This window comes from Sphingomonas sp. CFBP 8760, assembly GCF_014841615.1.
Lineage (GTDB): Bacteria > Pseudomonadota > Alphaproteobacteria > Sphingomonadales > Sphingomonadaceae > Sphingomonas.
Genome location: NZ_JACYUG010000003.1, coordinates 170,734 through 226,314, shown reverse-complemented (window position 1 = coordinate 226,314; position 55,581 = coordinate 170,734). Strand labels below are relative to the sequence as shown.

General features: G+C 68.2%; 58 protein-coding genes and 1 tRNA gene (2 of these 59 cut by a window edge). 9 read left to right on the top strand and 50 right to left on the bottom strand.

What is annotated here, in order from left to right:
- From IFT82_RS05910 to IFT82_RS05840, 15 genes are all read right to left on the bottom strand, one after another.
- Positions 1-1,358 carry the 5' portion of a DUF3857 domain-containing protein gene (locus IFT82_RS05910; protein WP_192125396.1) on the bottom strand. Its footprint begins 1,441 nt before the window's first position, so the window shows 1,358 of its 2,799 coding nt (coding positions 1-1,358); the start codon lies at positions 1,356-1,358; the stop codon falls past the left edge of the window.
- Between the two features lie 70 nt (positions 1,359-1,428).
- Positions 1,429-3,348, bottom strand: coding sequence for an excinuclease ABC subunit UvrC (gene uvrC, locus IFT82_RS05905; RefSeq protein ID WP_192125395.1), 1,920 nt, complete (start codon positions 3,346-3,348; stop codon positions 1,429-1,431).
- A gap of 233 nt (positions 3,349-3,581) precedes the next feature.
- Entirely contained in the window at positions 3,582-4,220 is a 639-nt protein-coding gene (locus tag IFT82_RS05900; protein ID WP_192125394.1) for a F0F1 ATP synthase subunit B family protein, read from the bottom strand.
- On the bottom strand, positions 4,213-4,707 hold the full coding sequence (locus IFT82_RS05895; RefSeq protein ID WP_192125393.1) for a F0F1 ATP synthase subunit B family protein: 495 nt from the start codon (positions 4,705-4,707) through the stop codon (positions 4,213-4,215). The genes IFT82_RS05900 and IFT82_RS05895 overlap by 8 nt, the downstream gene beginning before the upstream one ends.
- Positions 4,708-4,764: 57 nt before the next feature.
- Positions 4,765-4,992, bottom strand: a complete 228-nt coding sequence (locus tag IFT82_RS05890) for a F0F1 ATP synthase subunit C (protein WP_038662560.1) — start codon at positions 4,990-4,992, stop codon at positions 4,765-4,767.
- 84 nt (positions 4,993-5,076) lie between these two features.
- Positions 5,077-5,868, bottom strand: a complete 792-nt coding sequence (locus tag IFT82_RS05885; protein WP_342355061.1) for a F0F1 ATP synthase subunit A — start codon at positions 5,866-5,868, stop codon at positions 5,077-5,079.
- 32 nt (positions 5,869-5,900) lie between these two features.
- Positions 5,901-6,266 carry an AtpZ/AtpI family protein gene (locus IFT82_RS05880; RefSeq protein ID WP_192125392.1) on the bottom strand — a complete coding sequence of 122 codons (366 nt, stop codon included), beginning with the start codon at positions 6,264-6,266 and terminating at the stop codon, positions 5,901-5,903.
- A 259-nt stretch (positions 6,267-6,525) separates the two neighbouring features.
- Entirely contained in the window at positions 6,526-6,828 is a 303-nt protein-coding gene (locus tag IFT82_RS05875; RefSeq protein WP_342355059.1) for a GIY-YIG nuclease family protein, read from the bottom strand.
- A gap of 18 nt (positions 6,829-6,846) precedes the next feature.
- Positions 6,847-7,227 (bottom strand): YdbL family protein, encoded by a 381-nt coding sequence (locus tag IFT82_RS05870; RefSeq protein WP_192125391.1) that lies wholly within the window; start codon positions 7,225-7,227, stop codon positions 6,847-6,849.
- Positions 7,227-7,412, bottom strand: coding sequence for a YnbE family lipoprotein (locus IFT82_RS05865; RefSeq protein ID WP_192125509.1), 186 nt, complete (start codon positions 7,410-7,412; stop codon positions 7,227-7,229). Before IFT82_RS05865 ends, IFT82_RS05870 begins: the two co-directional genes overlap by 1 nt.
- 17 nt (positions 7,413-7,429) lie before the next feature.
- Positions 7,430-10,549, bottom strand: coding sequence for an intermembrane phospholipid transport protein YdbH family protein (locus IFT82_RS05860; RefSeq protein WP_192125390.1), 3,120 nt, complete (start codon positions 10,547-10,549; stop codon positions 7,430-7,432).
- A gap of 114 nt (positions 10,550-10,663) precedes the next feature.
- Positions 10,664-11,365: a M23 family metallopeptidase gene (locus IFT82_RS05855; protein ID WP_244646536.1), complete on the bottom strand. Its 702-nt coding sequence runs from the start codon at positions 11,363-11,365 to the stop codon at positions 10,664-10,666.
- A gap of 46 nt (positions 11,366-11,411) precedes the next feature.
- Positions 11,412-11,606 (bottom strand): hypothetical protein, encoded by a 195-nt coding sequence (locus IFT82_RS05850; protein WP_192125388.1) that lies wholly within the window; start codon positions 11,604-11,606, stop codon positions 11,412-11,414.
- 10 nt (positions 11,607-11,616) lie between these two features.
- Positions 11,617-12,096: a peroxiredoxin gene (locus IFT82_RS05845; RefSeq protein ID WP_192125387.1), complete on the bottom strand. Its 480-nt coding sequence runs from the start codon at positions 12,094-12,096 to the stop codon at positions 11,617-11,619.
- A complete protein-coding gene (locus tag IFT82_RS05840; RefSeq protein WP_244646535.1) occupies positions 12,093-14,777 on the bottom strand; it encodes a bifunctional [glutamine synthetase] adenylyltransferase/[glutamine synthetase]-adenylyl-L-tyrosine phosphorylase in 2,685 nt (894 codons plus the stop codon). The genes IFT82_RS05845 and IFT82_RS05840 overlap by 4 nt, the downstream gene beginning before the upstream one ends.
- Before the next feature lie 32 nt (positions 14,778-14,809).
- Between IFT82_RS05840 and IFT82_RS05835 the strand changes: the two genes are divergently transcribed.
- A complete protein-coding gene (locus tag IFT82_RS05835) occupies positions 14,810-15,019 on the top strand; it encodes a hypothetical protein (protein ID WP_192125386.1) in 210 nt (69 codons plus the stop codon).
- A 29-nt stretch (positions 15,020-15,048) separates the two neighbouring features.
- Here the strand turns inward: IFT82_RS05835 and IFT82_RS05830 are convergent, their stop codons facing one another.
- From IFT82_RS05830 to IFT82_RS05820, 3 genes are all read right to left on the bottom strand, one after another.
- Positions 15,049-15,699, bottom strand: coding sequence for a sigma-70 family RNA polymerase sigma factor (locus tag IFT82_RS05830; protein WP_192125385.1), 651 nt, complete (start codon positions 15,697-15,699; stop codon positions 15,049-15,051).
- Positions 15,700-15,805: 106 nt separating this feature from the next.
- The gene (locus IFT82_RS05825; protein ID WP_192125384.1) at positions 15,806-15,943 is read right to left on the bottom strand and encodes a hypothetical protein; all 138 of its coding nucleotides are present in this window, start codon (positions 15,941-15,943) and stop codon (positions 15,806-15,808) included.
- A gap of 54 nt (positions 15,944-15,997) precedes the next feature.
- Entirely contained in the window at positions 15,998-16,801 is an 804-nt protein-coding gene (locus tag IFT82_RS05820; RefSeq protein ID WP_192125383.1) for a response regulator, read from the bottom strand.
- Between IFT82_RS05820 and IFT82_RS20760 the strand changes: the two genes are divergently transcribed.
- From IFT82_RS20760 to IFT82_RS05805, 3 genes are all read left to right on the top strand, one after another.
- Complete coding sequence (locus tag IFT82_RS20760) at positions 16,800-17,222, top strand: NepR family anti-sigma factor (protein ID WP_244646534.1); 423 nt, start codon at positions 16,800-16,802, stop codon at positions 17,220-17,222. The genes IFT82_RS05820 and IFT82_RS20760 overlap by 2 nt on opposite strands.
- An 11-nt stretch (positions 17,223-17,233) precedes the next feature.
- Complete coding sequence (locus IFT82_RS05810; RefSeq protein ID WP_192125382.1) at positions 17,234-18,838, top strand: sensor histidine kinase; 1,605 nt, start codon at positions 17,234-17,236, stop codon at positions 18,836-18,838.
- 281 nt (positions 18,839-19,119) lie between these two features.
- Positions 19,120-19,254, top strand: coding sequence for an entericidin A/B family lipoprotein (locus IFT82_RS05805; protein WP_192125381.1), 135 nt, complete (start codon positions 19,120-19,122; stop codon positions 19,252-19,254).
- Positions 19,255-19,472: 218 nt separating this feature from the next.
- On the opposite strand, the gene tatC is transcribed toward IFT82_RS05805, so the two are convergent.
- The 6 genes from tatC to argS are packed head-to-tail and all read right to left on the bottom strand — an operon-like array spanning position 19,473 to position 24,524.
- Positions 19,473-20,240 carry a twin-arginine translocase subunit TatC gene (tatC, locus tag IFT82_RS05800; RefSeq protein ID WP_192125380.1) on the bottom strand — a complete coding sequence of 256 codons (768 nt, stop codon included), beginning with the start codon at positions 20,238-20,240 and terminating at the stop codon, positions 19,473-19,475.
- Entirely contained in the window at positions 20,237-20,722 is a 486-nt protein-coding gene (tatB, locus tag IFT82_RS05795; protein ID WP_192125379.1) for a Sec-independent protein translocase protein TatB, read from the bottom strand. The genes tatC and tatB overlap by 4 nt, the downstream gene beginning before the upstream one ends.
- A 29-nt stretch (positions 20,723-20,751) precedes the next feature.
- A complete protein-coding gene (locus IFT82_RS05790) occupies positions 20,752-20,997 on the bottom strand; it encodes a twin-arginine translocase TatA/TatE family subunit (RefSeq protein ID WP_192125378.1) in 246 nt (81 codons plus the stop codon).
- A 29-nt stretch (positions 20,998-21,026) separates the two neighbouring features.
- The gene (locus IFT82_RS05785; RefSeq protein ID WP_192125377.1) at positions 21,027-22,064 is read right to left on the bottom strand and encodes a glycoside hydrolase family 3 protein; all 1,038 of its coding nucleotides are present in this window, start codon (positions 22,062-22,064) and stop codon (positions 21,027-21,029) included.
- A gap of 7 nt (positions 22,065-22,071) precedes the next feature.
- Positions 22,072-22,800, bottom strand: a complete 729-nt coding sequence (locus tag IFT82_RS05780; RefSeq protein ID WP_192125376.1) for an SPOR domain-containing protein — start codon at positions 22,798-22,800, stop codon at positions 22,072-22,074.
- Positions 22,800-24,524: an arginine--tRNA ligase gene (gene argS / locus IFT82_RS05775; RefSeq protein WP_192125375.1), complete on the bottom strand. Its 1,725-nt coding sequence runs from the start codon at positions 24,522-24,524 to the stop codon at positions 22,800-22,802. Before argS ends, IFT82_RS05780 begins: the two co-directional genes overlap by 1 nt.
- Before the next feature lie 200 nt (positions 24,525-24,724).
- On the opposite strand from argS, the gene IFT82_RS05770 reads away from it, so the two are divergent.
- The gene (locus IFT82_RS05770) at positions 24,725-25,021 is read left to right on the top strand and encodes a hypothetical protein (protein ID WP_192125374.1); all 297 of its coding nucleotides are present in this window, start codon (positions 24,725-24,727) and stop codon (positions 25,019-25,021) included.
- Positions 25,022-25,037: 16 nt separating this feature from the next.
- Here IFT82_RS05770 and IFT82_RS05765 read toward each other — a convergent pair whose 3' ends face one another.
- The 22 genes from IFT82_RS05765 to IFT82_RS05660 form a co-directional block, all read right to left on the bottom strand.
- Positions 25,038-26,210, bottom strand: a complete 1,173-nt coding sequence (locus IFT82_RS05765) for a deoxyguanosinetriphosphate triphosphohydrolase (protein ID WP_192125373.1) — start codon at positions 26,208-26,210, stop codon at positions 25,038-25,040.
- A complete protein-coding gene (locus tag IFT82_RS05760; RefSeq protein ID WP_192125372.1) occupies positions 26,207-28,219 on the bottom strand; it encodes an SPOR domain-containing protein in 2,013 nt (670 codons plus the stop codon). The genes IFT82_RS05765 and IFT82_RS05760 overlap by 4 nt, the downstream gene beginning before the upstream one ends.
- A 144-nt stretch (positions 28,220-28,363) precedes the next feature.
- Positions 28,364-29,914: a cell division protein FtsZ gene (ftsZ, locus tag IFT82_RS05755; protein ID WP_192125371.1), complete on the bottom strand. Its 1,551-nt coding sequence runs from the start codon at positions 29,912-29,914 to the stop codon at positions 28,364-28,366.
- 98 nt (positions 29,915-30,012) lie between these two features.
- Entirely contained in the window at positions 30,013-31,275 is a 1,263-nt protein-coding gene (gene ftsA, locus IFT82_RS05750) for a cell division protein FtsA (RefSeq protein WP_192125370.1), read from the bottom strand.
- A 29-nt stretch (positions 31,276-31,304) separates the two neighbouring features.
- Complete coding sequence (locus IFT82_RS05745) at positions 31,305-32,297, bottom strand: cell division protein FtsQ/DivIB (RefSeq protein WP_192125369.1); 993 nt, start codon at positions 32,295-32,297, stop codon at positions 31,305-31,307.
- Positions 32,294-33,265: a D-alanine--D-alanine ligase gene (locus tag IFT82_RS05740; RefSeq protein ID WP_192125368.1), complete on the bottom strand. Its 972-nt coding sequence runs from the start codon at positions 33,263-33,265 to the stop codon at positions 32,294-32,296. Before IFT82_RS05740 ends, IFT82_RS05745 begins: the two co-directional genes overlap by 4 nt.
- Positions 33,262-34,137 carry a UDP-N-acetylmuramate dehydrogenase gene (gene murB / locus IFT82_RS05735; RefSeq protein ID WP_192125506.1) on the bottom strand — a complete coding sequence of 292 codons (876 nt, stop codon included), beginning with the start codon at positions 34,135-34,137 and terminating at the stop codon, positions 33,262-33,264. Before murB ends, IFT82_RS05740 begins: the two co-directional genes overlap by 4 nt.
- A gap of 17 nt (positions 34,138-34,154) precedes the next feature.
- The gene (locus tag IFT82_RS05730) at positions 34,155-34,355 is read right to left on the bottom strand and encodes a hypothetical protein (RefSeq protein ID WP_192125367.1); all 201 of its coding nucleotides are present in this window, start codon (positions 34,353-34,355) and stop codon (positions 34,155-34,157) included.
- Positions 34,352-35,785, bottom strand: a complete 1,434-nt coding sequence (gene murC / locus IFT82_RS05725) for a UDP-N-acetylmuramate--L-alanine ligase (RefSeq protein ID WP_192125366.1) — start codon at positions 35,783-35,785, stop codon at positions 34,352-34,354. The genes IFT82_RS05730 and murC overlap by 4 nt, the downstream gene beginning before the upstream one ends.
- A 30-nt stretch (positions 35,786-35,815) precedes the next feature.
- Positions 35,816-36,955, bottom strand: coding sequence for an undecaprenyldiphospho-muramoylpentapeptide beta-N-acetylglucosaminyltransferase (murG, locus tag IFT82_RS05720; protein WP_192125365.1), 1,140 nt, complete (start codon positions 36,953-36,955; stop codon positions 35,816-35,818).
- The gene (locus IFT82_RS05715; RefSeq protein WP_192125364.1) at positions 36,952-38,199 is read right to left on the bottom strand and encodes an FtsW/RodA/SpoVE family cell cycle protein; all 1,248 of its coding nucleotides are present in this window, start codon (positions 38,197-38,199) and stop codon (positions 36,952-36,954) included. The genes murG and IFT82_RS05715 overlap by 4 nt, the downstream gene beginning before the upstream one ends.
- A complete protein-coding gene (gene murD / locus IFT82_RS05710) occupies positions 38,196-39,494 on the bottom strand; it encodes a UDP-N-acetylmuramoyl-L-alanine--D-glutamate ligase (protein ID WP_192125363.1) in 1,299 nt (432 codons plus the stop codon). Before murD ends, IFT82_RS05715 begins: the two co-directional genes overlap by 4 nt.
- The gene (mraY, locus tag IFT82_RS05705) at positions 39,491-40,561 is read right to left on the bottom strand and encodes a phospho-N-acetylmuramoyl-pentapeptide-transferase (protein ID WP_192125362.1); all 1,071 of its coding nucleotides are present in this window, start codon (positions 40,559-40,561) and stop codon (positions 39,491-39,493) included. Before mraY ends, murD begins: the two co-directional genes overlap by 4 nt.
- Positions 40,561-41,922: a UDP-N-acetylmuramoyl-tripeptide--D-alanyl-D-alanine ligase gene (locus IFT82_RS05700; protein ID WP_192125361.1), complete on the bottom strand. Its 1,362-nt coding sequence runs from the start codon at positions 41,920-41,922 to the stop codon at positions 40,561-40,563. Before IFT82_RS05700 ends, mraY begins: the two co-directional genes overlap by 1 nt.
- Complete coding sequence (locus IFT82_RS05695) at positions 41,919-42,107, bottom strand: hypothetical protein (RefSeq protein ID WP_192125360.1); 189 nt, start codon at positions 42,105-42,107, stop codon at positions 41,919-41,921. The genes IFT82_RS05700 and IFT82_RS05695 overlap by 4 nt, the downstream gene beginning before the upstream one ends.
- Positions 42,104-43,519 carry a UDP-N-acetylmuramoyl-L-alanyl-D-glutamate--2,6-diaminopimelate ligase gene (locus IFT82_RS05690; protein ID WP_192125359.1) on the bottom strand — a complete coding sequence of 472 codons (1,416 nt, stop codon included), beginning with the start codon at positions 43,517-43,519 and terminating at the stop codon, positions 42,104-42,106. The genes IFT82_RS05695 and IFT82_RS05690 overlap by 4 nt, the downstream gene beginning before the upstream one ends.
- Before the next feature lie 10 nt (positions 43,520-43,529).
- Entirely contained in the window at positions 43,530-45,248 is a 1,719-nt protein-coding gene (locus IFT82_RS05685) for a peptidoglycan D,D-transpeptidase FtsI family protein (protein ID WP_192125358.1), read from the bottom strand.
- Positions 45,245-45,880, bottom strand: coding sequence for a hypothetical protein (locus tag IFT82_RS05680; RefSeq protein WP_192125357.1), 636 nt, complete (start codon positions 45,878-45,880; stop codon positions 45,245-45,247). The genes IFT82_RS05685 and IFT82_RS05680 overlap by 4 nt, the downstream gene beginning before the upstream one ends.
- Positions 45,877-46,821: a 16S rRNA (cytosine(1402)-N(4))-methyltransferase RsmH gene (gene rsmH, locus IFT82_RS05675; protein ID WP_192125356.1), complete on the bottom strand. Its 945-nt coding sequence runs from the start codon at positions 46,819-46,821 to the stop codon at positions 45,877-45,879. Before rsmH ends, IFT82_RS05680 begins: the two co-directional genes overlap by 4 nt.
- Positions 46,818-47,321, bottom strand: a complete 504-nt coding sequence (locus IFT82_RS05670; RefSeq protein ID WP_342355058.1) for a division/cell wall cluster transcriptional repressor MraZ — start codon at positions 47,319-47,321, stop codon at positions 46,818-46,820. The genes rsmH and IFT82_RS05670 overlap by 4 nt, the downstream gene beginning before the upstream one ends.
- A 256-nt stretch (positions 47,322-47,577) precedes the next feature.
- On the bottom strand, positions 47,578-48,558 hold the full coding sequence (locus IFT82_RS05665; RefSeq protein WP_192125355.1) for an NADP-dependent oxidoreductase: 981 nt from the start codon (positions 48,556-48,558) through the stop codon (positions 47,578-47,580).
- Positions 48,559-48,689: 131 nt separating this feature from the next.
- The gene (locus tag IFT82_RS05660; RefSeq protein WP_192125354.1) at positions 48,690-49,892 is read right to left on the bottom strand and encodes a DUF2171 domain-containing protein; all 1,203 of its coding nucleotides are present in this window, start codon (positions 49,890-49,892) and stop codon (positions 48,690-48,692) included.
- Positions 49,893-50,129: 237 nt separating this feature from the next.
- Here IFT82_RS05660 and IFT82_RS05655 point away from each other — a divergent pair.
- Positions 50,130-50,205, top strand: a tRNA-Ala gene (locus IFT82_RS05655).
- A gap of 362 nt (positions 50,206-50,567) precedes the next feature.
- Here the strand turns inward: IFT82_RS05655 and IFT82_RS05650 are convergent.
- The 3 genes from IFT82_RS05650 to IFT82_RS21285 all read right to left on the bottom strand — a co-directional run bounded on the left by IFT82_RS05650 (position 50,568) and on the right by IFT82_RS21285 (position 52,518).
- Positions 50,568-50,807, bottom strand: coding sequence for a DUF6894 family protein (locus tag IFT82_RS05650; protein WP_192125353.1), 240 nt, complete (start codon positions 50,805-50,807; stop codon positions 50,568-50,570).
- Between the two features lie 127 nt (positions 50,808-50,934).
- Positions 50,935-51,666, bottom strand: coding sequence for a Crp/Fnr family transcriptional regulator (locus tag IFT82_RS05645; protein ID WP_192125352.1), 732 nt, complete (start codon positions 51,664-51,666; stop codon positions 50,935-50,937).
- A 204-nt stretch (positions 51,667-51,870) separates the two neighbouring features.
- A complete protein-coding gene (locus IFT82_RS21285) occupies positions 51,871-52,518 on the bottom strand; it encodes a Crp/Fnr family transcriptional regulator (RefSeq protein WP_342355057.1) in 648 nt (215 codons plus the stop codon).
- Between the two features lie 441 nt (positions 52,519-52,959).
- On the opposite strand from IFT82_RS21285, the gene IFT82_RS05635 reads away from it, so the two are divergent.
- Complete coding sequence (locus IFT82_RS05635) at positions 52,960-53,124, top strand: hypothetical protein (RefSeq protein ID WP_192125350.1); 165 nt, start codon at positions 52,960-52,962, stop codon at positions 53,122-53,124.
- Positions 53,121-53,903 carry a Crp/Fnr family transcriptional regulator gene (locus IFT82_RS05630; RefSeq protein WP_192125349.1) on the top strand — a complete coding sequence of 261 codons (783 nt, stop codon included), beginning with the start codon at positions 53,121-53,123 and terminating at the stop codon, positions 53,901-53,903. The genes IFT82_RS05635 and IFT82_RS05630 overlap by 4 nt, the downstream gene beginning before the upstream one ends.
- A 118-nt stretch (positions 53,904-54,021) precedes the next feature.
- Here the strand turns inward: IFT82_RS05630 and IFT82_RS05625 are convergent, their stop codons facing one another.
- On the bottom strand, positions 54,022-54,591 hold the full coding sequence (locus tag IFT82_RS05625) for a hemerythrin domain-containing protein (protein ID WP_244646533.1): 570 nt from the start codon (positions 54,589-54,591) through the stop codon (positions 54,022-54,024).
- Between the two features lie 355 nt (positions 54,592-54,946).
- On the opposite strand from IFT82_RS05625, the gene IFT82_RS05620 reads away from it, so the two are divergent.
- Positions 54,947-55,581, top strand: the beginning of a protein-coding gene (locus IFT82_RS05620) for a PAS domain-containing sensor histidine kinase (protein WP_192125348.1). 880 nt of this gene lie beyond the right edge of the window; 635 of the gene's 1,515 nt are visible here — the first part of the coding sequence; the start codon lies at positions 54,947-54,949; its stop codon lies off the right edge, out of view.

Genomic DNA, 55,581 nt, shown 5'->3' with positions numbered 1-55,581 from the left:
CGCCACAGCGCCGGGAAATCGACGCCTGCGCTCTGATCCAGCATGATCGCGACATTACGCCGGGGCCGCTGGTCGGCGGCATAGGCGACCGGCATCAATGCCGCCCCCGCCGCCCGCAGCGGCAGCACCTGGCCATAACCGGGTACGTCGCCGATATCCGCGAGGCGGGCGCCGGCCCCGGTGCCGTCCAGCCACAGCGAGCGCCCGTTCACGCTGGCGCGGACCAGCACATGATCGAACGCCGCCGGTCCGGGCAGCCGTGCGGCGACGAAGCCACGGGTCTGCATGCTGGCGGTCACCGCCTCCGCCTCGATCCCCGCGCCGTGGAGCAGCGCCAGCAACAGCAGCGTCTTCGCCTTGCAGTCGCCGTACCGCAGTTCCCACGTCTTCGCGGGGGTCTGCGGGGTCAGGTTGCCACCGTCCATCGCCACCGCGAGGTAGCGGATCTTGTCCTGTACCAGTTCCAGCGCGCGTTCGGTGCGCGCCAGCGGATCGGCGACCGCCTTCAGCGTCGCCACCTCGGCCGCGAGCCGGCTGCCTGGGGCGATCAGGCCATCGGTTGCATAGAGCGGCGCCAGCGTGCGCGACACCTCGGGCCAGTCGGCGAAGCTGGACACCTCGACGATCGGCGGCTTCGCATAGCGATCGGGCAGGTTACCCGGTGCCTCCGGCTGCTTGGCGAGCGGCAGCGGGATCGTCATCTCGTCATCCCCGCCGACCTTGGCGAAGACCGGCTTGATCCCGTCGGGATACCCCTTCCAGGCCACTTTCCGCCCCGTCGGCCAGAGCAGGCGCAACCGGCCGAACTGCGTGCGGAACGGGCTGGCCGGGGTCATCCCCACGGTCTGGCCATGCCCTTTCAGCACGGGTTCGTTCGTCGTCATCGAGAAGGCGACCCGCAGCGTATCGCCGAGTTGCAGGCCCTTCACCGCCATCGTCGCGGTCAGCTGTCCGGTCAGCATCATCCGTTCCATGCCCTCCTCGCGGCGCAGCACGGTAAAGCGGTCACCGGATTTGAGGACGTCGATCGTTTCGGCGCCGCGCAGGATCTCGACACGGTGGATCGTCAGATCGCCCTTGTCGGGGGACCAGGGCAACATCAGCGTGCCCATCTCGTTCAGTGCCTGCGTGGTCGTGGCGCGGTTCGCGACATCGAAATAGACGGTGACCGAATCCCCCTCCAGCCGCTGCTGGTTGTCGAATACCAGCACCTGCGGCGAAGCGTCGTTCAGCCTGTTCGTGTCGATCGCCGGCGCGGGCACCACCCAGCCGGGCACCGGTCCATAAAGCGGCGCATCACCAGCCCATGCCGGCCCGGCCGATGCCAGCAACGCGAAGAAGATTGGCCAGCGCCGCATGATACCCCCCGAAAACGAACCCCGATCGCCTGTGTAGCGACGGCCGGGGCGCGGGCAACGCGGAAAAACGTCAGCGCGCGTGATAGAAGTCGTATACCTGCTGTGCGACCCCGGCCGAGACGCCGGGGGCCTTCTTCAGATCGTCGAGACTGGCGTTGCGAACCGCGCGGCCGGTGCCGAAATGCATCAGCAGCGCCTTTTTGCGGGCCGGGCCGATGCCGGGCACCTCGTCCAGCGGCGACGCGCCGATCGCCTTCGCGCGCTTCTCGCGGTGGGCGCCGATCGCGAAGCGGTGAACCTCGTCGCGCAGCCGCTGGAGGTAGAACAGCACCGGCGCGTTGACCGGCAACTGGAACTCGCGGCCGTCGAGCATATGGAACACCTCGCGCCCGTCGCGGCCGTGATGCGGCCCCTTGGCGACGCCGACCATCGGCACGTCCTCGATGCCGAGATCCTCCATCACCGCGCGTGCGGCGTTCAGCTGCCCCTTGCCGCCGTCGATCAGTACCAGATCGGGCCAGGTGTCGGCGTCGCGATCGGGATTCTCCTCCAGCTGGCGGGCGAAGCGGCGACGGAACACCTCGCGCATCATGCCGAAATCGTCGTCGGTCGCCGCTTCGTTCCCCTTGATGTTGAACTTGCGGTACTGGCCCTTGCGGAACCCCTCCGGTCCGGCGACGACCATCGCGCCCAGCGCATTGGTGCCCTGGATATGGCTGTTGTCGTAGACCTCGATCCGGTCGGGCGGTTCGGGCAGGTCGAACAGTTCGGCGACCTCGCGCAGCAGCTTGGCCTGGGTGGTCGATTCGGCGAGGCGGCGTTCCAAGGCCTCAATCGCGTTGCGCTTGGCCTGATCCATCAGCCGGCGGCGGTCGCCACGCTGCGGCATCGACAGCGCGACCTTGTACCCGGCCGCCTCGCCCAGCGCGTGCGCCAGCAACTCGCCTTCGGGCAGGTCGCGGTCGAGCAGGATCGTGCGGGCGGGCGGCACCTCCTCGTAGAACTGGGTCAGGAAGCTGGTCAGCACCTCGTCCTCCGGCACATCGGCGGTGTGCGAGGGGAAGAAGCTGCGATGCCCCCAATTCTGGCCGCCGCGGATGAAGAACGCCTGCACGCCCATCACCCCTTCCTTCGACGCCAGCGCAAAGACATCGGCGTCGCCGACCCCCTCGGCGTTGATCGCCTGGGTGCCCTGTACGAAGGTTAGCGCCTTCAGCCGGTCGCGCAGCAGCGCGGCCAGTTCGAAATCCATGTTCTCCGCCGCCGCCTGCATCTGCGCACCGAGCTTGGCCTGCACTTGCGTCGACTTGCCGGCGAGGAAGTCCTTCGCGTCGCCGACCAGTTCGGCATAGCCCGCCTTGTCGATTCGGCCGACGCACGGCGCCGAGCATCGCTTGATCTGGTAGAGCAGGCACGGCCGATCGCGCGTCTTGAAGAAACCATCGGTGCACGATCGCAGCAGGAACAGTTTCTGGAGGGCGTTGAGCGTGTTGTTGACGCTGCCGGCACTGGCGAACGGGCCGTAGTAGTTGCCCACCGCGCGGCGGGCGCCGCGATGCTTCTGGACGCGGGGGAAATCGCTGTCGGCGCGCAGCAGGATGAAGGGGAAGCTCTTGTCGTCGCGCAGCAGTACGTTGTACGCCGGACGGTACCGCTTGATGAGCTGCGCTTCGAGGAGCAGCGCCTCCGCCTCGTTGTTGGTGGTGACGATCGTCATCGACCGGGTCTGCGACACCATGCGCTGGAGCCGTTTGGGCAGGCCGTTGATCTGGGTGTAATTGGCGACGCGCTGTTTCAGCGAACGCGCCTTGCCTATGTACAGCACGTCGCCGCGGGCATCCTGCATCCGGTAGACGCCGGAGCGTTGCGGCAGGGTTTGCAACACGTTGCGGATCGCCGCCACGCCGGCCTCCAGATCGGGCGTCTCCGATCCACGCAGCGTGTAGGTGGATTTCTCTTCGTTGAACCGGTCGGTGGTGGGCGTCGACATCAAGCCCGATCTAGGGATTGCGACCGGCTTGTGCCAGCGCCGGTTTTCGACGCCTGCGTGGGACTTTATAGTGGGATAACATTGATCTGACCCAATCCGTCATGGCGAGCGTAGCGAAGCAATCCAGCGCCGGACCAAGACGCTCTGGATTGCGTCGCTACGCTCGCCATGACGGGATGGTCGGGTCGAATTATCTCGCGCTCGCCGATTTCCACCAGCGAGGAAAATCCGGATCAGTTGGGACGGCCGAGCCCGGCGATGGTGCGGTCGATCATCGTGCGGTCGGCGACGGCGTCGTGATGCTCGGCGATCAGCAGCCCGGCGGCGCGGGCGGCGGCGTCGGCGGCGCGGGCGCGGACCTCGGCGATGGCGGCGCGCTCGGCGGCGGCGATCTTGTCCTCCGCCATTCTGGCGCGGCGATCCATCAGCGCCTCGGCATCCGCCTTGGCCTTGACGATGATGCCATGCGCCTCGGCACGGGCGTGTTCGCGCATCTGTTCGGCATCGGCATGGGCCGACTTCGCCTTGGCCTCATAGTCGGCGCGCAGCGCCTCGGCATCGGCGCGCAGCGCGGCGGCCTCGTCGAGCTGGGTGCGGATCGCGGCGATGCGGGTGTCGAGCATCCCGCCGATCATCGCCGGGACTTTCTTCCACAGCATGATGGCGACGACGACGAGGGCGGCGATCGCGACCCAGCCGGTCGAATCGAAGCCGAGCGCGGTGGGCGACGGCGCGTGATGTTCGGTGGCGGCGGTCGTCTCGTGAACGCCGTCGCCTTCCTTCACCGGCACGGGGGCCAGTCCGGTCGCCTGGGTGGCATCGGTCAGGTTTTCGGCGACGATGCTGCTGCCGTTGACGGTCGGATTAGCCATGTGCCCTCACCTCGCGGACCGCGTGCGCCGCCTGATCGGCGGTGATCTGGAGACCCGCCAGCTTGGCGACGAGCTGTTGCGCCGCCTCCGCCGCGACGGTGTCGAGATTGGCGAGCGCCTCCGCCTTGGCGTTGGCGATCGCGAGATCGTGATGGCCCGCGCGCTCGGCGAGGTCGGCATCCGCCGCCTTCACCTGCACCTCGGCCGATTTGACCGCCTGCGCCTTGGCTGCGGCTGTTTCGGCGGCGGCGGCGGTGCGGGCGGCGTCCATCTCGACGCGCCATGCCTCTTCGGTCGCATCCGCCTGCGCCCGTGCGGCTTCGGCGGCGGCGAGATCACCCGTGACCCGCGCCTCGCGCGCGTCGACGGTGGCGACGATCTTCGTCACCATGCCGCGACCCACCACGAAATACAGCAGGCCGAAGGTGATCAGCAGCCAGAAGATCTGCGAGGCATAGGTAGCGGCGATCTGGGAAATCTGGGGCATGTGCGTCCTTTAGATACCGGCCGGACGCGCGTGGCGCCCGGCCCGATACCGGTCGGTTCAGGCGACGAACAGCAGGATGATCATCGTCACGAAGGCGAGCAGGCCAAGCAGCTCCGCGCCCGCGAAACCGATGAACAGACGGCCCTGCTGGCTGTCCGCGGCGCCCGGATTGCGCAGCGCGCCTTCCAGGAACTTGGCGAACACGTTGCCCACGCCGAGCGAGGCGAGGCCCATGCCGATCGCGGCCAGACCGGCGCCGATCATCTTTGCGGCTTCTGCGTCCATGGTAGTCACTCCAGTCAATTATCAGGTTGGAAAGTCACATCGGAAAGTCTTGAAAGTCACATCCTACACACCCGCGAGCGGGGATCAGTGCAGGTTCACCGCGTCGTTCAGATACACGCTCGTCAGCAACGCGAAGACATAGGCCTGGATCGCCGCGACCAGCAGTTCCAGCAGGGTGATGCCGATCATCAGCACGAAGCTGGGCAGCGTCACGATCGCGGCATAGCCCGGCCCCATGTTGATGCCGTTGATGACGAACGCGGCCAGCACCTTCAGCAGGATGTGCCCCGCGGTCATCGCGACGAACAGTCGCAGACCCAGCGAGAAGGGGCGCACGAGGAAGCTCATCAACTCGACCACGAAGATCAGCGGGATCATCACCACCGGCGTGCCGTGCGGCACGAACAGCGAGAAGAAGTGGAAGCCGTGACGCCCGAACCCGACGATCAGCACGATCGCGAACGAGATGATCGCCAGCACGCCGGTGACGGTCAGGTGGCTGGTCACGGTGAAGGGATGCACGCCGGGGATCACGCCGAAGGGCAGCAGCCCCAGGATGTTGGCGAACAGGATGAACATGAACAGCGAGAAGACATAGGGGACGAAGCGCTTGCCCTCCGGCCCGACGTTCGAGGTCAGCATCCCCGACACGAAGCCGGTGAACCCCTCCACGGCGGCCTGCCAGCGGCCGGGCACCAGCTGCCGCTTCATGCCACCCAGCATGAACAGCCACAGCGACGCCAGCGTCACCACCATCCACAATGCGGAATTGGTGAACGACAGGTCGTAGCCGCCCACCACCCAATGCGAGCCCATCACCGGCTCGATCAGGAACTGGTGCATCGGGTCGATCTTGCTGCCTTCTGCCGCCGCCACGCTTGCGCTCCACGTATGACAAACGCCCGGGGTTACTCCGGGCGCTCGCCTGAAATCCTAATAATCTGCCTGAACGCGACCGCTATTCCGAGGAACAGCATCACGATCAGCCCCCAGGGCGTCGCGCCGAACCAGCGGTCTATCAGCCAACCGATCAGCGCGCTGCCGACGAGACTTCCAATGAGGGCGGAAATGACACGATTGCCCTGGGAGTAACCCCGGTCCGTATCGATCTTCGCCCCCGATCGCGTCGCCTCGGTCTCTCGCGCCTGACGCAGCCGCTCATCGAGCGCGGTCAGCCGCGGGTCCTCCGCATCGCCGAAGTCCTGTCCGGAACCGTCATCCGCCACGCGCCATCCCCTGACCAACCGATTGGCCGTGCCGGGATAGTGACGCATGAACGGCGAGCGACCCCGCCAAGGCGCCGTCCGTTTAGAAAGGGGGGCCGCCCAAGTCAACCGCGCTGGGGCACGGCCTGTCGTTCAGCCAATCCCGGTCGAACGGTAGAGACATACAGAACGAGAGAGACATACGGGTTGCACCCTCCCCGGCGGACGCCGGGGTCCAGTCGGGTGAAGGCCAGTGACCGTCACCATCGACTTGCCAACCGGGCCCCGGCGTCCGCCGGGGAAGAAAGAGGAAAATGCGCGATGACGATCAGGCGTTGGCGATCTGATCGTACAGGTCGTGCCATTCGGGGTTCAACCCTTCGATCTCCTGCAATTTCCAACTGCGACGCCATTCCTTCATCTGCTTTTCACGCCGCCGGGCCGCTTCCCAATCCGGGCCAGCCTCGAACCAGACCAGCAGATGGCAATGGTATCGCCGGGTGAAGCCCGGCACGACGCCGGTGCGATGTTCCCATGCCCGCCCCGCCAGATCGATGGTCGAGCCGACATAAAGCGTGCCGTTACGGCCGCTCGCCATGATGTAGACGCATGGCGCGGCGTCGATCGGCAATCCTGCCGCTCCCGCGAATCACACGCAGCGGGGATCGCGGGTGGGGGCGGCGGCGGTGCGGGTGGCCCAGCCGCCATCGGGAGTGCGGTATTTCTCCCCCGGATTGGTCTGCGCGATCAGGTTGCAGCCGCTGGTGAAGGCGAGTTGTTCGACCGTGGCGCCGCTGGCCTGCGCCTTTTGGGTATAGGCGGCCTTGCGCTGGATGTTGATGCTGGACACCAGCGCGCGCAGGTCCGCCGAGCCACCGCCCACCACGCCGAGATAGCCGTCCGGCTGCTCGCCCACCTGCCCGGCGGCGCGGGCGGCGGCATAGGCGGGGTCGCGCTGCGCCCAGGCGGCACCCGCGACGGCGAGGCCGGCCATGAGCGCGGCGGCGGCGACGTATGTCCTGGCCTTCATCAGAAAATCCCCGGATTCTGCTGGATCAGCGACTTGGCCTCACTATCGAGGCGGTACACCACTTCCTGCGTGACGTTGATGTTGAGGTTGATGACGATCGGCTTGTCCGGTGCGGTCACGTTGACGCACCCCGTGGTCGCCGCGATCGCCCCCGACAGGGCCAAGGTCGTGATTCGTCGCATCATCGTCAACCAGGAACGGTTCATCGCTTATTCTCGCTTGCGCTAGGCTGAATGGAGGGCGGGGCGGGCGCGGCACCGGCCGGGCGCCCGGCGCGGTTCTGCTGTTCGAGCAGCGTGGGCAGGTTACGCTGGATCAGGCGGCGGGGGTCGTAGAAGGACTGCGCCGAATCGAGCAGCCCGCGAAACGGTGCCTTGATCCGCACGTTGAACACCAGCGGCAGGCGTTGCAGGCGCCGGACGAGGAAGTTCGATTTCGCCCCAACCCCCTGGCTGATCCCGGCGAAGCGGACATCGGTGACCATCTCGCCGCCGAGCGAGCCGTTGAGCGTGACATCGAGACTGCGATACCGCAGCGACCGCAGCGCCTGGAAGGCGAGATCGCCCCATAGCCCCAGCTGTTCCTGCCCCAGCGCCCCGACATAGGCGATGGTGCCGCCGCCCTCGCGCATCGTCAGCCGGCCGTTTTCGATGCGGCCGCCGGCATCGTCGAAGATCATCGGCAACACGCCGTCGAACACCCCGGTGGCGTTCATGTTCGCGAAGTCGAACTGCTGGAGAAACTGGTCGGCGCGGGCGGCGGCCACACGGAAGGTGAGCCGCCGTTCGCCCCGCTCCCCGAAATCGAGGCGCGAGGGGTCCAGCGTGAGCGCACCGCCCGCGAACGGCCAGCGCGCACCCTCCACCTGAACCTGCGTGGTGTTCAGGATCTGATAGCGGATCGTGCCGTCCTGCACCGCGATACCGGGGTTGACGGTGCGGACGGTGGCGACCTGCCCCGGCGGAGTATGCAGCGCGAGCAGATCGTCGAACCGGACGCGGGTGGCCAGCCCGGTGACGGGACCGAAGGCGGCGGCCAGATCGATCGCGGCGGTGCCGAAGTCGCCGGTGCTGGTGACCCCCTGCCCGGTCCACGCGATGCGGGCGCGACCATCGACGGTGCCGCGCACATCGGCGACGACACCGAACGTCAGCGGGGTGAGCAGTTCGGGCTGGAACCCCTCCCCGAACGGCAGCGACGGCACCGCGAGATCGGCATGGCCGCTGCCGTCCGCCAGCCGGTGCGCGATCGCGACGGTGGCGACGCGGGTGCCGGTGGTCGGTTCGTGCAGGACGCCGGTCGCGGCGATGTCTCCCCCGGCGAGGCGGAACGCGACCTCGCGCGCGGCGAGCGGGCGGAACCGGGCGGGCGCGGCGGCGTCGCTGACGGTCAGCGCGCCGGTGAGCGAGAGGATGCCGCGATCGAGCGACCAGTCGCCGGCGGCGGCGGACAGGACCAGCGGCACGTTGCCGATCCGCCCCCCGGTATCGGCGAAACGGCCGGTGACCGCACCCCCGGCGATCGTACCGGTCAGGCCGGCGACGGTGAGGCGGGACTGGCGATCGGGCGCCCCCAGCAATGCCTCCACCCCCTCGACCGCGAAGCCGCGATCGCCCAGGCGGAACGTCGCGCCGGTGGCGGCGAGCGTGAGCGGCGTGGTGCCGAGCCGGCCCGCGAGCCGCGTCGCCCCCAGCCGGGCACCGCCGGTGATCCGCCCGCCCGCCACCGTCACCAACGCGCCGCCGGTCGGGCAGAGCGCGAGGCGGGCGGGATCGAGCGTCAGGCCGGCGATGGCGAGGCGATCGACGGTGACGGGGGTGCAGGACGGATTGACCGTGAGGCGATCGCCGGCGCCGGCCAGCGTCAGCGGCAGGACCAGCCCCTCCACCCGCCCATCGCCGAGCGGCCCCGACAGCGTGGCCTGCGTCGTCGCGCGCCAGACGCCGTCGGGGCCGACCACGAACGCCACCGGCGCCAGCGCGAGGCGGGCGGGGCCGGCGGCATAGGGATCGATGGTGGCACGCCCCCGGATCGGCGCGGTCGCGCTGGCCCGCGACAGGGAAAGCGCGACGCGCGGCAGCCCGCCACCGCCCGCCACCAGCTTCAGTCCGGGCGGCAGCCGCATCGCCCCGTCCGCGATCACGAGGCGGCCGTCCAGCGTCAGGCGGGCACCGCTCGCCGCGTCGACCGCGATACGGGACACCGCGATGTCCTCACCGATATCCAGATGGGCATCGGCGTCGAGCATCCGGCCGGCGTCGACCAGTGCCTGCCCGATGCGCGCGGTGATCGGGGCCAGCGGCGTACCGGCGGCGGCGGTGCGCAGCGGTGCCGCCCGACCCGACAGCGCGGGGGCCAGGGCGGCGCGGTTCAGATGGACCCGGCCGGTGAAGGCGATGCGGCGGTCGATCGCATAGTTGCCGTCGATCCGGGCGGCATCGGCGATGCCCTGCGGCACGTCGAGGCGGCGGACGGTGGCGGCGACATGCCCCTCGCTGCGCTTCGCCGAGCCGGCGATATCGAGCGTGGCCGCCAGCGCGGCAAGCCGGATCGTGCCGCGCGCCGCCGCCGCCGTGGTGACGCTCGCCTTGCCTTGCCAGCGATCGAGCGCCGCCGACAGCCGGGCTTCCAGATCGGCGCGCAGCGCGGCGACCCGCAGCCCGTCGTCGCACTCCAGCCGGTCCGCCGCGACCGGACCGTCGACCTGCGGGCGCGCCGCGGTGATGGCGATCCGCAGTACCGCCTGCGCCGCGCCGATCCGGCAACCACCCGCCGCCAGTTGCGGGGCATCGGCGCGGATGGTGCCGGCGAAACCATCGTTCAGCCGCCCCTGCCCGGCGATCCGCAGCAGCGCGGGGCCGAACGGCGTGGCGAGGCGGACACGCGCTTCCTCGACCGCGACGGTCAGCGCCGGCAAGGCGAACGGCTTGCCCGAGGGCGGCGGCAACAACCGGTCGATCGCGCCCAGCGACACACGCCCCCCCACCAGCCGCGCGTTCAGACGGACATGGCCCGCCTTCACCCCGACCAGATAGGGGCCGCCCAGGCCGATACCGGTCCGCGTCTCGATCCAGTCGGCGGTCAGATCGGGATGGCGGGGATCGCCGATGACGACATCGGTCAGACGTTGACGGCCGAGCCCCAAATCCTCGACCCGGTAGCGCGCGGCGATACCGCGGCGATCCAGTTCCCGGTCGACGAAATGGGTGACGATGGGCTGGCGAAGCAGCCAGACCGAACCGATCCCGGCGGACAGCAGCAGCGCGGCGGCGAGGGCCAGACGGCGGCGGGATCGCCGGGGGAGAACGTCAGTCTGGGTCACGCCGGCCCGCCATGGTGGTCACACCCATGCCATCCCCTTAGGGACGGTGGCGGGTGGCGGCAATCGATGGTGCCGGATCGGCGGAACGACGGGAAGAAACCGGCCCGGGAAAGATCAGTCGAGCGCGGCGGGGCCGTCGCTGCTGACCGGGATCAGCTTCACGGCGCGGTCCTGCGCGGCGAGCAGATAATCGGCGTTGGTCAGGAAGGGGATCGGATTGACGGCGTGACCGTCCATCCGGACCTCGTAATGGAGGTGCGACCCGGTCGACCGGCCGGTGGAGCCCATCAGCGCGATTAGCTGGCCGCGATGAACGCGGCTACCGTCGCTGACGAGGATCTTCGACAGATGGCCGTAGCGGGTGGCGATACCCTTGCCATGGTTGATTTCGACGAGGTTGCCGTAACCGCCCTGGCGATCGGCGTGCGCGACGATGCCGTCGGCGGTGGCATAGATGGGCGTACCGGTCGGGCCGGGGATATCGACCCCGGCATGCATCGCGGCGGTGCCGCGGAACGGATCGGAACGGATGCCGAAATTGCTGGTGAACTGAAGCTTGGCGACCGGCTGGACCGAGGGGATGGCGATCGCGCCGCGGCCGAGACCGGCGGAGGCATCGAAGCTTTTCCAGGTCTGGAACAGCGATTTGAACTGACGGTCGGCGTTGAGGTCGGCCGTCGCTTCCGCGCTGGGAACCGGGATATACTCGCCGCCGGTGGCGGGGGCGGGAACCGGCGTGCCGGGGCGATCCGCCGCGTGCGCCATGCCGGTGATCGATACCAGAGCCACCATGGCTGCAACGAAATGCTTGTTCATCGAACCCCGCATCAGAGCGCCGATCCCGTAGCCGGGACCGAACCGATCAATCCAAACGCTGATTCGCAGCCCCACCGCGCGTCAACACGATGGTGTGTGGTCGAACATGTCTTACCGGGGCAATAGCGCCGCCCGCTTCCCGCGTCAGACCGGCATCGGGGTGCGGCGAGTCGTTGAACTGCGGATTAACCGCGTTCGAAAACCGGGAACCGATGATGCAATCGATCGTCAGATCGATCACGGACGGCGGATCAGCGCGGCGGCCCCGCATCCGGCAGGGCAGCCAATACGGCGCCCAATACGGCGGCGGCGTGGCCGGGCACCTTCACCTTGCGCCATGCCCGCACCAGCGTGCCGTCCGCCCCGAACAGGAAGGTCGCCCGTTCGATGCCCATATACTTTCGGCCATACATGTTCTTCTCGACCCAGACGCCGAACGCGGCACAGGCGGTGCCATCAAGATCGCTGGCGAGGGCGATGCCCAGCGCGTGCTTCGCCATGAACTTCGCATGGGCGGCCGGCGAATCCTTCGACACGCCGAGCACATATGCGCCCGCCGCGGCGAAATCGGGCGCCAGCGCGGTGAAATCCTGCGCCTCGCGCGTGCAGCCGGCGGTATCGTCCCTGGGATAGAAATAGACGACCAGCGGGCGCGGCAGCGCGGCGAGATCGATCGTGCCGCCATCCGCACCGGTGACGCCGACCGGGGGGATGGGTTCGCCGTCGTTCATGCCGCCTGCTCCTGCATCAGCGCGTCCCACGCCGTCGCCACTTCCTGCCGCGCCGCCGCCAGACTGGCAACCACCGCCGGCCAGTCCGGCACCCCCAGCGCGGCGGCGACCAGCGCGCGCGTCGCCGTCGCCGGGGGCGGCTCCGCATCGGGCGCGACGAGGCGCATCGTGACCAGCAACCGGGTCAGCGCGTCATGCGCGCCGCGCAGCGACGACGAGACCAGCCCCGCCGCCGCCAGCGCATCGATCGCGACACCCAGATCGGGCGCGAAGCCGGTGCGGCGGGTAAGTTGCAGGACATGGACGAGAAATTCGAGATCGACGAGGCCGCCGGGCAGCAGCTTGGCATCGATCCCGCCGCGCGGCGGCTTGTGCCGGGCCATGTCGGCCCGCATCGTCCGCGCGTCGGCGACGATATCGCGCGTCGACCGGTCGCCCGCCAGCACCGAGGCGACGACCGCATCGGTGGCGGCGCGCGCCGCCGGCGAGCCATGGACGGTGCGGGCGCGGGTCAGCGCCATATGCTCCCACGTCCATGCCTCCTCGCGCTGGTAGCGGGCGAAGCTGTCGAGCGACACCGCCAGCGGCCCCTGGGCGCCCGATGGCCGCAACCGCGTGTCGACCGGATAGAGCGGCCCCGCCGCCGTCGCCACCGACAGCGCGGCGGTGATCCGACTGACGAGCCGGTTGTAATAGAGCGTGGCCCCCAGCGGGCGGGGGCCATCCGATTCGGCGCGGAAATCGCCGGTGAACAGATAGACGAGATCGAGGTCGGAGGCGTGGGTCAGCGCGCCGCCGCCGAACCGGCCAAGCGCCAGGATCACCAGTTCGCTGTCCGGCACCCGGCCGTGCGCGGCGGCGAATTCGGCGACGGTGGCATCGGCCAGCACGCCGACCGCGGCTTCGGCGACGCGGGCATAGCCGGCGGCGACGGCGAGCGGATCGGCGGTGCCGGCGACGATCTGCGCCCCCAGCGCGAACCGCGCCTCGCCCACCAGCCGGCGGACGTGATCGAGGCGCGCGCCATAATCGCCGGCATCGCCGCCGCGCATCGCCGCGACCAGCATGGGCAGATCGCCGACGCCGTCGAGCGCGGTCGCATCGATCAGCCCGTCGAGCAGCGCCGGCCGCCGGGCCAGCTCGTCCGCCAGCACCGGCGCATGGGCGAGCAGGCGGACGAGCAGATCGGCCAGCCCCGGCCGTGCCTCCAGCAGGCGGAAGATGTTGATCGCGCTGGGCATCGATTCGAGCATCGCGTCGAGCCGGCGCAGCGCCTGATCGCGGTCGGGCGCGGTGCCCAGCGCCTCGACCAGCGTCGGCAGCACCGCCTCCAGCGCATCGCGCGCGGCGGGACTGCGCAGCGCAGGATAGGTGCCGGTGCGCCACGCGGCGATGCGGCGGACTGCGAAGTCGGGATCGAACCCGCCCGCCGCCAGCGTGTCCGCCAGCGTTTCCGGATCGCGCGACAGCGCCGGGCGACGGCGATCGTCGAGCGCGTCATAGACGTCGCCGACCCGCGTGACATGCGGTCGCAACAGCGCGAGCAGGTCCGCCCCCTCGCCCAGCCCGTGCAACCGCGCCACCCGGTCGAGCGCATCGGCGGTGGCGGGCAAGGCGTGCGTCTGGCGATCGTCGATCATCTGCACCCGGTGCTCGATCGTGCGCAGCAGCGTATAGGCGTCACCCAGCGCGGCGGCGTCGCCGACGTCGATCCAGCTGCCGATCGCCAGTTCGACCAGCGCATCGCGGGTGGCGGGCGCCCGCACCACCGGGTCACGGCCGCCGTGGATCAACTGATGGATCTGCGCGAAGAACTCGACCTCGCGGATACCGCCCCGCCCCCGCTTCAGGTCGTAGCCGGGGCCGAACGCCTGCCCCTGCGCATGATGATCGCGGATCCGCGCCGACAGCGCCCTGATCTCCCCGACCGCGCCGAAATCGAGCGTGCGCCGCCACACAAACGGCCGGATCGCCGTCAGGAACCGCTGCCCCAGCGCGATGTCGCCGGCGGCGGCGCGGGCGCGGATGAAGGCGGCGCGCTCCCATGCCAGCGCCTGGCTTTCATAATAGGCGATGGCGCCATCCACCGGCAGCGCGATCGGCGTGACCTCCGCCGAGGGGCGCAGCCGCAGGTCGACGCGCAGGACATAACCGTCGCCGTCGCGCGCCTGCAGCAACTCGACGACGCGGCGGGCGATGCGGACCGCCGCTTCCTCCGGCTCCTCCCTGGCGCGGCGCGGCAGGGTGGCGGGATCGAACAACAGGATGGGATCGATGTCGGAGGAGTAGTTGAGTTCGAACGACCCCTGCTTGCCCAGCGCGATCGCGGTGAACCCGCGCGGTTCCTCGCCCGGATATCGTTCGGTGATGGCAGTGCGGATCGCGGTGTCGAGCGCCTGATCGGCAAAGCCGGTCAGCGCGGCGGTGACGGCGGTAAGGTCGAGCCGCCCCGACAGGTCGCCCAGTGCGACGGTGAGCGCAAGGGCGCGGCGCTGCCGGCGCAGGCGGGTGGCGACGGGCAGGTCGGGATCGATCGCGGGCGACAGGTCGAGCCGTCCCGCCTCCGCTGCGGCAACGATACCGGGTTCCCGCGCGGCCACCATCGCGAGGAACGGCGACCAGCGCCGCGCACGGTCGAGGGCCTCGACCAGATCGCCGGTCGCGGGGGGCACCGTCATCATCGCGTCACATCCATGCCGCCCGAACGAAACGAATGGCCGATCCGAACGTTTTACCGGTCATGACCTTCGCCACCAGCCTTGTGATCCAGCGCGATAATGGCGAACAGATCGTCCGTATGCCCCGTGCGACCGATGCAATCGGCCAGTCATTGCGGCGCGTTTACGGTGAGGGTGCCGACATCCCGCCCCAATGGGCGCCGTTGCTGCGCGACATAGACCGGGTGTCGCGTCACCACCACTGAGCGGCGCGAGCGCGATGCCGGCCGCGGCATCAACGACCGCGGCTGAGCATGTCCACATCGCCCATGATCGAATCGAGCGCGGTCTTGCTGGTATCGACCTCGTGATCGCGACGTGAGGGCAGCGCGGCACCATCGGTCAGCAGCGCTTCGAGCGCGACACGGCCACGGGCCACCCGACTCTTGATCGTGCCGACCGCGACCTGACAGATTTCCGCCGCTTCTTCGTAAGCGAAGCCACCCGCGCCGACGAGGATCAACGCCTCTCGCTGGGGCTGCGGCAGGTGCATCAGGGCACGCTGCATGTCGCCCAGTTCGACGTGACGGTCCTGACTGGCGGGGGCGGCGAGGATGCGGTCGGCGACCAGATCGTCCCACTCGCCCTTGAACCGGGCACGGCGCATCTGCGACAGATAGAGGTTGCGCAGGATGATGAAGGTCCAGGCGCGCATGTTGGTGCCGGCCTGGAAACGCTTGCGTGCGGCCCATGCCTTCAGCAGCGTCTCCTGCACCAGATCGTCGGCCAGATCGCGACTGCCCGACAACGACCGACCGAACGCGCGCAGGTGCGGAATCACCTGCGCCAGCTGTGTCTTGAACTCTGGATCAGACAACGAAACATGTTCGACGGGAGCATCGACCTGCTCCTCAACGTCGTCGTCACGCAGCACGGGCTGGGTCATTCTTATCCGATCGTGAGGGGCGACGCGTGTGTCGCGCCGCCCCAAGATAGGCGCGGACGCGCCCTATTCCAACCCGCTGTTAACGGGCCGTTCCATGGACCGCCGTTCAGCGAAAGACCATGATGGCGAAGATCACGATGATGAGCGTCAGCGAGATCGGCAAGATGTAGCGCGTCATATGCGGGGTCGCCCCGGCACGGGCCTCTTCACCCGACAGGCGGGTGGGTTTTTCGGGACTGTCCATGACGGATAAACCTCCGGGGTTCGTTTTGGGTCCGCAACATCCTGCCGCGTCAGGTCATTCGCCCGGCACGGTGCTCTGGTCGAAGAACAGCGCCTGGCTGATCGCCGCCTTCACCGTCGACCGCTGGAACGGCTTGGTGATGAGGAAGGTCGGCTCGGGCCGCTCGCCCGTCAGCAGGCGCTCCGGGAAGGCGGTGATGAAGATCACCGGCACCTCGAACTCGGCGAGGATATCCTTCACCGCATCGATCCCCGAACTGTCGTCGGCCAGTTGGATATCGGCGAGTACCAGACCCGGCCGATCCTCCATCGCCAGCCCGACCGCCTCGTCGCGGGTGACGGCGACGCCGGTGACGTCATGACCCAGATCGCGGACGATCGTTTCGATATCCATCGCGATGATCGGCTCGTCCTCGATGATGAGCACACGCGCGCGGGTCTGATTCTCGATCTCGGACAGCGCCTCGGCGACCAGCCGGTCGACCTCGTCGGCATCGGCGTCGATCAGATAACCGGCGTCTTCGGGGGTGAAGCCCTCCATCGCGGTCAGCAGCAGCGCCTGACGCGACAATGGCGTCATCCGCGACAGGCGGGCGCGCGTGACCGCTTCCGCCCCGGCGAGTTCGCTGCCGAGACTGTCTTCCATCTCGTCGTAATTGGCGGAGTTCCAGATGCCCTGGAACATCCGGTACAGGCCGAGACGCGGATCGACGTCACGCGGAAACTGGTCCGGCGCGGCGACGATCGCCTCCAGCGTGGCACGGACATACTTGTCCCCATGCACCTGGCTACCGGTAAGTGCCCGGCCGTAGCGCCGCAGGAAAGGAAGATGCGGGGCGAGTTGCTGTCCGAGCGACATGTGCGATGAAAACTCCCTGAAAACGATCCGTCCCGCTTACGCGCTAAGGCCGGTATTGATCCAACGCGAAACGACGATATCGAACTCCCGCAAGGCGAGTCCGTGTTTTTCGTGCCATGGCGGGAACCATCGAGACGATTTTTGGTTTCATCGCCACAATCGGACCGCGCTATATTCGTGGTTCACTGCGGGCCGCGACGTTGGCGCGGCATCAGGGGGAAAGACGTTCAGCTTGGGTCAGGATAAGAACGATACGGCGCAGATCACCGACGCATTCCGGGCCGATGGCGACATGCGCCCGGCCCGGGACGCCGCCAATCGTGATCGCGACATGGGTTCGGCACTGCGCTCAGTCTATGAGAACACGGTGAGCGAGCAGGTTCCCGACGATCTGCTCGACCTCCTCGGCAAACTTACCTGATCGCGGGCACCATGCCCGATACCCCGGCGTCCGATACCCCGACTCCCCCGCCGTCCAAGCTTTCTACCCTCACGATACGTTCCTTTCCGCTGTCGCGATTGACGACGGGCGCGAAGCTGTTCCTGATCCTGAGCGCGGCGCTGCTGCCGCTGGCGATCATCGCGGTGTTCGCCACCCTCCAGACCACGCGGCTGGCCGACGCGGAATCGCGGGCGCGGCTGCGCATCGCCGCCACCGAGAGCGCGCGGGCGATCGCGATCGAACTGGTCGGCGACATGACCGCGCTGCGCGTGGCGGTGCAGGCGTTGGGCAGCGACGCCGCCGACGCCCCCAGCTGCGCGCGCGCGCAAGGCGTGTTCGCGCAGCAAGCCTCCGCCGGCGCACGGTTCGCGATCACCGACCGGCGCGGTCGCCTGTTGTGCGGCGTGCCGTTGCCGAGTGCGACGCCCGCCGATTCGGATGCACCGATCGCGGCGGCGATCGTGCCCGATCAGGGCGTGGTCCTGTCGATCGCCGAGGCGCGGTCCGACATCACCGCCCGCGCCTTCTTCCCCGAGGATTTCCTGCGCCGGCTGGGCCGGCCCAGCAGCCGCGCCAACACCTTCTCCAGCGTCCTGCTGCTCGACGACCAGCAACTGGAACTGGAACCGGTACCCGGCGACGGGATATTGCGCCGGATGGAGTCGCTGCGCACCGAACTGGGGATCGGTGGGCTGGTGCTCGCCACCGCGGTCAGCAGTGCGCCGATCACGTCGTCGCTGGTGATCGCGATGATGCTGCCGCTGCTGATGTGGGTGGCGGCGGCGGGGATCGCGTGGTTCGTGGTCGACCGGCTGCTGCTGCGCCCCCTGCGCCAGCTGCGCGCGAGCGTCGCCGCCTATACGCCGGGCGAGGTGATCGATTCGCACGCGACCAGCCTGCCCGCGCAGGAAATCCGCGAACTGGGCGAGACGTTCCGCACCATCAGTCAGACGGTAGCGACGCATGAAGCCGGGCTGGAAGAGGGCCTGCGCCGCCAGACCAAGCTGACGCGCGAGGTGCATCACCGCGTCAAGAACAACCTGCAGGTGATCGCCAGCCTGATCGCGTTCCATGCCCGCAGCGCGCGCAGCGCCGATGCCACCGCGGCCTATGCCTCGATCCAGCGGCGCGTCGATGCGCTGGCGGTGGTGCATCGCCACCATTTCGCCGAGTTGGAGGAACATCGCGGGCTGAACATGCGGACGATGATCGGCGAACTGGCGTCCAACATCCGGGCCACCGCATCCGAACGATCGCAGGCGGTGGGGATCACGCTGGACGTCGATGCCTTCCTGGTGAACCAGGACGTCGCGGTGGCGGTCGCGTTCCTGGTCACCGAGATCGTCGAACTGGCCGGCGGGTGCGACGGCGCCGCGCAGATCAAGGTATCGCTGAAGCCCGCCGACGTGCCCGAGCGCGCGGTGTTGCGCGTCGTGTCGCGCGCGCTGGTCGATGGCGATACGTTGCGCGATCTCGCCACGCATCGTTATGGCCGGGTGATGGAGGGACTGTCGCGTCAGTTGCGGTCCAAGCTGCATCACGACCCGTTGGCGGGTGCGTATGAGATCGCGATCGCGGTGCTGGGCCGCGACTGATCCGGTGCCGGCGGTCTTTTTCCGGCGGACCTTCATTTTTTCTTCGATTTTCGGAACGACACCGGGAACCAGCCGTCCCGTTGCCCGTTTTCCATTTCGGATCGCGACCTTGTGCCCCCCCGCTATCGCGGTCCACGACATAGGCCCGGAACCATCACCCTCCCCCCCCTGGTGATGTTTTCGGGCCTTTAACGTTTTCGGGCTGCAATCGATGCAAATTGGGAACGATCCCCCCACAGGAACATTGCCTGTTCGGCAGTTCAGCCTTGAGGAGGTATCCCATGCGTAAGTTGGTTGGTCTCGCGTTCGTGGCCAGTGCGTTGCTGGTGTCGGCCTGCAACACCGTCGAAGGTGCCGGTCGCGATGTGAGCTCTGCGGGGAAAGCCGTCTCCAAGACCGCGAACGACGTCAAGTAAGCACGTCGTCCCAACGAACGAACGGCCGGTGCGGGTATCCCCCGCGCCGGCCGTTTTCGTTCGATCCGCCTGTCGTACAGGATGGGCGAGGTACGGCGATCCGGCGTCGATCCTGTGGTTGAGAGCCTGATGGGCGTCTGGAGGCCTAACCATCGATCGCGTCGCCCCCGTACCCGCAACGAGGGCGGAGCAGGCTTCACGACGTCATGATCCGGCGATCAGGCGGGTTCCTCGTTGGCCTCCGCCTCGCGGGCGCGACGACGCTCGGTGAACCAGATACCGATCAACGCGAATTCGTAGAGGATGCACAGCGGGATCGCGAGCAGCAACTGCGAACCCACGTCCGGCGGGGTCAGCACCGCGGCGATCGCGAACGCGCCGACGATGGCGTAGCGCCGCGCGCTCTTCAACTGCTGGCGGGTGACGATACCGGCGCGTTCGAGCAGCATGAGCAGCACCGGCAGCAGGAAGGCCAGACCGAACCCGAACAGGAACTGCATGATGAACGACAGGTAGTTGCCGATCGCCGGCAACGCCTCGCGCTTCACCCCGCCGACCACGCCGTCGAAACCGAGCAGGAAGTGCAACGCCATCGGGATCGCGACGTAATAGGCCATCGCCGCACCGAGCAGGAACAGCAGCGGCGTCGCCAGGAGGAAGGGCAACAGCGCCTTCTTTTCCTTGCGGTACAGGCCGGGGGCGACGAACTGCCACAACTGGTTGGCGATCACCGGGAACGCGATCATCATCGCCGCGAAGAACGCGACCTTCACCTGGACGAAGAACGCCTCGAATATCTCGGTATAGATCACCGTTCCCTGCCCGGCCCTGAGCAACGGCTGGACCAGGAAGGCGAAGATCGTCTCGGAGAAATAGAAAGCGACTGCGAACGCCAGCAGGAGCGCGGCGATGCAGTAGAGCAGGCGACGGCGCAGCTCGATCAGGTGATCGAGCAGGGGCGCGCGGCTGTCGTCGATCTCGCTCACGATGCCGCTCCCTCCGTCCGGCCGGGACGATCGAGCGGCGGGGTGGCATCGCCATGGGCGGGGGCTGACCCGACCGGCTCCGGTTCGCCCGGCTCGGGATCGGCCGGGCCGGCCGCGACCGGTGGCGCGGGATCGACATGCGGGCGCTCGACCATCACCGCGGTCTGCGTCGTGTCCTCCGGTCCATAGGTAATGGGATCGTGAGGGGGGCGGGTATGGCTGGCGTCGGTCGCCTCGGCCGTCGGGGCGGGGTGCTCACGCATGATCCGCTCGTTCTCGGCGGCCCAGCGCTTCTCCATCTCCTCCAGCTCGGCCTCGCGCACCATCGTGTCGAAGCCGGAGCGGAACTGGCGCGCGACGCCGCGGGCGCGACCGACCCAATAGCCGACGACGCGCATCGCCTTCGGCAGATCCTTGGGGCCGATGACGACGAGCGCCACGAACGCGACCAGCAACAGCTCGGTCGGCGCGATATCGAACATGCGGGCCGCGCCTCAGCGGGAGGGGAGAATCAGCGGTCGTCGCGCACGCGGTCGCCGACGCGGTCGCCGTCACGGTCGAACGCCGGCTCGGCACGGGTCTGCGCCTCGATCTGCTTCGATGGCTTGGGCGACGAATCCTCCTCGGCCATGCCCTTCTTGAAGTTCTTCACGCCCTTGGCGACATCGCCCATCAGGCTGGAAAAACGCCCGCCACCCAGCAACAGGATGGCGACGACGGCGAGGACGAGCAGGTGAATCGGGCTGAAACTGCCCATGGCGCTTACTCCTGAGACTGGGCCGTGATCTAGTCGGTCTTGCCGGATATTGCCAGCCGAACCGCGCCCGTCGCTGCCAGATACGCATCGCGATGCGAAAGGGACGCGGCCATGTCGCCGGACGATGCCGGTGCAACCGGATACGCCCGTGTCAGCCGGTCATGCGCGGCGGTGGACAGCGCCGGCAGCGCGGTCGCCAAGGCCAGCAATCCGGCCGGCGTGGCGTGACAGCACAGGGCCAGATCGCATCCCGCCGCGATCGCGGCGACCGCCCGTTCGACCAGATCGCCCGACAACGCCCCCATGTGCAGATCGTCGGTGACGAGCAGCCCGTCGAATCCGATCGTGCCGCGGATCACCCGGTCGATCACCACCGGTGACAGCGTGGCGGGCCGGGCGGCATCCCACGCGGCATAGACGACATGCGCGGTCATGCCGGCGCGGGCATGGGCGAGCGCGCGGAACGGTTGCGCGTCGATCGCCAGCGTTTCGGCGCCGGCCGTCACGATCGGCAGCGCGTGGTGCGGATCGACCGTCGCGCGACCGAGCCCCGGCAGATGCTTGACGATGCCCGTTACCCCCGCCCCCGCCATACCGCCCAGCATCGCCCGCCCCAATGCCGCGACGCGTAACGGCTCGTGCCCCGCCAGCCGGGGGACCAGCGCGGGATCGGTGTCGGCATGGCCGATATCGAGCAGCGGCGCGCAATTCATCGTGATGCCGGCGGCCGCCAGCACCCGTCCGATCGCCTGCCCCTGCGCGTGCATCGCCCGGATCGCGGTCGCGGGTGCCACATCATAGGCGGCGGCGAAACGGGCGGCGGCAGGGAAATCCGGCCAGTGCGGCGGACGCAGCCGGGCGACGGGTCCGCCCTCCTGATCGATCAGCACCGCGAGGTCGGCACGACCCATACAGTCGCGCAGCGAATCGGTGAGCGCACAGAGTTGCGCCGGATCGGCGACGTTGCGGGCGAACAGGATGATCCCCGCCGGCCCGATCCGCGCCAGCACATCCGCCTCCTCGGCGGTCAGCACGGGGCCGGCGATGCCGGCAACGATCGGTGTCATCCGCCCGTCAACTCGCGAGGAAACATTCCTCGCCCGCCACGCGCAGGCGGCCGCACAGATCGGCCGCGGCGGCGGCGCTGCCGGCGTTCACGCGCAGGCGGAACAGCGTCTTGCCCTCACGCGCGACCGGCTGGACCAGTTTCTCCAGCGGCGCGAGATAGCCGAAGCGTTTGGTGAAGCGCGTCCAGGCGGCGTTGGCGCCCGCCTCGCTGGGATAGGCGCCCAGCTGGACCAGCGCGCCGTTGCCGGTGGCGTTGCCTGCCGCCGGCCGGCCGGACCCGATCGGCGCCGCGGCGACCAGACGGCCGCGTGCGGCGGGCACGTCGGCGACGGCGCTGCGGCCGGCGGCGTCGGGGGTCGGGCTGGCGGCGGGGGCGCGGCTGGTATCGACGGGCGCCTCGGGCACCGCGGTCAGGTCGATCGCGCCGGTGCCGGCGGCCTTGCCGTCGCTGGTGGCGATCGCGGCATCGCCCTCCCCCTCCACCTTCAGGCCACCCGGTTCCTCGGGACGGACCTTGTACGGCTCGGCCGGCGCGGGGATCAGCTGGCCGGTGCCCGACGGGTCTGACGACCGGTATTTCAACACCGCGAACGCGACCACCGCCAGCACGGCGAGCGCGACCAGCAGCAATGCCAGGAAACGGATGAACGACGGCGGATCGCGATCCTCATCGGGACCGATCGTCTCCAGCCAGGGCAGCCGGTCCTCGTCGCGCCGATACCGATCGTCGATCATCAGTTCATCTCCGTCACGGCCTCTACGCCCATGATCGCCAGACCGTTGCGGATGATCTGCGCCGCGCCATCCGCCAGGAACAGCCGCGCCCGCGTCGCCGCCGCATCGTCGACGATCAGGAAGCGACGGTCGGGCCGGTCGTTGCCGACGTTCCACAGCGCATGGAACGCGGCGGCGACATCGCCGAGATAGAAGGCGATGCGATGCGGCTCACGCGTGGCCGCCGCCGTCTCGACGGTGCGCGGGAACTGCGCCAGCAGCTTGACCAGCGCCAGTTCGTCGGCATCGAGCCGCGACAGATCGGCGGTGCCGGCCGCGATCCCCGCCTCGTCCGCGCGACGGTGGAGCGAGGCGATACGGGCATGGGCATATTGCACGTAGAAGACCGGATTGTCCTTCGACGCCTCCACCACCTTGGCGAAGTCGAAGTCCATCTGCGCGTCGGCGCGGCGGGTCAGCATCGTGAAGCGCACCACGTCGCGCCCGACCTCGCGCACCACATCGGCCAGCGTCACGAAATTGCCCGCGCGCTTCGACATCTTCACCGGCTCGCCACCCCGCAGCAGGCGGACCATCTGGATCAGCTTCACGTCGAACCGGGTCTTGCCGCCGGTCAGCGCGGCGACGGCGGCGACGATCCGCTTGACGGTGCCGGCATGGTCGGCGCCCCAGATGTCGATCAACTGGTCCGCCGATTGCGCCTTCTGATAGTGATAGGCCAGGTCGGCGCCGAAATAGGTCCATTGCCCGGTCGACTTGCGGATCGGGCGATCCTGATCGTCACCGAACTGCGTGGAGCGGAACAGCGGCAGGACCACCGGTTCCCAATCGTCCGGCGTCTCGCCCTTGGGTGCTTCCAGCACGCCGTCATAGACGAGGTCGCGCGACCGCAGCTCCGCCTCCGCCGCCTCGGGTTTGCCGGCGGCCTGCAATTCCGCCTCGGACGCGAACAGGTCGTGATGGATGCCGAGCAGCGCCAGATCGGCCTTGATGAGGACCAGCATCGCCGCGACCGCGCGGGTGCGGAACAACGCCAGCCATTCCTCCTCCGGCGAGGCGACGTAGCGGTCGCCGAACTCGGCGGCGAGTTCCTGCCCGATCGGCACCAGATAGTCGCCGGGATACAGCCCTTCCGGGATCGTGACGCTCTCGCCCAGCGCCTCGCGGTAACGCAGGTGGACCGAGCGGCCGAGCACGTCGACCTGCCCCCCGGCGTCGTTGACGTAATATTCGCGGATGACCTTGTGCCCGGCGAATTCGAGCAGGCTGGCAAGCGCATCGCCCACCACCGCGCCACGGCAATGGCCCATGTGCATCGGCCCGGTCGGATTGGCCGAGACATATTCGATGTTGACGGTGATCCCCTCCCCCGTCGTCGACCGGCCGTAATCGGCGGCGGCGGCGTGGATGCCGGTCAGCTCGCTGCGCCAGCTGTCGTCGGTCAGCATCATGTTGATGAATCCCGGCCCGGCCACGTCGACCCGCGCGACATCGGCGATCTTCTCCAGCTCCGCGGCGAGCGCGACGGCCAGGTCGCGCGGCTTCACCCCGGCGGGCTTGGCGAGCACCATCGCCGCGTTGGTGGCGAGATCGCCGTGCGTGGTATCGCGCGGCGGCTCCACGGTGACGTTGCGCCGGTCCAGCCCCGCCGGCAGGACGCCGTTCGCCGTCAGCGTATCGAGCGCCGCATCGAGATGGGTGGCGAAGCGGGTGTAAAGCGTCATGACTGGTCCGATGATCGAGATGCGGTTCGTCTAGCGGAAAACCGCGCCAGCTCAAACCATCGCCGTCACGTGATTGCGTACCGCGCAATCGCAGTCGGGGCCTTTGCAGTTGCGGGCCATGCTGCACCGCAATATCTTTGCGTCATACAACATAAAGAGGACCTGATCGAGCGCCACGCTCTTTCGCGAGGAACACGATCATGCGCACTGCCATTTTTCTCGTCGCCGCCGCCGCCTGGTTCACCATCGCCGCGCCGGCTACCGCTGCCGAGGGCGAGCAGACCTTCCAGCATGACGGCTATACCTATGTCTACAAGACGACCGAAACCGCCAAGGGCGCCAAGCTGATTTCCGGCCATCGCCTGCCGGATCGCGCGCCGTTCAATCTGGTCGTGAAGGGCCACCGGGTCACGGGCACGTCGGGCAACGCGAACGTCGCGTTCGACACCGCACAGGCCCGCGGCGCTGCCGGCGGCATGACCGCGATCAGTCGCTGATCCCCGTTCGGGCCGGTCAGAAGCCTTCGGGCAGATCGATCGGCCCGACCAGTTCGCGGTAACGGGCGATCGCATAGCGATCGGTCATCCCCGCGATGAAATCGGCGATGTGCCGGCTGCGGTCTGGTTCCGCCGATGGCAGGCGTTCCCGCCATTCGGGCGGGATCGTCGCCGGGTCCGCGCTATAGGCGGCGAACAAGCCGTCGACCACGCCATGCGCCGCCGCCGCCGCCTCCAGCTGGCGGGGATGGTGGTAGAGGTTGGCGTACATGAACCGTTTCAGGTCGCGCTCCTCGATCCGCAACCGATCCGAGAAACCGACCAGCGCCCGCCCCGCCGCGCGGACATCCGCCACGCTGGCGACGCCGCTGTCGGCGATCCGGGCCCGCGTCTCGTCGATCAGGTCGGTCACCATCTCGCCGATCTGGCTGCGCACCAGTTCCCGCGCCAGCCGCGTCTCGCCGGTATCGGGGTAACGCGCGCGTACCGTGGCCCATGTCCGCGCCACCAGCGGTTCGGCCATCAACTGGTCGAGCGTCAGCAACCCGGCGCGCAGGCCATCGTCGATGTCGTGATTGTCATAGGCGATATCGTCCGCCAGCGCGGCGACCTGCGCCTCCAGCGTCGGCCACTCGCCCAGATCGAGCGGGAACGCCGCATCCGCCGCCTGCAACGCCCAGCCGGGATGGCGAATGGGGCCGTTATGCTTCGCCAGCCCCTCCAGCGTCTCCCAGGTCAGGTTCAGCCCGTTCCACAGCGGATAGGGGCGTTCGATCTCGGTCAGGGTGCGCAGCGTGTGGCCGTTATGGTCGAAGCCGCCCGCCCCCTTCATCGCCGCCTTCAGCGCATCCTCGCCGGCATGGCCGAAGGGCGGGTGGCCGATATCGTGCGCCAGACACAGCGCCTCGGTCAGGTCCTCGTTCAGACCCAGCGCGCGCGCGATCGCTCGGCCGATCTGCGCGACCTCGATGCTGTGGGTCAGGCGGACGCGGAAATGGTCGCCATCAGGCGCCATGAAAACCTGCGTCTTGTGACGGAGGCGGCGGAAGCTGATCGAATGGATCACCCGGTCGCGGTCGCGCTGGAACGCGTCGCGCGGGCCACGCACGCCGCCGCCGCTTTCGTCGTGAAGCCGGCCGCGACTCGCCGCCGGGTCCGCCGCATAGGGCGCGCGCGGGATGACCGTCACTTGGCGGGCAGCTTCGCGACCGGTTCACCGGCATCGGTGGTGACCGAATAGGCCGGCACCCCCTGTTTCGCCAACTGGTTCACGAAGGCGCGCGCCTCCGCATCCGTCTTGAACGGCCCGGTCATCACCCGGTTGGTGGCGCGGACGGACTGGCTGTAGCCGGCCTTGCCGCGAAACGCCTGCGGCGCCTTCGCCGTGATCGTCTTCCAGGCTTGGCCGAGATAGGCATCGTTCGCACCGCTGGCGACCTGCACCCAGATGCGTGCCGGGTTGCTGCGCGCCGCCTTCTTGTCAGCGGCGGCCTTGTCGGCCAGCGCCTTGCGGTCGGCGGTCTTCTTGCTCTCTGCCGCTTCCTTGCGCGCGGCGGCGCGCTTTTCGGCGGGGGTCATCGCCTTTTCCTCGGCGGCGGCCTTGCGGGCGGCGGCGCGCTTCTGCGCCGGGGTCAGCGGTTTTTCGTCCTCGACGACCGCGACGGCGGTGGCGTCTTCGATGGCGGGCTTGCGCGCGGCGGCGCGACGTTGCGCGGCGGTCAGCGGCTTGCCCTTCGCATCCACCATGGCGGCCTTGCGGTCGGCGGCACGCTGCTGGGCGCGGGTCAGGGGTATGGCGGCATCGTCGGCGGTGGCATTGCCGGTCAGGCGGGCGGCGACGACGCGGCGGACAGCGGTGTCGCGTGCCTCCTTGGCCGATGCTTCCGCCACCACCCGGCGGCCGGCGGCGGAGGCCGGGGCGGCGGCGACCTTGACCGGCAGCGGCGCGCGCGATGCGGCCGGCGTGGGCTCGACGACCCCCAGTTCCTCGGCCGGGATCGACAGGTTGGCGACGATGCGCGCGAGAACCGAATCGGCGCGCTGCGTCGCCGCGCTCGACTGGACCGGCGCGACCGGGGCGGCGGCGACCGCGACCGGCGCCGTAACCTCGGGCGTGGGTGGCAGCGGCTGCACCACCGCGCGGGGCGCGGCCCAGACGACCGGGGGCGACGATGCCGCCGGGGTCGGCACCGCCGCGACCTGCACCGGCGGGGCCTGGGCCGGTATGGTCTGAACCGGCGTGCCCTGCGCCGGCACGTTCCGGGCCGGCGGAGTCTGGACGGGGTTGGCGGCCCGGGTCCGGCGCGTGTCGCGCGCAGCCGGCCGGGTGACCGTGGCCGGGGCGACGGCGGCGACCTGCACCGGCGGACTGCCGGCGAGCGGCGGCAGTTTCGGGGTCAGCCGGGCATCGGCGATCCGTTCGGGCGTGGGTTGGATCTCGCCGAAATGCACCGCGAAGGCGCGATCGACCGGTGACAGCGACGGCAACCGCTGGAAAAAGGCGGCAAGCCCCTGCGCCAGATTGCCTGGCATCATCGCGGTGACGATCTTGGTCGCCGCCGCGGTATCGCCGTTCATCGCCAGCACGAATGCCTGCGCCCGCCAGGCCGCCCGGTCCTGCCGACGGATCAGGGGATCGAGTTGCTCCAGCGCCTGCGCCTGCCGGCCCGAGATACCCAGCGACAGCGCATAGCGGCGCACCGTCTCGTCATCACGCGATACGGCCAGCGCGGCGCGATAATCCCGCTGCGCCCGCTCCTGTTCGCCGACCAGATCATAGGCGAGGCCGCGATCGGCGGCGTAGCGGGCGGTCGGCAATCCGGACCGCTCCGCCTGTTCGTAGAACCGCAACGCCTCACCCGGACGTTCGGAACGGACGAGGATCGCGGCCATCCCCGCCTTCACCCGGCCATTGCCCGAATCGACCTTGTCGGCACGCGCGAACAACGAGGCGGCGGCGCTGAGATCGCCCAGCTTCAGCGACAGTTCGCCGGCAGTCGCCAGTGCGTTCACATCGCGGGGATTGGCGGCAAGCTGGCGCATCTGCGCCGCGAGCAGATCGGCATCGGTGGATGCCAGCGACTGCACCATCTGCTGCGCGCCGGCCGGCAAGGGCATGACCGACAGGGACATGACCGGAAGGGACAGGGCAGCCAGCGCAAGCGGGGCGGCGACGGTAAGGGAAATGAAGCGGGTCATGGAACGATGCTCGCTACAGACCAGCACGGATCAACCGGCAATGGTCCTTTTTCCCAACTACGACGAAGCGGGGCGGACCGGCGGCGAACGCATCGCGGACCGAACCGCCCGCGTCCGGCCGATCCGAACGCGGGCGGGGCCGGCTTACTGGTTGTTTTGGCGGTGAAGAAAACGCGGGATATCAAGCGGTTCTGCCGGCTTTTCGTCCTCGTCGCGCGGTGCGCCACGGGCGGCGTTGGACATGCGCTCGAACAGGGTGCCGCCCAGCTTCACCCGGGGGCCGGGAGTCGGCTCGACCGGGCTGGCCGCCTCTGCACCGGGGGCGATCCAGCGGCGGCGCATCCCGCCCTCGTCGGCGGCGGGGGTCGGCACGCCGGGCTGCGTGACGGCGGTGGGGGGGGCCATGCGCGGGGCGGCCGGCTGCGGCGCGGGCGCGGGTGCGGGCTGCTGCACCGGCGCGGCGCGCGGGGCCGGCGGCGTCACCACCGCATCGGCACCCAGCACCAGTTCGTCGCTGTCGGCCGGTGGCGTCGCCGCCGCGACGGGGGCCGGTGCCGGTGCAGGCGGTGCGGCCGGAGTCGGTGCCGTCGGCGCGGCAGCGGCCGGGGCGGTCGCGCGCGGGGCCTGATCGGCGCTGGGGCGGAACGATGGCGTCTCGTCGCTGCGGCGGGTGCCGCCGAAGCTGAACGAGGTGGAGGCGGCCGGTGCGGCGGGGGCGACGGGACGCTCCACCGCCTCGATCCCGGTGGCGACCACGGAGACGCGGATCTTGCCTTCCAGTTCGGGATTGAAGGCGGAACCCCAGATGATGTTCGCATCGGGATCGACCAGATCGCGGATGTGATTCGCGGCCTCGTCCACCTCCAGCAGGCGCATGTCGTCACCGCCGGTGATCGAGATGATGACGCCCTTGGCCCCCTGCATCGACACGCCGTCGAGCAGCGGGTTGGCGATCGCCTTCTGCGCGGCTTCCAGCGCGCGGTTGTCACCCGACGCCTCGCCAGTGCCCATCATTGCCTTGCCCATCTCCTGCATCACCGAGCGCACGTCGGCGAAGTCGAGGTTGATGAGGCCGGGCATCACCATCAGGTCGGTGATGCCGCGCACGCCCTGTTGCAGCACCTCGTCCGCCATCTCGAACGCTTCCTTGAAGGTCGTGTTGGCGTTGGCGATCAGGAACAGGTTCTGGTTGGGGATGACGATCAGCGTATCAACGTACTTCTGCAGTTCCTCGATCCCGCCATCGGCGGCCTTGGCGCGGCGATTACCCTCGAAACTGAACGGCTTGGTGACGACACCCACGGTCAGGATGCCCATGTCGCGCGCGGCCTTGGCGATGACGGGCGCGGCGCCGGTGCCGGTGCCGCCGCCCATGCCGGCGGCGATGAAGCACATGTGCGCGCCTTCGAGCAGCTTGGCGAGATCGTCGATCGTCTCTTCCGCGGCGGCGCGGCCGATCTCGGGCCGGCTACCGGCGCCCAGCCCTTGCGTGATCTTCGCGCCCAGCTGGATACGCTGCGGCGCGACCGACGACTTCAGCGCCTGCGCATCGGTGTTGGCGACGAGGAAATCGACCCCCTGCACATCGGCGCGCATCATGTTCGCGATGGCGTTGCCGCCCGCGCCGCCGACGCCGATCACCGCGATGCGCGGCGTCAGTTCGTCCACTTCTGGGGCCAGGAATTCGATGCTCATCGCCAAAATATCTCCGCCACTCCCGCCACAGATGCGCCAAAACGGGAATTGAACTCATTCATTAGCCGAAATGTGACACGGCCCGCCACCACAAAAGGTCAATAATTGGCACGCGCCGCCTGGATGAGTTTGCGGAACAGCCCCATGCCGCTGGGCCGGTGGACGGTCTGCCCCGTCGGCGCGACAGTCCGCAGATCGACCGGATCGGCCGCCGCATAGAAAGCGAGGCCCGCCAGCGTCGCGAAGGCCGGCCCGCCATGCGCTTCGGGCAGGCCGGTCAGCCCGCGCGGCCGACCCAGCCGCACCGACCGGCCGAGCGCCTGCTGCGCATAATCCGCGATGCCCTTCAACTCCGCGCCGCCGCCGGTCAGCACCACCTGCCGGCCGACCGGCCCCTCGAACTTCAACTGGGTCAATGCCTTGCGCACCTCGCCCATCTGGTAATCGAGCCGCTGACGGATCACGCCGATCAGCTGCGCCTTGGTGATCTGCACCCCGGCATGTTCGTCGTCCTCCGCCGCGATCGGCATGACCGGAATCATGTCGTGATTGTCGCGCGGGGATGCGTTGGCGGAGCCGTGGAAGCATTTCATCCGCTCCGCCTGCTGGCGGCGAGTGCCGAAGGCGGAGGCGATGTCGTCGGTGATGTCGTTCGCGCCCATCGGCAGCGAATGCAGCCCGACCAGCATCCCGCCGGCGAACAGCGACACGTTGGTGATCCCCGCCCCCATCTCGACCAGCGCGACACCCAGTTCGCGCTCCTCCTCCGACAGGCAGGCCAGACCGGTGGCGACGGGCGCGGCGATGATCGATCGCACCTCCAGATGCGCGGAGCGCACGCACAGGTCGAGGTTGCGGACCGGCGATCCGTCGGCGGCGACGACATGGATATGCACGCCCAGCCGGTCGGCATGGAGGCCGAGCGGCTTCTTCACCCCGGTCAGCCCGTCGAGCGTGTAGAGCGCGGGCTGCGCATGCAGCACCATCCGCCCCTGCGGATCGATCGACTGGCGGCCCGCGGTCAGCAGCGCATCGATATCGCCCTGTTCGACGCGGTGGCCGCCCAGCTCGAACTCCACCTCCGCGACGTCGGACACGAGACCGCCGGCGGAGAAGCCGACCCACACGTCCTCGATATTCAGGCCAGCGATCCGTTCCGCCTGCTCCACCGCCTCGCGCACCGCCGCCTCGGTCGCGGCCATGTCGGCGATGTAGCCGCGCTTCACGCCGCGGCTTTCGCGCTGGCCGGTGCCGAGCACGATCAGTTCGCCGCCATCGCCCTTCTTCGCGATCATCGCCGACACCTTCGACGATCCGATGTCGAGTGCGGTTATCAGTCCGTCCGGTGCCACCTTCGCCATTGCCTCAAACCCCCAACCGTATCGGCACCCTAGCCTTCGGCGCCGCCCGTGTCGCCGCCCGTTTCGGCCCCGCCGCCGACCGGGGCAGGTGTGGCCGCGCTGCCGGGATCGGACCCGACCTGCGCGGGTTCGGTCCCGTCGCCGACCTTGGCGGGATCGGCCAATGCATGGTTCTGATTCATTCCGGGCTTTCGCGCAACCAGCTTCGCGGGGTCGCGCATGTCGAAGCGCAGCCAGCCGCGCCCCAGCAGCGGCCGTGCCCCGTCGAGATCGGCGAAGCGGACCAGCGCGCGGGCGGCGTCATCCTCCGGCAGGGCCAGCACCTCGCCGCTGTCGAAGGTCAGGTCCCAGCGGCGGTTGCCGATCCAGGTGGCGGCACGGATACGGGGTTTGAGCGAGGGCGCGGCGGCGAGCAGCGCCTGATAGCTCGCCTCCTGCCGGTCCGCCCCCGGGCCTATCACCAAGGGCAACGCCGGCACCGCATCGGGGCGCACCGGTTCCAGCATCACGCCCTGCGCATCGATCAGCATCAGCTGTCCACGATCCTGCCACACCGCCGCCGGGGTCCGCTCGACGATATCGACCAGCAGCGTATCGGGCAGCCGGCGCGAGACGTGCGCGTCCGCGATCCAGCCGTAGCGCAGCAGGTTCTGCCGCACCCCTTCCAGATCGACCAGCGGCATCGCCCGGCTGCGCTGGTCTAGCGCGACGGCATAGACGGTCATCCGGTCCATCCGCCGCAGGCCGGTGATCTCGATCTGCTCGACGCGGAACCCCGCCTGCCCCGCCGTCTCGGCCAGCGCGGCGCCGACCATGCCGGGGATGCCGATCCACACCGCCGCTGCGACCACGACCGCGCCGGTGGTGCCGGTGATCGCCCAGGTGACTACGCGGCGCAGCGTCTGTTCGCTGACGGGCAGGCGCGCGACGACGCGGTCGAGCAGCGGCACCTTTTTCACCGGCTGCTTGCGGCGCGGCGCGGGGCGCTTGGGCGGGGCGCCACGCTTGATCGTGCGGCTCATCCCGCGCCCACCTCGACGCCCGCCATCGCCTCGTCGACGATCGCCTGTACTAGCGTGGCGTAATCCATCCCGACATGACGCGCCTGTTCGGGCACGAGGCTGAGCGGGGTCATGCCGGGCTGGGTGTTCACCTCCAGCAGGAACAGCCCGTCGACGCCGCGCTCGTCGTCCCAGCGGAAGTCGGACCGGCTGGCCCCCTTGCAGCCGAGCAGGCGATGCGCCTCCAGCGCCAGCGCCTTGCACGCATCGGCGATTTCGTCCGGGATGCGCGCGGGGCAGACATGTTCGGTCAGGCCATCGGTGTATTTCGCATCGAAATCGTACCAGCCGTTCTTCGGGATCAGTTCGGTGACGCCCAGCGCGCGGTTGCCCAGCACCGCCGTCGTCAGTTCGCGGCCACGGATATAGGGTTCGGCGAGCAGCTCGTCGAATTCCTGCCAGGGGCCGGCGGCATCGCGGGAGATGGGGTCGCCAAGGTTACCATCCGCCGTCACGATCGCGACGCCGACCGACGAGCCTTCGCTGACGGGTTTCAGCACATAGGGACGCGGCAGCGGATCGCGCTCGAACAGGTCGGCGGAGCGGACGATGCGGCCGCCCGGCATCGGCACGCCATGCGGCACCAGCGCCTGCTTGGTCAGCACCTTGTCGATCGCGATGACCGAGGTGGCGAGGCCACTATGCGTATAGCGCAGGCCCATCAGGTCCATCATGCCCTGCACGCTGCCGTCTTCCCCCGGCGTGCCGTGCAGCGCGTTGAAGACGAGGTCGGGCTGTGCCGCCGCCAGCCGCGCGGCGACGTCGCGGCCCATATCGATCCGGGTGACGCGGTGGCCGCGCGATTCCAGCGCATCGGCGACGCCCGCGCCCGATTGCAGCGAGACCGACCGCTCGGCGGACCAGCCGCCCATCAGCACCACGATGTGAAGGGGAGAGGACACCGCGTCAGCCACACCAAACTCCGTCATGCCATGCCCACCCGCCGGATTTCCCATTCCAGCGTCACGCCGCTGTCCGCCTGCACCCGTGCCCGGACATCCTCGCCCAGCGCCTCGATATCGGCGCTGGTCGCATTCCCCCGATTGAGCAGGAAATTGCAATGCTTCTCCGACACCTGTGCATCGCCACGGGTCAGGCCGCGACAGCCGGCGGCGTCGATCAGCGCCCATGCCTTGTGGCCGGGCGGGTTCTTGTAGGTCGAGCCGCCGGTCTTCGCGCGCAGCGGCTGCGATGCCTCGCGCGCGGCGGCGATGCGGTCCATCTCCGCCTGGATCGCGGCGGGATCGCCCGGGGTGCCCCGGACCGTCGCCTCGATCACGATCGCGCCGTCCGGCAGCGCGGAATGGCGGTAGGTGTAGTCGAGATCCGCCACCGCCATCCGCGTGACGGCGCCGTCGCGCCCGACGACGGTGCAGGAGACGAGGATATCGGCGACCTCGCGGCCATAGGCGCCGCCGTTCATCCGCACGAAGCCGCCGACCGTGCCGGGAATGCTGCGCAGGAACTCGATCCCCGCGATCCCCGCGTCGCGCGCGGTGGAGGCGGCAAGGATACCGGAGGTGCCGCCGCCGCAGATCATCGTGTCGCCATCCGCGCGGGCGAAGGCGAACGGCTTGCCGAGGCGGATCACCACCCCCGCCACGCCGCCGTCGCGCACGATCAGGTTGGAGCCGAGGCCCAGCGCCATCACCGGCACCGCCGGGTCGAGCGCCGCGAGGAACGCCGACAGGTCGTCCGCATCCGCCGGTTCGAACAGCCATTCCGCCGGGCCGCCCGCCTTGAACCACACCAACGGTGCGAGCGGCGCGGACCGGGTCAGCCGGCCACGGACCGGCGGCATCGGCGCATCGCCCGCGCTCACCAAGGACCGACGCCCCATAGTCGCGTCCATGCCTGCCACGCGGCGAGGTTCGCCTCCGCCGCCTTGCGCGATGCTTCCTGCGCCTGCACCATCGCGTCGCCGGCCTTGGTCGCCTGACTGCCGAAATCGAGTGCCTGTTTCTGCGCATCGAGCATCTGCTTCTGAAGGTCGATCGACGCCTTGAACCAGTCGCTCATGATGATGCTCCCTCTTGCCGTTTGTCTGCGATCGCCCGCGCGAGGCCGGCGGCCCATTTGGTGATGTCGCCCGCGCCCAGGCAGACGATCATGTCCCCCGCCGCGATCGTGCCCGCCAGTTCGTCGGCCAGCGCATCGGCATCGGCGACGACGCCGGCATGGCGATGGCCGCGCCGCTTCAATCCCGCGACCAGCGCCTCGGCATCGACGCCCTCAACCGGCGTTTCGCCTGCCGCATAGACCGGGGTCACCAGCACGCGATCGGCATCGTTGAACGCGGTCTGGAACTCCTCCATCAGGTTGCCGAGCCGCGAATAGCGGTGCGGCTGGACGACCGCGATCACCCGGTTCTCTACCCCTTCGCGCGCGGCGGCCAGCACCGCGCGGATTTCGACGGGGTGGTGGCCGTAATCGTCGATCACCGTGGCATGGCCGTCGCCCACCGCGACGCTGCCGACGTTGGTGAAGCGGCGCTTGACCCCGCCGAACTGGCCGAAGCCCTGCTGGATCACCGCATCGGGGATGCCCATTTCCAGCGCGACGCCGATCGCGGCGAGCGCGTTCTGGACGTTGTGGCGGCCCGGCATCGGCAGTTCGATTCCCTCGATCGACCTGGTCGCGCCGTCACGGGCGCGGACGATGCATTCGAAACGATTGCCGCCCGGTACCGGCGTGACGTTCACGCCGCGCACGTCCGCCTGCGCGGAGAAGCCATAGGTGACGACGCGGCGGTCGCGCACGCGCGGCAGGATGTTCTGCACCTCCGGATGATCGAGGCAGAGCAGCGCCGCACCGTAGAAGGGCACGTTCTCGACGAATTCGACGAAGGCGTCCTTCACCGCGTCGAACGATCCGTAATGGTCGAGATGCTCGGGATCGATGTTGGTCACGACCGCGATGGTGCCGTCGAGGCGCAGGAAGCTGCCGTCGCTCTCGTCCGCCTCCACCACCATCCAGTCGGACGCGCCGAGCCGGGCGTTCGAGCCGTAGCTGTTGATGATGCCGCCGTTGATGACGGTGGGGTCGACCCCGCCGGCATCGAGCAGCGCGGCGATCATCGAGGTCGTCGTCGTCTTGCCGTGGGTGCCCGCCACCGCGACGGTCGATTTCAGCCGCATCAGTTCGGCGAGCATCTCCGCCCGGCGGACGACGGGGACACGCCGCTCCAGCGCGGCCTCCACCTCCGGGTTGGAGCGGACGATCGCGGTCGAGGTGACGACGACGGCGGCATCACCGATGTTGGCGGCGGCATGGCCGATCGCCACGGGAATGCCCTTGTCGCGCAGCCCCTGCACGACATAGCCCTCCGCCACGTCGGACCCCTGCACGCGGTAGCCGAGGTTCTTCATCACCTCCGCGATCCCGGACATGCCGATGCCGCCGATCCCGACGAAGTGGATCGTGCCGATGTCGGTTGCCACGCCCCTCATGCGCCCATCCCCTTCATGCGCCCATCCCTTTCATGCGAACGCCGCCTTCTGCTGGCGCCGTGGCACCGGCAGGCGCGCGGGCGGCGCATCGAGGCTTTCGACCAGATCGGCGAGGTCGCTCACCGCATCGGGCCGGCCGATGCTGCGCGCGCGACCGGCGGCGTTTTCGAGGGCGACGGGATCGAGCCCGAGTTTCTGCATCTGCTTGGCCAGTTCGACCGCGGTGAAGCGGGATTGGGGGATGGTGCGCGCGCCGCCGATCGCGGTCATCTCGCGCGCATTGGCGGTCTGGTGATCGTCGGTCGCGGTGGCGAGGGGGACGAGGATGGCGGGGCGGCCCGCCGCGGTCAGTTCGGCGATGGTCGAGGCGCCGGCGCGGCCGATCACGACATGCGCCCATGCCAGCTGTTCGGGCATGTCGGGCAGATAGGTGGCGAGATCGGCGGCGATCTGGTGTTCGGCATAGAGCGCGCGGGCGGCGTCGATATCCTCGATCCGCGCCTGATGCGTCACCTGCAACCGGCGGCGGAACGCGGGCGGCAGCATCGCGAGCCCGGCGGGCACCACCTTGCTCAGGATGCTCGCCCCCTGGCTGCCACCGGTGACGAGGACGCGGAAGATACTGTCCTCCTCCAGCAGCGGATAGGGGCGAGCGCGCAGTGCCAGCACCGCCTCGCGCACGGGATTGCCGACGAGGTGGGTCTTGCCGGCCAGCTTGTCCGGCAGGCGCTCGGTCCGGTCGTAGGAGGTGGCGATCGCATCGACCCGGCGCGCGACGAGGCGGTTTACCCGGCCCAGCACCGCGTTCTGTTCATGCACCGCCGTCGGGATACCCGCCGCGAACGCCGCCAGCAGCGCGGGCATCGCCGGATAGCCGCCGAAGCCGATCACCGCCGCCGGGCGCGCGTCACGGTACAGTTGCCGCGCCATCGCCCGCCCGCGCCACATCTCACGCAGCGCCTTGGCATAGCCGAGCGGCCCGCCCGCGAACCGCCCGGCGGGCAGGACATGCGTCTGGATGCCGTCGAACAGACCGGGAAAGCGCACGCCGCGCGCATCCGACACCAGGGCGACATGATGGCCGCGCCGGGTCAGTTCCGTCGCCAGCGCGGCGGCGGGGACCATGTGCCCGCCGGTGCCCCCGGCCGCCAATACGTAATGCTTCGTCATTCGCCGCTCCAGCGGACCACATAAGGCGACCGCGTCAGGAACGGATTGCGCCGGGTGAACGCCAGCAGCAAGCCCATGCCGATCGACAACGCGATCATCGACGATCCGCCATAGCTGATGAACGGCAGCGTCATCCCCTTGGACGGCGCCATGCCGGTGTTGACCGCCATCGAGATGAAGGCCTGCATCCCGAACTGGGTGGCGAGGCCGGAGGCGGCGAGCAGCTTGAATTCGTCCTGCTCGTCCAGCAGCTTGACGAACACCCGCACGACGATGGCGAGGAACACCACCGCGATCACCGCGCAGGCGATCAGCCCGAATTCCTCACCGATCACGGAGAAGATGTAATCGGTATGCGCCTCCGGCAGGCCGAATTTGGCAGCACCCGCGCCGGGGCCGGTGCCGGTCCAGCCACCCGCGGTCAGCGTGCGGTGCGCGGCATCGACCTGAAAATGGTCGGCCGCGCCCTCGCCGTCGGTGCCAGGAAACAGGAACGCGTCGATTCGCTGGCGCGCGGTGCTGTAGAACAGATAGCCCGCGACCAGCCCGGCGGGGGCGAGCGAGGCCAGCCCGACCAGCACCTTCGTCGGCGTGCCCGCGATCATCAGCAGCGCCATCCACACCGCGCAGAACACCACCGTCTGCCCGAAATCGGGTTGCAGCATCAGCGTGACCGCGATGCCGGCCGTGATCGCCCCGGTGATGAGGACCGTCGGCAGTTCCTGATCCTTCGCCTTCAGCGACAACAGCCACGCGATGGTGACGATGAACAGCGGTTTCAGGAATTCCGATGGCTGGAACTGCGCGAAGCCATAGCCGATCCAGCGTTTCGCGCCATTCACCTCCACCCCGAACAGCGGGGTCAGCGCCAGCAGCACCGCGAACAGGATCGCCCCCGACACCGCCAGCCGCCGCGCCATGGTGACCGGCAGCATCGACACGACGATCATCACCGGCAACGACACGCCGACCCACATCAACTGCCGCCAGAAATAATAGAGCGGCGCGATCTTGTGCTTGTCGCCCGAATAACGGACCGCCGACGCCGGGCTGGCCGCCGCCACCGCGATCAGCCCGATCGCGATCAGGAACAGCGTCAGCAGCAGCAGCATCCGGTCGATATCCCAGAACCACGTGCCGAGCGGCGAGCGATCGCCGCGCCCGCCGCGCTTCTTCACCTGTGCGATCAGGCGGGCGCCCTTGCCGCCCGCAGCCGGTCCGGCCCCTGCGCGAACGTCGGTCATGCCAGCGCCTCCACCGCGCGCACGAACGCGGCGCCACGCTCCTCATAATCGCGGAACTGGTCGAAACTGGCGCAGGCCGGGGACAGCAGCACCACCTCGCCGGGCTGTGCCGCCGCCGCCGCCGCTGCCACGGCGGCAGCCAGCGTGTCGAGACGATCGACGGGCAGGTGCGGAGCCAGTACCTCCGCGAAGCGCGGCCCCGCCTCCCCGATCGTATAGGCGTGGACGACGTGATCGAAATGCGGCGCGCAGGCGCTCAGGTCGTCGCCCTTGGGCTTGCCACCGACGATCCAGTGGATGCGCGGGAAGGCGGCGAGCGCGGGGGCGGCGCTGTCGGGGTTGGTCGCCTTGGAATCGTTGACGAAGGCGACCCCGCCGATCGTCGCGACCCGCTCCATCCGGTGCGGCAGGCCGGCGAAGCTGGCGAGGCCACGGTCGATATCCGCCTCCGCGATCCCCAGCGCGCGCGCGACGGCGATGGCGGCGAGCGCGTTCTGCGCGTTGTGCGGTCCCTGCAACGACGGCCAGCCGCGCTGGTCCATGCAGACGCCAGGCGCGATCTTGGTCAGATGCTCGCCGCGTGCCGACAGCGAACGGGCGATCGCGGCGGAGGGGGCGTCGCCGATGCCGATCACCGCGTCGTGGCCCGGCGACTGCATCGCGAACAGCCGCGCCTTGGACGCGGCATAGGCGTCGAACCCGTCATACCGGTCGAGATGGTCGGGCGTGACGTTGAGCAGCACCGCGACGTCGCAGTCGAGGCTTTGCGTCAGGTCGATCTGGTAGCTGGACAGTTCCAGCACATAGACGCCGCCCGCCGGCAGCGGCACCTGTTCGAGGATCGGCAGTCCGATATTGCCGCCCATCAGCGCCGGGATGTCGGCGGTGTCGCACAGATGCTTCACCAGCGCGGTGGTGGTCGATTTGCCGTTGGTGCCGGTGATGCCGACGACCTTGTGCGGCGGCAGGTCCGCGCGGGCCTGCGCGAACAGTTCGATATCGCCGATGATCGGCACCCCCGCCGCGCGCGCCTTGTCCGCCAGCGGATGGGTGTTGAGCGGCACCCCGGGCGACACCACCAGCGCGTCGAAACCCGTCACGTCGTCGAGCGGGGCAAGCGTCAGCGTGCCCGCATCCACCGTTTCGCGCACGAACGGCTGACGCCGCGCCTCATCGGTATCCCATGCCGTCACGTCGGCCCCGCCCGCTTCGAGCGCGGCGACCGTCGCCGTGCCGGAACGCGCCAGCCCCAGCACGGCATAGCGCCGGCCCGCCCATTCACGTGCGACGATCACCGCAGCTTCAACGTCGACAGGCCGGCCAGCGCCAGCACGAAGGCGATGATCCAGAAGCGGATCACCACGGTCGGTTCCGACCAGCCGAGCTGTTCGAAATGATGGTGGATCGGCGCCATGCGGAACACGCGGCGGCCGGTGCGCTTGTAGAAGAACACCTGGATGATGACGCTCAGCGCCTCGACCACGAACAAGCCGCCGATGATGCCCAGCACGATCTCGTGATGCGCGACCACCGCGATGGTGCCGAGCGCTCCGCCGAGCGCGAGGCTGCCGGTGTCGCCCATGAAGACCGCCGCGGGGGGGGCGTTGAACCATAGGAAGGCAAGCCCCGCCCCCACGACCGCGCCGCAGAAGATCGCCAGCTCACCCGCGCCCGGCACATGCTGGATGCCCAGATAATCCGCGAACTTCGCATTGCCGGCCAGATAGACGATGACCATCAGCGCAACGCTGGCGATGATGACCGGCATCGTCGCGAGGCCATCGAGCCCGTCGGTCAGGTTCACCGCGTTGCCGAAGGCGACGATCGTGAACGCGGCGAACAGCGGGTAGAAATACCAGAGTTCGATATACATGCGGTTGGTGAAGGGCAGGTACAGGCCGGTGCCGTTCTGGCGCATGATGATCCACGCCGCGATCCCGGCGATCAGGAATTCCAGCAGCAGCCGCACACGACCGGGCACGCCCGCCGTCGTCGCCTTCCTTACCTTGTCGTAATCGTCGAGGAAGCCGATCGCGCCGAACCCCAGCGTCACGAACAGGCACGCCCAGACATACGGATTGGCAAGGTCCATCCACAACAGGATCGCCAGCGCCATCGCGGTCAGGATCATCAACCCGCCCATCGTCGGCGTGCCGCGCTTGGCGAGGTGGGTCTGCGGCCCGTCGGCACGGATCGGCTGGCCCTTGCCCTGGCGCACGCGCAGCCAGCCGATGAACCTCGGCCCGATGATCAGGCCGATGAACAGCGCCGTCGCCACCGCCGCGCCCGTCCGGAACGATTGGTAGCGGATGAGGTTGAGGAGCCCCTGGAAACCCAGATGCTCGGCGATCCAGAACAACATTATCCGCCCTTCAGCGCTGCGATCACGCGGGCCAGCCCGACCCCGTTCGATCCCTTGACCAGCACCGCGTCGCCGGGCGCCAGCAAGGCGCGCAACCGGTCGAGTGCCGCCGAAGCGTCGGGCACATGGACGATGTTCACCCGTCCCTCAAGCGTTTCCGCCAGCGGCCGCATCGCTTCGCCGACCAGCACGGCCGTTTCGACGCGGGCGTCCTCCACCGCAGCGGCGAGACCGGCATGATAGTCGGCCGAGGCATCGCCCAGTTCGCGCATCTCGCCCAGCACCGCGACATGCCGGCCCGGCTCGGTCGTCAGCACCGCCAGCGTCGCGCGCATCGAGGCGGGATTGGCGTTGTAGCTTTCGTCGATCACCAGCGCCTCGCCACCCGCCACCGCCGTATGGAACCGCGCGCCGCGCCCCGCCAGCCCGCCGAGATCGGTGAGGGCCAGCCCCGCCAGCCCCAGATCGCCGCCGACCGCCTCGACCGCCGCCAGCACCGCCAGCGCGTTCGATACCCAGTGCGCGCCGGGTTGCGACAGGGTGAAGCTAAGTTCGCGCTCCCCCGTCCGTACCGTCATGAAGGTGCCGGTACCGACCCGTACCGCCTCGACCGCGCGCACATCCGCGCCCATGCCGCTGCCGAAGGTGACGATGCGGCCTGCATAAGGGCGTGCCGCCGCGACCAGCCGGTCGCGGTGCCGGCTGTCGAACGGCACGATCGCGGTGCCGCCCGGCTCCAGTCCGCGAAAGATTTCGCCCTTGGCATCGGCGATCGCGGCCTCGTCGGCGAAGAATTCGGTGTGGGCGGGCGCGATCGCGGTGACGACCGCGACGTGCGGGCGCACCAGCGTGGTCAGGTGCGCCAGTTCGCCGGGGTGGTTCATCCCCATCTCCAGCACCGCCGCCCGGGTGGCGGCAGGCATCCGCGCCAGACTGAGCGGCACGCCGGTATGGTTGTTGTAGCTCTTGACCGAGCGATGCGCCTGCCTGGGCCAGATCCGGTCGAGGCAGGCGAACAACGCCTCTTTCGCGCTGGTCTTGCCGACCGAACCGGTGACGCCGATCACGCGCGCCGATGTCCGCGCGCGGGCGGCGCGGGCGATATCCTCCAGCGCGGCGAAGCTGTCCGCCACCCGCACATGCGGGCCATCGCAGGCCGCGGCAACGATCGCCCCCGCCGCGCCTTGCGCGAATGCCTGCGGCAAAAAGCGGTGGCCGTCGGTCGCCTCGCCCGCCAGCGCCACAAACAGGTCGCCCGGCCCGACCTCGCGACTGTCGAACGCCACACCATCGGCGGTGAAGCCGGCGGACGCCGTGCCACCGGTCGCGGCCGCCAGGTCGGCGGCGGTCCACAGGCTCATTGGTCGTTCGCCAGGGGCGGGCCGCCATAGCGCAGGCCGAGCCGGGGCCGCTCGCCATCGTCGTTGATCGCGGGCTTCGCCGGGCGGACGCGCAGGTCGGGCGGCAACAGCCGCTTACCCTTGGGCGCGGGTCGGAACCAGTCGGGGGAGATGCCGTCCGTCTGACTCACGTCCGCCTTCTTCATCCCGCACACTCCCGCGCTACTGCCACATCATCGAACGGCAGCACCAGATCGCCGACGATCTGGCCCTGTTCATGCCCCTTGCCCGCGATCAGGACGATGTCCTGCGCGTCCGCCCCGCGCACCGCGGCGGCGATCGCGGTGCGGCGGTCGCCGATCTCGGTCGCGCCCGGTGCGCCCTGCATCACCATCCGGCGGATCGCGGCGGCATCCTCGCTGCGGGGATTGTCGTCGGTCACGATCACGCGATCCGCCTGCGCGGCGGCGACCTGCCCCATCGGTTCGCGCTTGCCCGCATCACGGTCGCCACCCGCGCCGAACACCACGATCAGGCGGCCACCGGCATGGGGCTTCAGCGCCGCGATCGCCGCTTCCAGCGCATCGGGGGTATGCGCATAATCGACATAGATCGGCGCGCCGCTGCGCGCGATCGCCGCGCGTTCCAGCCGGCCGCGCACCGGTTGCAACCGGGCGATCGCCTGCAACGTCGGGCCGACCGGTGCGCCGGTCGCGATCACCAGCCCGGCCGCGACCAGCGCGTTCGCCGCCTGATACGCACCGATCAGCGGCAGGTTGACGTGGTGCGTCTCCCCCTCCGCCTCGATCACCAGCCCCTGCCCCAGCAGCGTCGGGTCTCGCCCGACGAGGCGCAGGGTCGCGCCGCGCTCGCCGACCGTGACCAGCCGGTTGCCCCGCTCGCGCGCCAGATCGATCACCCGGTCCGCCTGCGGATCGTCCGCCCAGATGACGGCGGTGCCGTCCGGCGACAGCACTTCGGAGAACAGCCGCATCTTCGCGGTCAGATACGCCGCCATGTCGCCATGATAGTCGAGGTGATCGCGGCTGAGGTTGGTGAAGGCGGCGGCGGCGATGCGCAGCCCCTCGGTCCGGTATTGCGTCAGCCCGTGGCTCGATGCCTCGAACGCGAGATGCGTCACCCCCTCGCGCGCCAGCCCGGCGACGTTGGACAGGAAGGTGACGATATCGGGCGTGGTCAGCCCCGTCGTCACCCGCTCGTCGGCGGTGGTGACGCCCAGCGTGCCGATCGAGGCGGCATGGTGCCCCGCCATCCGCCACAATTGCCGCGTCATCTCCACGACCGAGGTCTTGCCGTTGGTGCCGGTGACCGCGACCGTGGTCGGCGGAAACGGCGCGAAGAACCGCGCGGCGAGCCGGGCAAAGGCGGCACGGGGTTCGTCGTCGGCGATATGCACCGCCCCCTCGACCACCGCCTCCGGTCGCGCGACAACCGCGATCGCGCCGCCGCGAATGGCATCGGCGATATAGTCCTCGCCATCGACGCGGGTGCCGCGGAACGCACCGAACACGGTGCCGGGCGCGACCTTGCGGTGATCGATCGCGAACCCGGTGACGGCGATGTCCTGCCCGCCGCCGGTAAGCTGACCCAGCTTCATCGTACCCGCCTCAATGCCCGGCCGTCGCCGGACGACGGCTGGGATCGTCCCACAGCGTCGGCGTGATGTCCGATACGTCGATGTCGCGCGTTTCGTCCGGCACCACGCCCAGCATCGCGCCGATCCGCGAGACGGTGCGCCCGACGACGGGGGCCGCATTCCACGCCGCGGTCTTCCAGCCACCGGTTTCCTTGGTGCCGAGCGGCGAATCGAGCATCGCCAGCACGACATAGCGCGGCGCATCCATCGGGAACGCGGCGGCGAAGGTGGCGACGTTGCGCGACCGGTCATACCCGCCCGCGACCGCCGCCTCGGCGGTGCCGGTCTTGCCGCCGACGCGGTAACCGGGCGCCTCGCCCTTGCGGCCGGTGCCGCGCTGCACGATCAGCCGCAGCATCTGTCGCATCCGCGCGCTGGTCTGCTCGCTGATGACGCGGCGCCCCTCCGGCACATGGCCGGGCGCGACCTTCAGCAGCGTCGTCGGCCGCCAGATGCCGCCGTTGACCAGCGTGGCATAGGCATTGGCGAGATGCAGCGGCGTCACCGCGATGCCGTGGCCATAGGCCGTCGTCATCGTCGTCGTCCGCGCCCAATAGGTCGGCCAGAGCGGCCGGCCCTTCTCGCGCAGTTCGATATCGGGCTTGGTGTCGAAGCCCAGCTTGCGGAACATCGTCTGCATCCGTTCCGGCCCAACCTCGTCGGCGACGCGGGCGGTGGCGATGTTCGACGAATAGATCAGCGTTTCCGCCATGTTCAGCCAGCGCTGCGGATCGCCGCGCTCGTCATGGATCGTATAGCCGCCGACCTTCAGCGGATGCGTCGCGTCGAACCGGCGCGCGAACGAGGTGACGACGCCGGTATCCATCGCGGTCGCCATCGTGATCGGCTTGAAGGTCGATCCCAGCTCGAACACGCTCTGCGTGGTGATGTTGCGCAGTTCCTCGCTGCCCGCCATGCCGACGCGGTTGGGGTTGAAGGTGGGCAGCGACACCATCGCGATCACCTCGCCCGTGGCGACGTCGAGCACGATGCCGCCGCCGCCGCGCGCCGAGAAGGTCGTCATCGCGCGGCCCAGTTCGCTCTCCATCGCCGCCTGCACGCGGGTATCGATCGACAGCGCGACGGGCGCGCCGCTGGTCGCGGGATTGGTCAGCCGCTCGTCCAGCACCCGCTCCATCCCGCTCATGCCGTGGCCGTCGGTGGACAGGAAACCCAGCGCGTGTGCCGCCATCGTCGATTGCGGATAGAGGCGCTGCGTCTCGCGCGCGAAGACGATCGCGGGTTCGCCCAGCGCGTTCACCTGCTCGACCAGCGCGGGGCTGGCCCGGCGCTGGAGATAGGTGAACGACACGTCCTTGGTCAGTTGCGCATAGAACCACGCCTGATCGCCGCGATCGGGCATCAGCGCGGCCAGCTTGGCGGCGATCTCGGTCTTGTCGCCCATCAGCTTTTTCGGGTGGACCGCGATCGTCCAGGCGTCGATCGTCCGCGCCAGCGGCGCGCCGTTGCGGTCGACGATGTCGCCGCGCCCCGCCAGCACGGCGACGCGCGCCTTCGCCTCCGCGCCGGAGAACACCGCCAGCACCGCCAGCCGCCCCAGGACCAGCAGCACCGCGCCGGCGAACAGCAGCAGCATCACCATCAGCCGGGTATGCGCGGTCGCCACCAGCTGATGACGCTGGCGGAGGCCGCCCTGCTGCGGCAGCGGACGGGCGACGAGCGTGGTCATCGCTTGGTGCGTGCCTCCGCGCGGGCGCCCGACAGGATGTCACCCAGCGTGTTGTCGGACAGCAGCTTGCGATCGAGCAGCGCCACCGCCTCCGGCCGGACGCGCGCCACCGCGGCGACCGCGACCTGACGCGCGACGGAGGCATCGGCGGTGCGGACGGTGGCGGCGGCGGCGGTCCGCTGGACGGTGGTGGCGGCGGCCGTCGCGGCGGGGGCGGCAGGACGGGGCGCGTTGGCGGCGACCAGCGTCATCGCCACGGGTGCCGGCGCACCGGCGGGCACGACCAGGGCGGCGGTGCGCACGGTCGCCTGCCCCGGCACGCCGCCCATGGCCGGCGCGGTCAGGTCGAGCGAGGCAAGCTGCGCCTCGTCACCCACGAACTGGCCGGCGGTGGGCGAGGACAGGGCCAGCGTGTCGCCGTTCCACTTTTCCAGCTGGGCCAGATTGGCGCGCGTATCGAACTCCGTCTCCAGCGCGCGGATGTCGCGCTGGGCGGATTCGATGCGGCGATCCATCTGTTCCAGCTTCTTGCGCTCGCCCGCCACCTGCAGCGAGACGAGATAGAAGCCGAGGACGACGGCGACGCAGCCGCCGAACCAGCCGATCCCCTTGAACCGATACGCCGCCGTCATACGCTCACCTCCACCTGTGCCGTCCATGCGGGCGCCGCCGTGCGCCGTGCCATTCTGAGTGTCGCGGAACGGGCGCGCGGGTTCGCCGCCACCTCCGCCTCGCCGGCGCGGACACCGCGGCCGACGGATTCGAAACTGGGAGCGGCCGAGGCCGCGGCCTGCGGCGCGTGCCGCGATCCGGCGGGCGCGCCGCCGGACCGGTCGCGCAGGAACCGCTTCACCATCCGGTCCTCCAGGCTGTGGAACGTCACCACCGCCAGCCGACCGCCCGGCTTCAGCACCCGCTCCGCCGCCGCCAGCCCCTCGGCCAGTTCGTCCAGCTCGCGGTTCACATGGATGCGGATCGCCTGGAAGGTGCGGGTCGCCGGGTCCTTCTTGTCGTGCGGCTTGTACCCCAGCGCGCGACGGACCACCGTGGCGAGATCGCCGGTGCGGACCAGCGGCCGCGCCGCGACGATCGCGCGGGCGATGCGGCGCGACTTCGGCTCGTCCCCGTACCGATAGATGACGTCGGCGATCGCCGCCTCGTCCGCCTCGTTCAGGAAATCGGCCGCGCTCTGCCCCTCCTGGCTCATTCGCATGTCAAGCGGGCCATCCGACTGGAACGAGAAACCGCGCCCCGCCTGGTCGAGTTGCATCGACGACACCCCGATATCCATCGTCACGCCATCGACCTGTTCCTCGCCCAGATCGGCGAGCGCGGCGACCATCGCGGAGAAATCGGCATGGACCAGCGTCAGCCCCTCCAGCACCGCTGCCTGCCCGGCGGCGATCGCATCGGGATCGCGGTCGAACGCGATCACCCGCGCCCCCGCCGCCAGCAGTGCACGGGTATAGCCGCCCGCGCCGAACGTGGCATCGACGATCGTTTCGCCGGGGGCGGGCGCGAGCGCGACGACGACCTCGTCCATCAGGACCGGGATGTGCGGGGCGTCGCTCACAGCGTCACCCCCTTCTGCATCATGTAGAAGCGGCAGGCGGCCTTGACGTTGGCGGCCATGGACTCGGTTTCGATCAGCGTCTTGGGATCCCAGATTTCGATATAGTCGAACACGCCGAAGAAGAACGCGTGCTCGCCGATCCCCGCATAGAAGCGCGGGAAGGCGGGCATGATGAAGCGACCGGACCCGTCGAAGGGCACCGCCTCGCCGGCGGCGGCCCGGCGCTTGATGTTGTAGTCGAACTCGCCGTCCGGGCCGGCGAACGCCGCCTCGCGCCGGTCGAGCTGCTCGGCGAGGATGTCGAGATAGCCCGGATCATAGGCGACAAGGCATTTGTTGACCGGATTCTGATGGGGGCCGACCACGATCGTACCGCCATTCTTGCCGTCCGCCTTGGGCGCGTTCGCCGCCAGCGTGGCGCGAAGTGCGTTGGGAATGGCTACCCGACCCTTGTCGTCGACAAGGCCGATGCCGTCTCCCTGATAACGCCCCCTGCTCACCACGTAGCCCTCGCACCCGGCAAGCACGACTCCTCCGCCACGAACCGCGACCATCGCCGCGATCCGGATGCCACTGCATGCGGAGAGTCTGCCCCTGAAGTAACCTGGGTCTATCAGTCGCCCTATGGCGTCGCAACGGGATTTTTAGGGATTATTGGGGATTTGCTGGGGCAATGCGGCAGAACGAGGGCGATCATGGGTAAAGCCCGCGCCGGATCGTCCGTTCGCCGTCGAACAGGCGATCCGTTTCGGGGTTTTACAGCTTTACCAGCATCTTGCCGGTGTTACCGCCGGTGAAGAGCGCCATGAACGCCGCCGGGGTGGCCTCCAGCCCGTCATGCACGGTTTCCTCGCGTTTCAATGTGTTGGCCATACCGGCCATGTCACGATAGAATTCGGAGGCGCGGCCGAAGAAGTCGGTGACGATGAACCCCTGCATCCGCACCCGGTTGCCGATCAGGCGGGCGAGATATTTCAGTTCGGTCGGTTTGGCGTCGTTGTATACGTCGATCATGCCGCAGATCGCGAACCGCGCCCCGACTCGGGCATGGGCGAGCGCGGCGTCGAGATGGTCGCTGCCGACATTGTCGAAATAGACGTCGATGCCCCTGGGTGCCGCCTCGCCCAGCGCCTTGACGACCGGTCCGGCCTTGTAGTCGATCACCGCGTCCGCCCCGAGCGACCGGACCCATTCCACCTTGGCTGCGCCACCGGCCGAACCGATCACCGTCATCCCCTTGGCCTTGGCGATCTGCACCACCGTCGATCCGACCGCGCCCGCCGCTGCGGAGACGAACACGGTATCGCCCGCCTTCGCCTCCGCCACCGCCAGCAACCCCCAATATCCAGTCATCCCCGGCATCCCGAACTGGCCTAGAAACGCCTGGGGCGGCACGTCGATCGGGGGCAGTTTGCTGAATGCGCCGGCGGGGCCGGTCGCCTCGTCACGCCAGCCGAGCATGTGCTGCACGAGGTCGCCGGGCTTCAGGGCGGGATCGCGGCTCTCGATCACCTCGCCGATCGCGCCGCCCTCCATCGGCGCCCCGATCGCGAAGGGCGGTACATAGCTTTTCACGTCGTTCATCCGGCCGCGCATATAGGGGTCGACCGACAGCCAGCGGTTGGCGACGCGCACCTCCCCCTCGCCCAGCGCGACGCTGTCCAGCGTCACCAATGCGAAATCCTGGGCGACGGGGGTTCCCGCAGGTCGCGATGCCAGGGTCCAGGCGCGTGCCATGTTCGATCCTTTCTGATTGTTCGAATAACGGGTATGTCTTGCGGATAACAATCGCGCAAACGAAAAGGCCCGATCGCAACGGCGACCGGGCCTTCCGACGGACGATCACTCGCCCATATTCGAGTTTCGGGTCAGTACGTGCCCGAGAAGCTGCGGTTCAGGTTCTTGTCGTCACCGGTGGTGACCGATGCAGCGCCACCCGAGGCGGTACCAGTCGACGACGCGCTGGAAGCCGCCGAGTTCGCGTCGGTCCGCCCCGTTGCGTCACCACGGTTTTGCGTATCGCGGTTACCGCGTTCATTGTCGCCGTAACCGAACATCGCCTGGTTACGCTCCTCGTCGCGCCATGCGGACTTGGCTTCGTCGGCGGTCTTCGACAACGTCACCTTGTCATCGACCGACACCAGCCAGCTCGACGGGATCGAGTGGTGGCGACCACCCGCATCGGTATCGTTCTTGGTCAGCAGGATGCGGTCACCGCGCACCTTGTCGACCGTGCCGACATGGGTGCCGTCGGAGCCGACCACTTCCTGATGCTCCTTGACCTTGTTCAGCGAATCGCGCTGCGTCTGCCGGTTGGTCCGCCAGTTGGAGAATTCGGTTTCAAAGCGCGACCGGTTCTCGTTGCGATATTCGTCGTAATCCCGATCGAACGCCGCGATCTGGCTGGAGCGCCAGTTGCCATAGTGATCGTCATGCTGGCCACCGTTGCGATAGGCGCGGTCATCATACCGGGAGTCGGCCTCGCGACGCCGCTCGGCATCGTCATCGCCGAACCACGACCGTACCTCGTCGCCGGCGCGCTGGAAGAATCCGCGCTCCTCATAGTCATAGCCCTGCGGCTGGCGACCATAGCCCCGGCCGCCGTCCCGATCCCGACGCTGATCGTCGTCGGCATAGCGATCGCGGCCGACATTCTCGAACCGGCGTCCGTCGGAGGCATAGGAGCCCCGATACTCGTCACGTTGCCCGCGCGAATAGCGATCGTCACCCCGATCCTGGAAACGCTGGCCACCGTCGTCGCGGCCATAATCGGAATGGCCCCAGTCCGACGAGCGCTCCGGCCGGCCGTAGCCACCACGATAGTCCTCACGGTCGCGATCGAATGCGGCGCCACGCTGTTCGCCACGCTGGTCATAGCGTTGACCGCCGTAATTCGGCCGGCCCTGATCCTGTCGGCCATAACGGCCATCGTTCAACCGGCCCGCCGCGGCATAGTCGCGTGCGCTGGAATAGGTATAGTCGCGACCACTGCCGTAGTCCTGACCATAGCCGGCATCGCCGCCCTGATCGCCCTGTGAACCGGTGCTGCGCGGATAGCGTTCGTAAACCATGATGGTCTCCATTCTCCTGCGGTGGCGGCCCCCGTTTATCGGGCGGCCGTGACACGGTGGGAAAACGGTACGATGCGGCCGATGTTCCAGAAATCGCCGGACAAACACGGGCGAACCATCGCGTTCCCGTGCCGCCCTGTCGTTGATGGAACCGAATATCGGCACGGCTTGCAATGCCCGGATCGGCCGGCTAAATGCGGCATTCCCGGTGATGCCGGGTAATGCCGAAGGGCGGGCGGGGCTGTAGCTCAGATGGGAGAGCGCTGCAATCGCACTGCAGAGGTCAGGGGTTCGATTCCCCTCAGCTCCACCAACCCGCCCGCAGGCAACATCCGACAACCTCGTATACCATGAAGATGCGCCGGATGGCGCCCCGCCATCCGCGCCCACACCGTGATTTGCGCATCAGTGATTCATGGTGAGCATATTTCGACGGATGCCGCACCGGGAGCAGCGGACGACGCGGTTGCGAAACGTCTTTTTCGGGCCACGGACATCGGCGCGATCGACCCAGCGCCCGCCGCAACGACGCGCATGAACGATCCGCTCCGCCCTTTCCCGACGAGGTGGCGAGTCACGATCCTCGCGGCTGGGGAACGCGCTTTTCGATCCAAGTCCCCGTCACCGCCGCCATCAGGCGGATGCCCCGCCGCATCGCAAAGGCCGGACGATGACTCAGGGCCTTAGATCGATGACATCGCCGAAATATACTGCGTGCAACAGTGTACCTGCGCCATCGGTGATCTCGATCCGGTGAGATCGATAGATCGGCCGGCCCTCACGAATACCACTCGCCACCAGATCGCGGACGCCGGTCACTGTCTCTGCGATCACTCGGTTCAGATCGGGGCGTTCGATGCCCTCATAATCCGGGGCTTCGATATCGCTGAATATATTCAGGTGGAAACGTGGCATTCGCTCGCTCCGTCGGCCGGCGAGCCCTACGAGTCAGCCCACATGCATACCCTAAACGGGCAGAATTGCTGACGTTTCCACAACAAACATAGCCCGTACCGGTGATATCGGCTCGACGGGCGGCCGGTCACCCATATTCCACCCCCAGCGGACCGATCAGGCGCCGGTATTCGGCCTCCGGTACGCCGTAGCTGTCGCCCGCCAGTTCGGCGAGCTTGACACGATCGAGAATGATGACGCGGCCACGCTTGGAGCGGATCATGCCCGCACCCTCCAGAATATGCAGCGTCACGGTCACGTTGCTGCGGTCGGCGGAGATCATCATCCCCATAAACTCGTGGGTCAGCGCGATCTCGTCGCCGTCGATGCGATCGTCGCACATCAACAGCCAGCGCGCGAGACGCGATTCTATCCGGTGGGTGGCGTTGGTCGCGGTGCTTTGGGCGGACTGGACGAGGGTGGTCTGCACGTAGCGCAGCAACACGGTCCGCAAGGTCTGGCTCCGGGCGATCACGTCGACATAGCGATCGGCGTCTATCCGCAACGCATCCATCGGACCGATCTGCACGAAGCTTTCATGCGGCGAGCGATCGGAACCCAGCAGCAGGCAGGTGGCCGATACACCGTCGCGCCCGAAGATGCCGGCCTCGGTTCTTCCGCTATCGATCATGTCCGACACGATCGAGACGATGCCGCCTTCGGGGAAATACACGTGCTCGACCGGCTTGTTTGCCTGCAGGATCACCTCTTCGCGGGCAACCGATACGCGCGTCAGGTGCGGCTTGAGAAGACCGAGATCGTCCTCCGACAGCGCACCCAGCAGGGTATTGGGGGTATAATGATGATCGAGGTGCGACATCGCGCCCCTTCTGCTTGTTGGGGCGAAAGCATCGTGCGTCTTCCAGCCGTTCGCGCCCTGTCCCTCGGCAAACGGTACGAGAATTATACCGGTTCGGTCAGGTCGTCACAGGCTCTGTGTCCTACACAACAGAGCATGACGGACTGCCCGGTGTGCATTGCCGGATATGACGCCAACGCGGATAAACGTGCCGTCCACCCTTCGTCATTCGGACCGTGCCGTTTGGCCGCCGAACGGCAACACCACCGATGCGCGTCCGATCGGCCCGATCAGCCGTCGATACTCGGCCTCGGGAATGCCATAGCCGTCGCCGGCCAGCTCCTCCAGCTTGTCGCGGTCGCGGATGACGATGCGGCCGCGTTCGGCACGGATAAGGCCGGTCCCCTCCAGCACGTGCAGCGTGATCGTCACCTTGCTCCGCTCGGCACCGATCATCATGCTCATGAACTCATGGGTCAGCGCGATCTCGTCACCGTCGATCCGGTCGTGGCACATCAACAGCCACCGGGCGAGGCGCGCCTCCACCCGATGGGTCGCGTTGGTGGCCATGCTCTGCGCGGACTGGACGAGCGCCGTCTGCACATAACGGAGCAGGACGGTACGCAGGGTCTCGCTCCGGGCGATCATGTCGAGATAGCGATCCGCATCGATCCTCAGTGCGGCCATCGGGCCGACCTGGACGAAGCTGTCATGCGGGGAGCGATCGGCCCCGAGCAGCAGGCAGGTGGCCGACACCCCTTCGCGGCCGAAGATCCCGGCCTCGACGCTGCCGGTTTCGGTCATCACCGCAACGATGGACACGACGCCGCCTTCGGGGAAATAGACGTGTTCGACGGGCTGGTTGCGCTTCACCAGCGACTGTCGAGGTGCAATATCAACCCGACTCAGGTGCGGGACAAGCAAATCACGATCCTGATCGGATAGTGATTTCAGCAAGGTGTTGGGTGAGTTATAATAATCGCGTGACATTTCCGCGCCCTGAATATTGGGGGAAAGCCCGCTTGTCTTTCAGTCGAAACCGCCCTGAACATTGGTGTTCGATGGCGTTACCGTAGCTGGTTTGGGTACGGAGCGCTAACGGTGACTTTGTGTCCTGCACGACAATTCATGGCGGTAGCTGCGCTAACCCATGCGGTTATCGTCTTGTTTTGGCACGAAAAAATGCCTCAGCCCGATGGTGAGGAAACATAGGTTTCTTTTGTTGTGTACACGACAGTTCCGCTGTCTCGTCTTTCGACATCGGGATTTGCGGTTATGTACGGCGGGTTAACCGCTGATCCGAAGGAAGCCGTCATGCGTGAACCTGACCAATCCTATTACCAGCGCCGCGCCGAGGCAGAGCTTGCGCACGCCCAGCAATCGACGCTGAAGCCGGTAGTGCAGGCCCATTACGAATTGGCGGAAGCCTATCTCCGGAAAGTTTCGCTGGCGGAACGCGCCGAAGGAGCCACGTCATGATCGCGACGCATCGGCTCATGCACAGCTTCAATCGGCTCGATGTCGACGATGCGCAAGAGCTGATTGACACCCGTCTCTGGCAATGTGGCCTTCTATCCAGCCACGAGAGACACGCCTTGCGGGATGCGATGCGGACGGCAAAATCCGTTCCCGCCTATACCGATCTGATCCGCGAGGGGGACGACGCAGGCAACATGTTCATCATGCTCAGCGGCTGGGCCTGTCGCTATGCGACCACCAATGCCGGTGCCCGCCAACTGTCCGCGATCATGGTGCCCGGCGACGTCGGCAATCTCGGCTCGTTGATGCTGGATCGCCTTGGTTACGGGATGCGCACGCTGACCAAAGCAACGGTCGTAGCATTGCCGCGCCAACGCGCCCTCGCCCTCGCGTCGGAGCATCCCGGGATCGGCCGGGCGTTCACCTGGCTGTCGCTGACCGAAAATGCGATATTGAGCCAGTGGACGCTGTCACTGGGCCGACGACTGTCGATCGAGCGGCTGGCACACTTCCTGTGCGAACTGAGTGTCAGGCTGGATGCGGAGCGTGACAATCAGAGCCGCTTTGCCTTTCCCCTGACCCAGGAGACGATCGCGGATATGCTCGGGCTTACGCCGATCCATGTCAATCGCAAGATCCAGCAGCTTCGCGCCGATGGCCTCGTTGTCGATGTCGACCGGACGATGTGGCTACCGGACGTCGCCCGGCTGCGTGCCTTGGGCGGCTTCGATCCGGGATATCTGTACCGCAACGAGCCTCAGATCACGGAAATCATGTAGGAGATGCAGCGACGGCGATGCGCCCCCTTTGCCTGTCCCGGATATGCCGATGATGGCCTGGAGGTGCTGGTGCTGGATCACGCGCACATGATGGCGGCCCATCGGTCGGTTGAAACACTCAGGCCAGCTTCAGACCTTCCTTGTTCATCGCGGCCGTAATGTGATGGTTCTGTTCGTCGGTCAGCTTGCCACGCAGCTTTGGGAACAGGTCTTTCTCCTCTTCCTCCATATGACGTTCGATCAGACTGCGAAAATCTTTCAGCTTCGGTAGCCAGGCCGGGTCGCTTTTCGACATTTCGGTCAGGTCGAAAAAATACTGCTTCACATACCCATGCTCGTGATTGAGGTGATCGGCCGCGTCGGTCAGCCCCTGATCCCGCATCATCGCATAAACGACATTCTCTTCCTGAAACGCGTGCTTGCTGATCGCATGTTTCAATTGCATCAACAGGAAGGATCGGCGTGCGGTTGCATGGTCCTCCGTCTTCTCCAGCAGATCAAAAATCTTCAGGGCCGCGGCATGTTCTGCGGCCAGCGCGGCATCCCACTGACCGGCAAAGACCGTAGGCGCCTGCACGGCAGCTTTCCGAACGAGATTGGCCAGCAGGCCGGCGACCATACCGGCGGTCGCCCCGATCACGATCGTACGCCCGGTCGAGCCCGCTTCGGCTTTATGTCCAGTCATCATGCTGCTCCTTCCAAGCCAAAACCAGTAACGGATTTCGCTAAACAACTGTTCCAGTTGCGATTTATTATCGGCTCTGGCCATATTATGCGTGAAGCACGACCCAGGGCATCGGTGCACGGACTGATCCGATGAATGGCCGCGAATCGCGAAGACGCTGGCGACGCCATGTCATCGGTCTGACGCTGCCGATCCGGTCGAACACTCTGACACCCCGAATCCGGCGCCATGATTCGATCGACGATTGGTTGACATACATCAGCGTTAGCCGGCACTTGAGCCGCTAAGTCTTGCACGGGCGCCGCAAGGTGCCTTGAGACCCTTGTTCTGGATTCGGGACCGTCAATTGTCTGAGGCAATGGCAGAACGAAAGCTTCTGACCGACGCATTCGACGCGTCGGGGGCTTTCATCCAGATTCTCGACCCGAACTTCAATATCCTCGCCATCAACAAGGCCAATGTCGACGAATATGAACGCATATTCGGGATAAGGCCGGCCGTCGGGGATAATCTGTCGACCCTGCTGGCGTCGATGCCGAAACAGCAAGAGGCCGCGATACAGCATTTCTCCCGTGCCCTTGCCGGTGAGCAATTTACCGTTGACGCCGAGTTTGGCGACGGCGTGCATGGCACCAGATGTTACGAGATCAGGTTCAGCCCATTATATTGTCCGGAGGGCCGGCTGGTCGGGGCCTATCATTTCTCGCAGGATGTCACCGATCGAAAGCGGGAGCAGAAGCGCCTTGCCGATGTCGAGGAACAACTGCGGCAGTCCCAGAAAATGGAGGCGATCGGCGCCCTGACCGGCGGTGTGGCCCATGATTTCAACAATCTGCTCACCCCCATCATCGGCAACCTCGACATCCTCCTGCGTCGCAATCCCGGCAGCGAGCGCGAACAGCGATTGATAAAGGGGGCGATGCAGGCGGCAGATCGGGCGGCAACGCTTGTCCAGCGACTGTTGGCGTTCGCACGCCAGCAGCCCCTGCGGCC

Excerpts from the sequence above, each read along its gene's own strand:
- uvrC (WP_192125395.1), bottom strand. The coding sequence starts at position 3,348 with ATGTCGACGCCCACCACCGACCGGTTCAACGAAGAGAAATCCACCTAC.
- IFT82_RS05900 (WP_192125394.1), bottom strand. The coding sequence starts at position 4,220 with ATGGCTAATCCGACCGTCAACGGCAGCAGCATCGTCGCCGAAAACCTG.
- IFT82_RS05895 (WP_192125393.1), bottom strand. The coding sequence starts at position 4,707 with ATGCCCCAGATTTCCCAGATCGCCGCTACCTATGCCTCGCAGATCTTC.
- IFT82_RS05890 (WP_038662560.1), bottom strand. The coding sequence starts at position 4,992 with ATGGACGCAGAAGCCGCAAAGATGATCGGCGCCGGTCTGGCCGCGATC.
- IFT82_RS05880 (WP_192125392.1), bottom strand. The coding sequence starts at position 6,266 with ATGCGTCACTATCCCGGCACGGCCAATCGGTTGGTCAGGGGATGGCGC.
- IFT82_RS05870 (WP_192125391.1), bottom strand. The coding sequence starts at position 7,227 with ATGAAGGCCAGGACATACGTCGCCGCCGCCGCGCTCATGGCCGGCCTC.
- IFT82_RS05865 (WP_192125509.1), bottom strand. The coding sequence starts at position 7,412 with ATGATGCGACGAATCACGACCTTGGCCCTGTCGGGGGCGATCGCGGCG.
- IFT82_RS05855 (WP_244646536.1), bottom strand. The coding sequence starts at position 11,365 with ATGAACAAGCATTTCGTTGCAGCCATGGTGGCTCTGGTATCGATCACC.
- IFT82_RS05845 (WP_192125387.1), bottom strand. The coding sequence starts at position 12,096 with ATGAACGACGGCGAACCCATCCCCCCGGTCGGCGTCACCGGTGCGGAT.
- IFT82_RS05840 (WP_244646535.1), bottom strand. The coding sequence starts at position 14,777 with ATGATGACGGTGCCCCCCGCGACCGGCGATCTGGTCGAGGCCCTCGAC.
- IFT82_RS05835 (WP_192125386.1), top strand. The coding sequence starts at position 14,810 with ATGGCCGATCCGAACGTTTTACCGGTCATGACCTTCGCCACCAGCCTT.
- IFT82_RS05830 (WP_192125385.1), bottom strand. The coding sequence starts at position 15,699 with ATGACCCAGCCCGTGCTGCGTGACGACGACGTTGAGGAGCAGGTCGAT.
- IFT82_RS05825 (WP_192125384.1), bottom strand. The coding sequence starts at position 15,943 with ATGGACAGTCCCGAAAAACCCACCCGCCTGTCGGGTGAAGAGGCCCGT.
- IFT82_RS20760 (WP_244646534.1), top strand. The coding sequence starts at position 16,800 with ATGTGCGATGAAAACTCCCTGAAAACGATCCGTCCCGCTTACGCGCTA.
- IFT82_RS05820 (WP_192125383.1), bottom strand. The coding sequence starts at position 16,801 with ATGTCGCTCGGACAGCAACTCGCCCCGCATCTTCCTTTCCTGCGGCGC.
- IFT82_RS05810 (WP_192125382.1), top strand. The coding sequence starts at position 17,234 with ATGCCCGATACCCCGGCGTCCGATACCCCGACTCCCCCGCCGTCCAAG.
- IFT82_RS05805 (WP_192125381.1), top strand. The coding sequence starts at position 19,120 with ATGCGTAAGTTGGTTGGTCTCGCGTTCGTGGCCAGTGCGTTGCTGGTG.
- tatB (WP_192125379.1), bottom strand. The coding sequence starts at position 20,722 with ATGTTCGATATCGCGCCGACCGAGCTGTTGCTGGTCGCGTTCGTGGCG.
- IFT82_RS05790 (WP_192125378.1), bottom strand. The coding sequence starts at position 20,997 with ATGGGCAGTTTCAGCCCGATTCACCTGCTCGTCCTCGCCGTCGTCGCC.
- IFT82_RS05785 (WP_192125377.1), bottom strand. The coding sequence starts at position 22,064 with ATGACACCGATCGTTGCCGGCATCGCCGGCCCCGTGCTGACCGCCGAG.
- IFT82_RS05780 (WP_192125376.1), bottom strand. The coding sequence starts at position 22,800 with ATGATCGACGATCGGTATCGGCGCGACGAGGACCGGCTGCCCTGGCTG.
- argS (WP_192125375.1), bottom strand. The coding sequence starts at position 24,524 with ATGACGCTTTACACCCGCTTCGCCACCCATCTCGATGCGGCGCTCGAT.
- IFT82_RS05770 (WP_192125374.1), top strand. The coding sequence starts at position 24,725 with ATGCGCACTGCCATTTTTCTCGTCGCCGCCGCCGCCTGGTTCACCATC.
- IFT82_RS05760 (WP_192125372.1), bottom strand. The coding sequence starts at position 28,219 with ATGACCCGCTTCATTTCCCTTACCGTCGCCGCCCCGCTTGCGCTGGCT.
- ftsZ (WP_192125371.1), bottom strand. The coding sequence starts at position 29,914 with ATGAGCATCGAATTCCTGGCCCCAGAAGTGGACGAACTGACGCCGCGC.
- ftsA (WP_192125370.1), bottom strand. The coding sequence starts at position 31,275 with ATGGCGAAGGTGGCACCGGACGGACTGATAACCGCACTCGACATCGGA.
- IFT82_RS05745 (WP_192125369.1), bottom strand. The coding sequence starts at position 32,297 with ATGAGCCGCACGATCAAGCGTGGCGCCCCGCCCAAGCGCCCCGCGCCG.
- IFT82_RS05740 (WP_192125368.1), bottom strand. The coding sequence starts at position 33,265 with ATGACGGAGTTTGGTGTGGCTGACGCGGTGTCCTCTCCCCTTCACATC.
- murB (WP_192125506.1), bottom strand. The coding sequence starts at position 34,137 with ATGCCGCCGGTCCGTGGCCGGCTGACCCGGTCCGCGCCGCTCGCACCG.
- IFT82_RS05730 (WP_192125367.1), bottom strand. The coding sequence starts at position 34,355 with ATGAGCGACTGGTTCAAGGCGTCGATCGACCTTCAGAAGCAGATGCTC.
- murC (WP_192125366.1), bottom strand. The coding sequence starts at position 35,785 with ATGAGGGGCGTGGCAACCGACATCGGCACGATCCACTTCGTCGGGATC.
- murG (WP_192125365.1), bottom strand. The coding sequence starts at position 36,955 with ATGACGAAGCATTACGTATTGGCGGCCGGGGGCACCGGCGGGCACATG.
- IFT82_RS05715 (WP_192125364.1), bottom strand. The coding sequence starts at position 38,199 with ATGACCGACGTTCGCGCAGGGGCCGGACCGGCTGCGGGCGGCAAGGGC.
- mraY (WP_192125362.1), bottom strand. The coding sequence starts at position 40,561 with ATGTTGTTCTGGATCGCCGAGCATCTGGGTTTCCAGGGGCTCCTCAAC.
- IFT82_RS05700 (WP_192125361.1), bottom strand. The coding sequence starts at position 41,922 with ATGAGCCTGTGGACCGCCGCCGACCTGGCGGCCGCGACCGGTGGCACG.
- IFT82_RS05695 (WP_192125360.1), bottom strand. The coding sequence starts at position 42,107 with ATGAAGAAGGCGGACGTGAGTCAGACGGACGGCATCTCCCCCGACTGG.
- IFT82_RS05690 (WP_192125359.1), bottom strand. The coding sequence starts at position 43,519 with ATGAAGCTGGGTCAGCTTACCGGCGGCGGGCAGGACATCGCCGTCACC.
- IFT82_RS05685 (WP_192125358.1), bottom strand. The coding sequence starts at position 45,248 with ATGACCACGCTCGTCGCCCGTCCGCTGCCGCAGCAGGGCGGCCTCCGC.
- IFT82_RS05680 (WP_192125357.1), bottom strand. The coding sequence starts at position 45,880 with ATGACGGCGGCGTATCGGTTCAAGGGGATCGGCTGGTTCGGCGGCTGC.
- IFT82_RS05665 (WP_192125355.1), bottom strand. The coding sequence starts at position 48,558 with ATGGCACGCGCCTGGACCCTGGCATCGCGACCTGCGGGAACCCCCGTC.
- IFT82_RS05660 (WP_192125354.1), bottom strand. The coding sequence starts at position 49,892 with ATGGTTTACGAACGCTATCCGCGCAGCACCGGTTCACAGGGCGATCAG.
- IFT82_RS05650 (WP_192125353.1), bottom strand. The coding sequence starts at position 50,807 with ATGCCACGTTTCCACCTGAATATATTCAGCGATATCGAAGCCCCGGAT.
- IFT82_RS05645 (WP_192125352.1), bottom strand. The coding sequence starts at position 51,666 with ATGTCGCACCTCGATCATCATTATACCCCCAATACCCTGCTGGGTGCG.
- IFT82_RS05635 (WP_192125350.1), top strand. The coding sequence starts at position 52,960 with ATGCGTGAACCTGACCAATCCTATTACCAGCGCCGCGCCGAGGCAGAG.
- IFT82_RS05630 (WP_192125349.1), top strand. The coding sequence starts at position 53,121 with ATGATCGCGACGCATCGGCTCATGCACAGCTTCAATCGGCTCGATGTC.
- IFT82_RS05625 (WP_244646533.1), bottom strand. The coding sequence starts at position 54,591 with ATGATGACTGGACATAAAGCCGAAGCGGGCTCGACCGGGCGTACGATC.